The following is a 57671-nucleotide window of genomic DNA, read 5'->3' as shown; positions in this document are numbered from 1 at the left end:
CCAGCGTTTCCGGATTAGGCGGGTAAAGCCCGATGACTTTGCTGCCGGCGCGAACTTTTTCCAGTACATAATCTTCGTAGAGTTCCATTGCTATCGCCTGCTCGGCAACTTCCTCTGCAATCTCTAAAGGTATGACAATGATCCCGTCGCCATCGCCTACTAATACATCCCCCGGATTAACGGCCACACCGCCACAACCAATCGGCACTTGAATGTCAACCGCATGATGCTTGGTCAAGTTAGTCGGCGCGCTGGGTTTAGCGCAAAAGATTGGCATGCTCATATCGGAGGCATCGTCACAATCTCTTATGCCTGCATCAGAGACAAAGCCTGCACATTGGCGGTATTCCAATCGAGACAGAAGAATGCTCCCGGCAGAGGCTGCGGATGCATCCTGGCGACAATCCGATACCAACACCATTCCTGCAGGAACGGTTTCAACAGCGAGGCGCTGAGGATGCACCGGGCTTTTAAAGGCCTCAACGGTATCAACATCTTCGCGGGCCGGGATGTAGCGCAGAGTGAATGCTTGCCCGACCATCTTCACTTTTTTGTTGTTGATGCGGTTTACGCCCTGAATGTAAGTGTTGCGAAAGCCTCTTTTGAAAAGTGCTGTGTGCAACGTAGCTGTTGAGACACGACGAAGGTCATCAAGCACCTTCTCATCTAACAGCATGTATTGATCGCTTGTTGTCATACATTTTTACCTCGGTCAGAAGAAACAGTAGCCAAACTGTACGCCATTAAAAATTACAAATCAAACAACTTTTTACAACTTTTTACTTTTTTGTAATAATTTGTTTTATCTTTCTCATTATCTATCCCGTCGGCCATGGCGCTTAAGCGCAAATATTGACTTGTTAAAAATCTCTTCTTGGTGTTAGAATCGAGTTAGTTTATGGCCATTTAGTCTGATTTAACTGGTAAAAAGCCAACATTTAATGAAGATACTGTTAATCGTTTTATAAATGAACTTTTCAGGATGAATGGTTAACTATAGTTGATAAAAGTTGTCTTTTTTCAGCGTTTAACACTACCTTTCGGTTGTTATAACTATGCGAATGCAAGCACCAGAAATGAGTCAATCGCTCTCGTCGGTGGTTTATCAGAAGATTCTGATTTCCATCATCAGTGGTGAATACCCTGCAAATGAAAAGCTTCCGAGTGAAGCTAAACTTTGTGAACAGTACAGCGTTTCTCGACCCGTGTTGAGAGAAGCCTTAACACGACTTAAAGAGGATAACTTAATTGTATCCCGGCGTGGATCAGGTAGTTTTGTCATTAAGCGTCCGGATGATGCCGTCCTTTCCTTCTCTAAAATATCCAGCATTTCTGATATTCAGCGGTGTTTTGAGTTTCGTACCAGTCTTGAAGGTAATGCTGCAGGACTCGCCGCTACCCGGCGAACAGCCGAACAGCTGGGTCGCATCGTTGCCGCAGCAGAAAAAATCAATGAAGCGAATAAGCTTCATGCCCTCGCCAGTGACGAGGATTTTGAATTCCATCTCGCTATTGCCGAGGCTGCTAACAATAAATATTACACGACGGTGATGAAATCGCTGCGAGAGAACATTAAAGAGGGGATGAATATTACCCGGACGTTATCCTTACGATCGTCGAATAATCGCATGGATCTGGTTCAGGATGAGCATGACACCATTTTGAAATATATCATCGATGGTGATGCCCAGAAAGCGGAAGCCGCGATGAAAGCGCACCTCAACAATGCCAGAATCAGGATGTTTGAGGGAACCGATAGCTAAACATTTACCTCATATTTACATGCCCTCCTGAACGTGTCAGAACGTCGCTACTGAGGGCTTTCAGGACGACTATTAATGACATCAGATCTTGCTACTGCATTGCCAAATGTGTTGGTTATCTGGCCTAACCGGCCATCCCAAATGGCTCATCTTGAAGCGACATATAAGCTGCACCGGCTTGACCTATGCAGCAATCCCGAAGAGATGATCGAAACTATTGGTGACAGTATCACGGCGGTTGTCACTACAGGGATAAAGGGACTCTCCAGTGACCTGATAAAGCGGCTTCCCAATCTTAAAATCGTTGCATCATCAGGTGTTGGTTACGATAGTATCGATGTCGCACTGTGCTCCGAGTTAGGCATTCGTGTGACCAATACGCCTGATATACTAACCGATGATGTAGCAGATATAGCCATCGCGTTAATGCTGGCACAGCGTCGCGGTATAGTGTTGGGTGATCGTTGGATCAGAGAGGGGTGCTGGGCACAACAAGGCCCGATGCCACTCACCAGCTCAATACGTGGTAAGCGGCTGGGGGTTGTCGGTTTGGGACGAATTGGTAAGGCCATAGCGGCTCGGGTTGAGCCGATGGGGGTGGAGATCGCTTACTTTGGCCGTCGCCCTCAAGCGGATACTGTATATGATTTCAAACCCGAGTTGATCGATCTTGCGCACTGGGCGGATATCTTGGTTTTGGCATGCCCTGGTGGTGAGGCCACCCATCATTTAATTAATGCGGAAGTATTGGCGGCATTAGGGACTAACGGCACCTTGATTAATGTAGCGCGTGGGTCGGTCGTCGACCAACAGGCTCTGATTGATGCGCTAACCACTAATAGCATTGCCGGAGCAGGGCTGGATGTTTTTACCACTGAACCTCATGATGGCCAAGCCTTTGCTGGATTGGAAAACGTGGTCTTATACCCTCACCACTCCAGCGGCACTATTGAAACTCGTGATGCGATGGCGCAGTTGGTAGTCGACAATCTTGAAGCACATTTTGCCGGACGCGCGCTGTTAACCGCGATTAATTAAAGTGCTGCTGAGGGTTGACTACAACCTCTTCACTCATGGACGAGATTAAATAGGATCTTCAAACGTACTGCAGTACGGTAACGAAGCTAGCGTATATCAGTAACGAAAGTAGAAATTTTATAACCGTGAAAGCGCAAACCCTCCCGTTTCGGTAATCAAAAAATCAATTATTGCGAAAACAATCCGAAAGTTCGGTCAAATAGACTCGGTCTGACGTTAGAACCTAACGGAAATAAATAGATCTAGCTCTCAACCCTATTTCGACCGCTATCTTTTGCTCTGTAAAGCATACGATCCGCTTTAGTAATTAATTCTTTCGCCTCATTTCCCTGATCCGGAATTATTTCTGCCAAACCAATGCTGGCCGTTAAGCAATTCTTTATAGGTGAGTTTTGGTTTTGAATATTAAGATCAATAATGTTCTTTAACAATCGGTTGCACAGCTGTTTAGCCTGCGCAAGTGAAGTATCCCCCCAGACTAAAACAAACTCTTCTCCGCCATACCTGGCGCACATATCACCAGGTCTATTAGCGAATTCTTTGAGCAATCTTCCCATTTTAACCAGGCACTCGTCACCAGATTGGTGACCATAATCATCATTTAATAACTTGAAGTGGTCCAGATCCACCATAGCCAGGCTAATTGGCTTTTTAAGCCTGCAGCACCGGCTCCACTCCTTATGAAAAAACTCGTCAAAAGCTCGCCGATTTGAGATATCAGTGAGACCATCTATTTTCGCCAGATTGCTCACATCCTCCTCCGCTAGTTTCCTCTTTGTAATATTTTGGTGGGAAATAACAAAATATTTCTGATCAGCGACCTGAAAAGGGGTAACACGCATCATAAACCAGCGTTTTTCACTGGGGCTATGACAGGGGTATTCGAAATCAAAAAAGGACTCCCGATTTTCTATAACAGTCCTGATTCCGGTTCCGGCCTTAGTCCCAAATTCATCCCCCATTGCCGAAGCTTTGTCACACTCTGATAAATAGTTCTCATGCTCCCAGTTATCACCAATAACACAAGCGTTGTTGTTTCCGAATGCAGACCAACTTTGATTTACAAATTGAATGTCACCTGTTTCGTCAATGACAACAATATGCTCGGTGATTGAATCAAGAACCAGAACTAGAAACTCATGCGAACTTTGCAAAGACTACTCCTTGATTATTCAAATATACGTCACTCCAGCGGCCCTTTTCATTGCCAGAAAATAGCAATACTTAAAGTAAGGGCAGTCAGCTGGAAACGCCTTCTGTTTCAAAACACATTAGTCGTTCAGCAAAAGCATTAATGACTATACTATAGGCGACATTAGCCACACTGCATGAGATTCCTAATACTGTTTGTCCTCGGAAAAACACAGAACGTCATTGAAGGAAGTGATCGGCCTTGCTTGTTTTTTTTGCGTCGGCCGCCAAGAGCTATTCAGCATTGGCGAGTTGAAACATACCTCTATCAGCAAATGGCTGCCTCTCACCGTTCAACCATATGTGTTACATTTATTATCTAAAATCCGTTATAGCATCGAATTTGTCCTTAAGACATTGTCGTCAAATATAACAAGGAACCTGTGCGTTATGCCGTGTCTTTTCGTTATGCCGTGTAAATCGTTAACATATCTCTTCTTGCTACTCTGTTCTTGCGGCTTCTCGACAACGCTTTTTGCCCATGGTGTTGATGACAGTACTAAGCAGTTTTTACTGGCGAATCAAGGCGTTTCAATCATCCCTTATATGTATATTGGCGCCAAGCACATGGTGACCGGTTACGATCATTTACTCTTTCTGGTAGGGGTTATCTTTTTCCTTTATAGGTCTAAAGACGTCATAGTGTATGTGACACTCTTTACTATCGGTCATAGTTTAACCTTGATGTTCGGTGTCCTGTATGACATTGCCATGAATGCTTATTTAATTGATGCGATTATTGGATTTTCTATCATCTATAAAGGGTTCGATAATCTGGGAGGCTTTAAGCGGCTATTTGGCTTTCAACCAAATACCAAAGCAGCGGTGATGATTTTTGGCTTATTCCATGGTTTCGGTTTAGCGACCAAAATACAAGAGTTCGAAATTCCACAGGAAGGCTTATTTGAAAACCTAATCGCCTTTAATGTAGGCGTTGAGATCGGTCAGTTTTCAGCTTTGATTTTTGTTCTGATAGCGCTCAGTTTTTGGCGAAGACATCCTAGTTTTTTACGCTTTTCAACGGCAACCAATGCGCTTCTTATGAGTAGCGGAGTGATGCTGGTTGGCTTTCAGCTTACTGGTTTTTTCACAACGGTTTAAGGTGATAATATGACTCAATTAGAACAAACCGGAAGTACTCAGCATGAGCTGGAGCATTCGGTACAATCAACGCAAACACTCGTAAAAGCCAGTGCCTTTGCCGGGCTTTTTGGGGCCCTTATATTAACAGTGGCGATACTACCTGCCGAATATAATATTGACCCTACGGGTATAGGAGCCTATCTAGGGTTAACCAAGTTAGCAAATACAGCCCCACTTGAGCCTACAAAGCAGACGCGGAAGGGGCAAGCTGGCGAGTTCCAAAAGCACAATACTGAAATTACAATCCCTGCAGGTAAGGGCTTGGAATATAAGCTCAGTATGTTGAAAGGTGAAGCCATTCGTTATGCTTGGAATTCAACGGGTGGGGAGCTGTTTTTCGATTTCCACGGTGAGCCCAAAGGCGATACGACAGGTTATTTTGAAAGCTATACGATTAGTACATCCGATACCATCAAAGGTTCGCTAACAGCCCCCTTTGATGGGTCGCATGGCTGGTATTGGGAGAATAAAGCGAGTTCGCCTATTACCGTATCACTGAAAATCGAAGGGAACTATGAAATTATTGGCATCAAGTAGAGGCATCTCAATTAGTCGCATCACTTGATGAAACTAAGTGACAACTTTAATCTATTTACCTGAGAAGTCTTATATATTTCATATGTGCTTAGGCAGTTTTTGGAAAGGTAATTCGAAAGCTCGTGCCTTCAATCGTCGAAGTCACTGATATTTCACCATTATGAGCTACGACGATTGCTCTGGTAATTGCCAAACCTAAGCCAGATCCTTCCGAGTCACCTTTCACACGATTCTTATCAACCCTGTAAAAACGCTCAAACAGATGAGGAATGTCCCCTTCCGGTATAGGGACACCTGCATTATTAACTATCAGCAAAACGGACTCAGAAGCAGATTCAATCTGGACGTCAATGGTTCCATGGGCCGGTGTGTAACGTATGGCATTAGATAATAAGTTATTGATAACACGGCGGATCATTAAACGATCCCCTTTGATCCGGCCTTTCCCCGTTACGCGTAGGTAAATTTGTTGATCCTCGGCTAATGCATCATAAAACTCAAACAGATCAGTCACCTCTTCATCGAGTGCGATAATTTCATTTGAAGGCAGCGTTAATCCGTGATCCGCTTTAGCAAGGAAAAGCATGTCAGAAATCGTACGTGATAATCGCTCATACTCTTCTGCATTAGAAGCAAGAATAGCCTGATAAGTCTGCACATCTCGAGGAAGACTCAATGCCACATGTGTTTGCGTCATGAGGTTGCTGACAGGGGTTCTGAGCTCGTGAGCAATATCTGAAGAAAACTCAGATAGACGCCTGAACGCATCTTCTAACCGCGCTAACATTTGGTTAAGAGCATTCGCCAACTCTGAGATTTCGACCGGCACATTGTCAACAGGCATACGCTTATCTAACTGGTTCGCTGTCACAGCTAATGCACGATTTTTCATTTGATATAGGGGTAACAAACCTCGTTTCGCCGCTAACCAACCGAGAAGACCACTGATTAATGCAGCAATAACAACATACATCAACAGGGCTCCCTGAAAGCGCGACATAAAGAGATCATGATGATTAATATTTAGTGCTACCAATATAATAATGGATGAATCAGGCTGATTTTGTATATTTTTTGTAACAACAAGCCCTCGATAAGAGTGCCCCTCGGCATTCCAGGTAATCGTCTGGGGGGAAGAGGAACCTGATTGTTCTCTTATCAAATTAACGGGGAATTCTACGCCCGCAGAACTATACAGAGGTACACCTTGCTCGTGCATTACTAACACCAACAGATCTTTATGCCCAATCAACCCTGATGTTAACTTGTCTAAGAACGGATCTAGTGTATTAGCACTAACCCCTGTAGAAGCAATACTGCTGACCAGCTGTATTTTCCCTTGTAATGTCTCTTTATCCTCCTCCAAGAAATGCTGCTTTATAGAGAAAACAATCACGACACTAAGCTCTAGCAAAACAAAGCCCGACACCAGTGTATATAAGCCCGTCAGCCGCCAAATTAAAGATAACTTACGCGTCATAGCTCGTCCGAACCCTCTAATACATACCCCATTCCTCGGAGCGTATGTATTAATTTAGGGCTAAAAGGATCATCTACTTTGCTGCGAAGTCGTCGAATAGCGACTTCTATCACGTTAGTATCGCTATCAAAATTCATATCCCATACCTGTGATGCAATCAACGATCGTGACAAAACCTCACCTTGCCGTCTCATCAACAATTCCAACAACGAAAACTCTTTAGCCGTCAGGTCGATTCGTAGACCCGCTCTGCTAACCCGTCGGCGCAATAGATCAAGTTCTAAATCTGCAACACTCAATACTGTCACTTCTGACGTATTACGCGTGCGTTTTAATAAGGAGCGTATCCGTGCTAAAAGCTCTGAAAAAGCAAAAGGCTTTACTAAGTAATCATCAGCACCTAAGTCAAACCCCTTTACACGGTCTTCTACTAGATCGCGTGCTGTTAAAAACAATACAGGCATATCCCTGCCGCTCAGGCGTAATGTTTCTAACACTTTCCAACCATCGAGCCCAGGCAACATGACATCAAGAATAACCAAATCATAAGCGTCAACCTGTGTCAGCGCCAAATGAAGACCATCTATGCCGTTACAGGCAAGATCCGTGTTAAAACCCGATTCGTTAAGTCCCTGCTGAAGAAATTTTCCTGTTTTATCCTCATCTTCTACTACCAGTATTTTCATAACACATCCAGACGTTTTGAGTGAGTATAAACACATAAACAGTATTAAATGAAAATTACAAAAATGTAATCCTCATGTCAGCTCGATGAAAGGTGCAGTGTTTACTATAGATTCGAAAGGTTACAAACATTTTCTTACATCAGCCGGGAGTATAACAATGAAACTTAAAAGCATTATTATCAACGTAAGCAGTGTATTACTTATCAGCGCTGCCTTACCTGCCATCGCTCATGAGGAAACGGATACTGGCATTCATCATAAAGAAAAGGTAACAGCACCCACTGCTCATGAACACAAACTTTCTGCTACTGGTACACATTACATGATGCATAGTGGCGGTGGCCATCAAGGTCACTTAATGGAAGGTGCCACACATGGGGAAAACCAAGCAACAGAACACGATAAAGAGATAATAACGCATAGCCATCCTGTCTCTGAAAATGAATACATGATGCATGGGGGCGAAGGCCATCAGGGTCATTTAACGGGGGACAAAGAGCATACTAATCAATAACATTACTGCCACGCACGGTAAGACTTACCCCGTGAGTGGCGTACTGGATTCCAGTATTGCACTTGTCAGATGAATTAACAGTTCAGGTGTTACGTTCAGGTGTTACGTTCAGGTGTTACATAGTTAGGCGCGATGGTTCCATTTACGCGCTTTAACTATGATTAAGGAGAAAGTCATGGGCTATTCGGCTATCGATAGCACTCAGGAACACGCCTCGTTAGAGCAGCCACCTGATTCTATTGAGCTCATCATTGAGGGGGCTGGGTGTGCCAGTTGTGTCGGTAAAATTGAAGCCGCGCTTACTTCGGTAACAGGTGTTCAGCAAGCAGAAATGAATTTTGCAGCTCGCACAGTGACGGTATCAGGTCAGGCCGAATCATCCGCGTTGATTCAAGCGATCGAGCAAGCTGGATATAACGCCAGAGTTGTGCAAAGTAACTCAGAAGCAGAATTACTCGATGAAAAAGAACACGCTGACTTAGCTTATTACAAAACACTTATGTGGAAAATGTGGATTGGGCTTGCCTTAGGACTTCCACTGATGATTTACGGCCTTATTGGCGGTGATATGACCGTGACCACGACAAACGAACGGCTCGCTTGGTTATTGGTGGGTGCATTAACGTTTAGCGTGATGTTTTTTGCCGGAAAACATTTTTTTGTGGGCGCGTGGCAATCCTTTAAAAACCATTCAGCAAACATGGATACACTCATCGCTCTGGGTACAGGCACCGCCTGGGTCTATTCGATGGCAGTGATCGCTGTGCCTGATCTTATACCTGACATGGCAAGACACGTTTACTTCGAAGCCACTGCAATGATTATTGGTCTGATCAACCTGGGATTGGCCCTTGAAGTCAAAGCACGAGGCCGAACGTCTGAAGCGATCAAACGACTGATCGGCTTACAACCCAAAACAGCGAGTGTTCTCAGAGACGACATTGAATTAGACATCCCTATCGAACAAGTGCTGCTGCACGACATTGTTCGCGTCAGACCCGGTGAAAAAATTCCGGTGGATGGCGTCATACAAGAAGGCCAAACGGCCATTGATGAGTCTATGTTGACAGGTGAGCCGATGCCTGTCGTCAAAAATACAGGCGACGAAGTCACCACGGGCACCTTAAATAAAACAGGTTCCATCTTATTCAAGGCGACTCGCGTCGGCAAAGATACGGCGTTAGCACAAATCATCAAGATGGTTAAACGTGCCCAAAACTCTAAACCACCGATTGGCCGCTTAGCCGATGTTATCTCCGCCTATTTTGTTCCTGTTGTCATGATCACTGCAGTTATCAGTGCATTGGCCTGGTTGAACTTCGGCCCAGAACCCGCACTCGCCTTTGCCATTGTTTCAGCAACAACCGTACTGATTATTGCCTGCCCTTGCGCATTAGGTCTAGCAACGCCTATGTCAGTCATGGTCGGCGTGGGTAAAGCCGCAGAAGCCGGCGTGCTCATAAGAAACGGCGCCGCATTACAAACCGCCTCTAAAATTACCGCCATGGTGCTTGATAAAACCGGCACTATTACTGAAGGTGCGCCAAAAGTAACTGATATTGTTGTGGCTAATGGATTAACTGAGGAAAGCATTCTGCAGTTAGCTGCCAGTATGGAGTCAAGCTCTGAGCACCCATTAGCATTAGCGATTGTAGAATCTGCAGTAGAGAAAGGTTTGTCACTCAATCGAGCAGAAAATTTCAATGCTATTGCTGGCCACGGTGCTGAAGCGACTATCCAGAGCCAACGATTGTTATTGGGAAATGAAAAATTGATGCATGACCGTAATATTGATATCAGTGGTTATATCGAGACCGCTCAACAGTTGGCCCGAGAAGCCAAAACACCGGTCTATTTTGCCATTGATGAACAACTTGCGGCGGTTATTGCGGTAGCCGATCCGATCAAACACGACTCTATTGACGCCATTAAACGCCTTCAAGCTAATGGTATCCGGGTGGTTATGCTCACAGGAGACAACCGACTGACGGCTAAAGCAGTTGCCGAGAAAGTAGGTATAACTGAGTTCTTCGCTGAAGTATTACCAGAAGATAAAGCCAAAAAAGTGGCTGAATTACAACAACAAGGTGAAATAGTCGGCATGACGGGTGACGGGATTAATGACGCTCCCGCACTGGCACTGGCCAACGTCGGCTTTGCTATCGGAACCGGCACCGATGTGGCTATAGAAAGTGCCGATATTACCTTGATGCGTGGCTCATTACACGGCTTGGCTGATGCGGTAGCTGTCAGTAAAGCAACATTGCGTAACATCAAACAAAACCTGTTTGGTGCCTTTATCTATAACGTAGCGGGCGTCCCTTTCGCCGCAGGCGTGCTTTACCCCTTCTTTGGTTTGTTATTAAGTCCAGTCATTGCCGGAGCAGCCATGGCATTTTCATCTCTGACCGTCGTAATGAATGCAAACCGCCTACGCCTTTTTAAAGCCAAAGATCATTAAGGAGTCATACGATGTTGTTAATTAATATCAGTGGGGTTCTCCTGATTGCTCTAATCGTGTGGTGGTTCTGGCTTTATAAGCCGCAGGAAATAGAAGTCACCAACAATAAAATGGTTATCCGAATCGAAAACGGCGTTTACAGTCCCGCTCATATAAAAGTAAAAGCAGATAAAGCAGCTGTACTGACATTTATCAGAACTGACAGCTCCCCCTGCTCAGCAACGCTACTCATTCCCGGTTTAGAAATGAGCCAGGAGATTCCCCTCAATAAAGAGACTGTTATTACCTTGCCCCCTTTAGCGGCGGGGGAATATCCATTTCATTGTTCGATGCAAATGTATCGTGGTGTGATTAAGTCAGAATGAGGAGTGAATGTATGTTTAGTTTCTGGAAAACACCTTGGGGATTAGCAACTCTAGCCCTGAGTGGTGCGGCGACGTACTTTTTAGTGGTCGAACATCAGCAACATATTTTTGCCTTTTTACCCTTCTTGATTTTTTTAGCGTGCCCATTAATGCATCTATTTATGCATAAAAAACATAGACATGGTCACAATAAGCATGAAGAACATGAAGAGAGCAAGGACATTTTTCAAAAAGGCGTTGAAGAAGGTAAACGTCAATCACTTATTAGTAACAAGGAGAACAATCGTGAATGACTCACAACATAGACTCGGCGTTTGCGAAGTCAACTTAGTCGTCAGACATTTACGGTTAGACAAAATTACTGTGGCCAATAAGGATCTAATCCTTGCGGAGATTGATGCGATCTATGGTATTGATAATGTGTCATTTGATGATAAATCAGCGGTCTTGAACATTGCGTATGATGCATCACGTTGCCACTTAGACGGCATTGAAGAAATCATCAGGCAACATGGTGCAGATGTCGCTCATGATTGGTGGACGCACGTTAAAGAAGGCTACTACAAGTATGTTGATCAGAACGTTAAAGATAATGCAGCCCATGAACCCTGGAGTTGCCATAAGGTCCCACCAGGTAAAAAATAACGTTCAAATATAAAATATAGTCGCGTGACCCTCTTGCTATAAGTCAGTCTTACGCGTGTTCTTCTTAGTTGATGTAAAACGCCAAACCCCTGCCGCTATAACCAGCACGATAACAAGCCCCACATTTATCACCAACGACTGATCCTTAGCCGTATCACCAAAGTGAGCCATTAAAAAGCTTGCCGGGAGAATTCCAATAGCCGTAGCAATAAAAAAACGTCTGTAGCTCAGTGTAGTAATGCCAGCCGCATAACTGATCAAATCAAAAGAAACAAATGGCATGAGCCTCGACGCTAAAATAAGCCACATCAATCGTTTCGGATCCTGAAGCTTCCAACCTGGAAGTTGCTGTTCCAGCCAAAGATAAGCCGCTTTAAAGCCTAAGATGCGCGCTATACTAAATGCGATACTGGCACCTAACAACGATCCCGCAAAAACGTAAACAGTTCCTTCGTAATGTCCGTATACAGCGCCTGCCGCCAAAGCAATAGGGGCGCTAGGTAAGGGACTAAATACAATCGCTACTGCCATACTGCCAATGATTACCAAAGGCCCTATAAATCCTGAGTTTCTGGCATAATCGATAATTAGCTGAGGATTAGTCCAATCGATAGGTAACTGAACACTAAAATGATCAAGCCACCCCCACAGAAAAAATGCAGCAACCACTAAAGTAATGAGTAAATATCGAAATGCCGTAAGCACCGGTTTCATAAAAAATTTTCCTTCACAGGGCTGGCATTGTCAGTGACAGGTTAATTCAGCCTGACAAAGCCAGCACAGCAGAGTTAAAACTTATTCGCCGTAATACAATCCACCAAAATGCTTTTTACCATCCGCTGTTTTGAACAACACCATCAGTTGATGCTTACCGCTTTCCTTGAGGTCATAACCCGCCATCTGCCAGTCGCCCATGGTCATTAGGGGTTTGCTTTCATCTGTACCATCGGGATAGATAACTTTAGAGTTAATCTTCAGATCTTTTACCATTGCCCCCTGCTGCTCTACCTTAATCATCACATTATGTGATCCACCGTGCTCCATCCCTTCATCTGCTTTCATCACATGGAAGCTAACCGTATAGCCATCAATATCCTTCTTTTCCAAAAACATCTTGTTCTGATTCATATTGCTACCCATAGAGTCATGCGACATAGCCTCTTGTGGCATTCCTTCCTGGGACATCGCTTCTTGTGGCATAGCCTCTTTTGACATCGCCTCTTGTGACATGGACTGCGCAGGCATTGATTCATTACCATGGCTATGGCTACTTCCCGTATTGCCTGCACTAGCAGTACTCACGAAAGTGCTAAGCATTACTGCGCCCAAACCACCAGCAATCAAAATTTTATTGAATTTCATGTTCAATTCTCCACTATTATTTGAGTTAAACGTTTAACCATTAATTTTATACTTTGACATCATTCATAACTGACGAGGGCGCCCCTGCTCGAACTCCAACGGCAACTACCCTCAATTTCGTCGATTCCAATCAGTGACTGTCAGTTATTAAGAAACTGACCAGATCATCCATATCCTCTTCACTTATCTGCCATCGGGGCATCGCTGTATTCAATCCCTTTCCAGCAGGATCAAGCCCATGCCTGATAGCTACCTTCAGACTATTTTTGTCATAACGCTCATGATCCCCATGACCATCATCGTGCTCTTCGGTAAGTGCATGCCGGGTTAAAGCCGGGGCAACAAGCCAGAACTTCGGATAGAGTCGTTTCCCCTGTCGATCATCTCCATGGCAACTGGCACAAGAGGTGCTATGCATCTGAGCATGCATCGTACCTCCCTGATAAGTGATCGCAGTGCCCGCCTGACTTCTACCGGTATAGTAAATTTGCTCGCCATTACCTGAAAAAGTACGTGCCGCGTAATCCGTTGCATCATCCATCCCCATACCACAGCCGGCCAGTAACATTACGACCCCGCTACCGACCAGCTTAAGCACTGGCTTTAGCACTGGTTTTGCTTCTGCTTGAGCGCTGTACATTAACTTTCTCCTTACACAAATAGGGTAACGGTAGGGCTGATATCGTTATATCCCAGCCCTACCCTGCCATTACTCTTCAATTTCCAACTTAGCGATGCATCGCTTACGCCATAGAAAATACACGGCAGGCAGTACCAGTAGCGTAAGAATGACGGCACTGACCATGCCGCCCACCATCGGCGCTGCAATCCGGCTCATGACTTCAGATCCGGTCCCTGTGCCGTACAAGATAGGTAACAGACCAACGATAATGGCTGCGGCAGTCATCATTACCGGACGAACCCGTAACCCTGCGCCGTGCAACACAGCATGTCGCAACGTCTCTTCGCGGGGGATAAGATTCTGGTTCTGACAACGATCCAGCATCTGCTGATAGGCCTGATTCAGGTAGACCAGCATAATCACACCAATCTCTACCGCGACACCGGCCAAGGCGATAAAACCGACACCCACCGCTACCGAAAAATTATAACCCTGCAGATACATCAACCAGACACTGCCAACCATTGCCAGAGGTAACGTACCCATGATGATGCTCACCTCAACAAAGTTTCTAAAGTTAAGGAATAGCAGAATCACAATAATCCCGAGCGTCAGAGGCACCACATAAGTCAGCTTCTCCTTCGCCCGCTGCATATACTCATATTGTCCTGCCCAGCTCACAGAATAACCTGGCGGCAGCTGGAGTTGATCGGCTACAACCTGCTGCGCATTCTCTACATAACTACCAATATCCATGCCCTCTATATCAATAAAGGTCCAACCGTTAAGGCGCGCATTTTCGCTTTTGATACCCGGGGGGCCATCCTCGATATAGACGTTAGCCACATCACCCAAGGGTATCCGTTGCCCCATCGGGGTCACGATCGGCAGCAACGCTAATTGCTCTGGAGAATCCCGGTAGTCCTGTGGATAGCGCACATTGATCGGATAACGCTCCAATCCTTCGATCGTTTGCGACACGTTCATGCCGCCAATAGCCGTGGCAACCACCTGCTGGATATCGGCGATATTCAAGCCATATCGAGCAGCGCTCTGACGTTGAATATCTACTTTGATATAACGTCCACCCGCAACCCGCTCGGAATACACCGACGCGGTACCGGGCACATCGGTCAATATAGTTTCCAGCTGCTGACCGATCTGCTGAATTTGCTCAAGCTCAGGGCCTGCGATCTTAATCCCGACGGGGGTTTTGATACCGGTGGCCAGCATATCGATACGCGTCTTGATCGGCATCACCCAGGCATTAGTCACCCCGGGAACCTTAACCAGATTATCCAGCTCCTTTCTCAGATCATCGGTGGTCAATCCGGCACGCCACTGATCTTTGGGTTTGAGCTGTATAAAGGTCTCGATCATCGTCAACGGTGCTGGATCAGTCGCAGTGTCCGCCCGCCCCACTTTGCCGAATACCGTTTCAACTTCAGGTACTGTTTTAATCAACTTGTCGGTTTGCTGTAACAACTGCCGCGCCTGGCCGATAGAGATACCGGGATAGGTGGTTGGCATATACATTAGATCGCCTTCATCCAGCGGCGGCATAAACTCACTACCCAGCTTATCTAATGGCCACAAACCCACCAGTAAGATCAACAAGGCAAACAACAGCGTCACTTTTGGAAAAGCCAGCACTTTACGCAAGGTCGGCATATAAACAGCGGTCAGTAATCGGTTTATCGGGTTCTTGTGTTCGGGCAGCACCTTGCCTCGGATGAAGTAGCCCATCAGCACCGGCACTAACGTGATGGCCAGTGCCGCTGAGGCCGCCATCGCGTAGGTTTTAGTGAACGCCAGTGGCGCAAACATACGACCCTCCTGCGCCTCCAGCGTAAATACCGGAACAAAACTAACGGTGATGATCAATAAACTAAAAAACAGTGCTGGCCCCACTTCACAGGCTGAGTCTGCGACAATTTGCCATCGATTTTCTTTGGTCAACGGCGTACGTTCCATATGCTTATGCATATTCTCAATCATGACAATCGCGCCATCGATCATCGCTCCGATCGCTATCGCAATACCGCCCAACGACATGATATTGGCGTTGATTCCCTGCGCATTCATCACCATAAATGCCGTCAGAATACCCACCGGCAGGCTGAAAATGGCAACCAGAGACGAGCGCACATGAAATAGAAACACAATACAGACCAGCGCTACGACGATGAACTCCTCCAGAAGCTTGTACCAAAGGTTTTCTACCGCACTATCGATCAGGCCGGATCGATCATACACCGTCACGACTTCAACACCTTCCGGTAGCCCCTGCTTCAAGGTTTCAAGCTTCGCTTTTACGCCATCGATGGTTTTTTGAGCATTCTCTCCGAAGCGCATAACCACCACGCCCCCGACCACTTCGCCTTCACCATTGAGTTCTGCGATGCCACGACGCATTTGTGGCCCGGTACCGATATCCGCAACATCTTGCAACAGCAGCGGCGTACCATTCTTATTTATACCCAGGGGGATATTCTTCAGATCCTCCTCACCCTGAATATAGCCGGTAGCGCGAACCATATATTCCGCTTCGGCCATTTCCACGACAGAAGCGCCCACTTCCTGATTACCGCGTTGTATAGCCGTCTGGATATGCGATAACGGTATATTAAATGCCCGCAACTTTTCCGGATTCACCCGCACCTGATACTGCTTAACCATACCGCCGATGGGGGCGACTTCAGAGACACCGGGCACCGTCTGCAACTCATACTTAAGGAACCAATCCTGCAAACTACGCAGCTGGCTAATATCATGCTGACCGGTTTTATCCACCAACGCATAGAGATAGACCCAACCAACACCGGTGGCATCCGGCCCCAATTGTGGCCTTGCATTCTCTGGCAAAGAAGGCGCAACCTGACTCAGGTATTCCAGTACGCGGCTGCGTGCCCAGTACATATCAGTATCTTCATTGAAGATGACATACACATAGGAATCGCCAAAGAACGAATAACCGCGCACCGTTTCAGCACCGGGTACCGACAGCATCGCCGTGGTTAACGGATAAGTCACCTGATCTTCTACAACCTGAGGCGCCTGCCCCGGAAAACTCGTTTTAATAATCACCTGCACATCAGACAGGTCAGGAATTGCATCCACCGGGGTATTCTTCAGGGAGAACAGACCGCCACCCACCAGGATCGCAGTGGCCAGCAGGACAAAGAAGCGATTGCCCACCGACCATCGAATAATCGACTCAATCATAAGTCCACCTTCTCACCCTGCTTCATCTCACTATCGGCACCGTCCAGACTCATGCTATCCATATCCATGCTTTCCATGTCCAGGCTGTCCATATCCATACCATCCATATCCAGGCTTTCCATATCAAGAGCATCCATGCTCATATCGTCAGCATTCCCTTGCTGCTCAACATGCATGCGTTTGAAGTCGGAAGTTTTACTCGACTCTGAGTCCAGCAGGAACTGAGCTGAAGTAACCACCTCTTCGCCAGCATTCACGCCGTGCAGAATTTCAATCAAGTTCCCATCACTACGGCCCGTCTTAACCTCAATAGATTTAAACCGCCCATCACCTAGTGCCAACACCACCCGATTGGATCCAGCACCACGAATCACGGCATCTTTAGGCACAGTAAGCGAGGCTTCTGTGTCCTCTTTATAGATCACCACTTCAGCAAACATGTTCGGCTTCAACTGCCGGTCCTTGTTATCAAAGCGCATTCTTACCTTCAATGTACGAGTGACCGGGTCCAGCACGGGGTAAACATAATCGACGACCCCTTCACGATCCTCACCAGGCAGAAAATCTAATTGGATAGAGACCGGCAACCCGGCAGTAATCATGCTAGCCTGACGCTCAAACACTTCGGCTTCCACCCAGACTTCATCCAAGGCGCCGATCGACATCAACGTCATTCCCGGCTTAACAAACATCCCCTGACGAATATTGAAGTTATCCACCACGCCGCTGTGCGGCGCGTAGAAAATCACAGCTTGCTGCACTTTACGGGTCTTCCTAAGTTCTTCAAGCGTCCGCTGCGGTACTTGCAAGGCGCTCAAGCGGGTTTTAGCCCCCCTAATCAAGTCCCGATTCCCCCGAGACAACGCAAACAGATATTCCTCCTGAGCATTTACTAATGCTGGGGAATAGAGCTCATAAAGAGGCCCCCCTTTTTCAACCGGCTCCCCCTCAGCTTTGACATAGATTTTTTCAATCCAGCCTTCTACACGAGGATGCACCTGCGCTATTTCATCCTGGTTATAGTCAACATAACCGACGGTGCGGACCTCAAAGTTCATACTAGTCCTCAGCGCCATTGCCGTTCGAACCCCCAGATTATTAACCACTTCCGGCGATACTTTTATCGTACCAGGGCCCGAATCAGCAGCGGATCCCGCCTCTTCATAGACAGGGACAAGATCCATCCCCATCGGAGACTTACCCGGCTTATCCCTTTGGTAGTTCGGGTCCATCGGAGCAACCCAGTAAAGCGGCTCATTACTGGCTTTGGGGGCCTGCGCAGGTTTTAAGTCCGCCCCAGAATCAATTCCTACAATGGTAGATAAACGGGTTCCGTTCATGACGGCTCCAAAACCAGCCGCTCCGATCACAGCACCCAGCACAATTAACCCGATGTTTTTGCCGGTAGTACTCATTAATTTTCTCCTGAAACGCTAAGCGAGTTATTGGCTGAGACTGAATCTATTGACGTGAGAAAATAGTTAAGTTGAGCAACCTGTTTTTGTTTCGCAACATTAATTTCCAGATACTCTATCTGAGCATTCAACTCATCAATGCGCGGGCGTAGCACTTCAATAAAACTAGCGTTATCTGATTCGTACGCATTCATAGCGGCTTGTGCCTGTTGCTGTATCTGAGGAATTAATGTGCGATCAAATAGCTTGCGGCGTTGTTCTAAGCGTTCCAACTGGGTGCGGGCAGAATGAAAAGCGGCGATCATCTGCCTGATCATCAGGCTACGATCAGTGCGGATCTTCTCTTGGCCAGCAGTAGCCGCGTCAACTTCCCGGTCCTGCTTAATGGAGGAAAATAACGGCATACTAACAGTTACTCCTACGCTAAACAGGTCTGCACGGTCCCTGCCACTGGCATCTTCTCCACGAAACCCATAACTAGCGTTCAGTCCCCACTCCGGCTTATAGTTTTGCTCCGCCAGACGCACCGCTGTTCCCGCTACTGCAATACTCTGATCGATTTTTTGTACCGAAGGATGGCCTACAAGGTTGCGTGCCAGTTCATGGTTACCGGGGGGCATATCCGGCCAACGCTCCGCATAGAGTGAGCGGATTTTTGGCAGTTCAGCAGAGTAGCCGGACGACAGACTAGCACCGAATGGAGTAGCGCCATTAGCCGAGGGCAACAACCATTCAAGCAACCTCTGCTCGAGCATCTCCTGCGTCTGCAGCAGTCGAGTCAGTCGGTCCTCCAGACGAGTTTGCTCAAGCTGCGCCTTGATCAAATCCTGCTGCCGAGTACGCCCAAACGCAGAGGAATAATCAGCCAGGGAGATATCAACCAGCTGATCGAATAGGGCTCGATCCTGCTCAATCAGTTGTATACTTTTTCGAGCCTGATAAGCATCTAACCACAACTGGGTAATGGTCAGCGTTAGCTGTGCCTGACGTTCAGAGCGCAATAAAGGCTCCCGGTCACTTTGCTGTTGCAACTGCTGACGCTTCAGCCGACGACTATCACCCCGAGGGTACATCTGCGATATCCCCGCGACTAACTGCGTCATCGCTTCCTGATTAAAATCCAGCGTATCGGTGGGTAAATTCGCAATCTTCAGTGAAAGTGTCGGATCGGGTAATTGATAGGCCGATTCAGCCATTGCTGCCGTTGCTTTTTGCGTATAACTGCTGCCAGACAACCACATATCATTTTTAATCGCAAAGCTAACGGCTTGATCCAGTGTTAACAGCTCATGTTTTTCTGAATCAGCAGATGCCGACTGGACTGTTGTGCCACTTAACAGAAATAAAGCTAATAATGGGAAGACATAGTTCCCGACCCGTTTGTACCCATTAAAAGAAATTATTGGTGACATAAATGCACCCACTCAAGTCAAGATCATTGAAAATGATTTCGGACAAATTTATGAGAGTTAGGAGATTTATTTGATCTCCCGCTGAGAAGCTACCGAATAACGGCTGAGTTCATCAACGGTATATGGGAGGGCGGTATAACGAGCTACCATGCTGATCAATCAGCAAGTAGTTAATAGCAATGTGGGATGTACTAAATGCCTTCATATAGAAAAAATAGATTGAGAGGCTAGCGGTTGCCGGATTAACACAATGCGCCTGAGCACAATTAGCCATTTCATCACAATGATTCACGCTACTATTTTCCGGAGTGATGCCGTTTTGCATAGTGGCGCCGTTTGTCATAGTAGTACAGTGATTGTTTTTCTCTGTTGCTATTAGCTCACAACAGCTTTCTTCAACTGTTTGCACGTTTTCATTAGTGTGCATCACATGAGACGCATGGGGTTGGGAGGCATGGGCTTGAGACGTATGGGTTTGGGAGGCATAGGCTTGAGACGCATTTGTTTTGGACGTTGATGAAGAACCAGTATCCATAGGCATAGGCATAGCAAAGGCACTGCTGTAAAGCTGTGCGGTTGTCACCACCAGCATACACAATACTATCAAAACCTTTTTTGCCACTCTTCTCATCTAACACCTAGTCTCATTTAACACCTAGTTTGATCTAACAACTAGTCTAATCTAACACCTAAGCCCATCTAATACCTAGTTTTTATGGGGATTAAAAGCCAATAGTAACAATCAAATATACCCCCAACGCTTTTCTTCAACACGCTTATCTGGCAGCAACATCACCCTTAGCAATTAAATCCAGAAGCGTACTAACGTCCCCAAAACATAATGGAATCATAATACTAGTTATTATTCTCCAAAATGCTTATTTGTGCTTTTTCTGTATTAAATTTGTTCTGTGTCAAATTACCTGAATTTACTCGAGCCCCCCTCTCTCTAGCCAAGCACTGTATATCTCTGCAGGCCATTTACTCTGAAAGAAGCTTATCACCGCATCCTGATCTTCTTCTGAAAGCTTATCAGCAAACGCCGGCATACTGCCGCCCAGAGCGATTCCGCCGTTCTGAATAGTTAGCTTGAGTCCCTTCAAAGGATGGTGCCAGGCATGAGCCGTGCTATTTAGCGGAGGCGGCGGGTATTTACCATCGGCCAACGGCGTCTTCCAATCCGCCGTTCCCTGAGCAGAAGCGCCATGACAACTAGCACATTGCGCAAGAAATAATTGTTTACCGTTATCAACCTGAGATTGAGTATACCAACGCCCATCGACTTTTGGCTCCCCATCGCTACAGCCACTTATGAATACCACTATAGAAAGCGCAAACGCAGAAAAAAATCTCTTCAACATACCTGAACTCACCATCGTTATTATTTGATTATTTTCATCGATCTCACATGCTGTAAAATCATCCAGCTACGCTACATGCATAATGAACCAATACTAATGGGGGCTTCTCCCACACGCAACGTGTCCACATAATTTACTCTGAGACAAGATACTGATTCGCACTATAGCGGATGTAACCTACTGGTGGGCCGAACAATTTTACAATTAAGCCTTACGTCAACTCAATTCCGTTTAACGGGATAGCCGCGACTAGATAGCTAAGAAGCTTTCAGTTTGAAAGCACGTATAGAAAAAATACCATCATCAAGACAGAAGCAGTATTCTGAAATTACACATCATTTCATCATTCTCTGGATTACTACTGGTGATCTTCAATTCGATCTCATGTACCCAGCACTATAATGAGATTGTTAATTTTTTTATAAATCGCTTGAAAAAGTATTTGGCGACCCTACATAAGATTTAAGGCAAGTCTGTCCTAAATGGAAGCTTCCCCGACATGATTGTTGATTATTTTAATTCGCTTCTTATGGAGGTCTTATTATGAACACAATTGATTTAACCCCTCTATACCGCAGTAGTGTTGGTTTCGATCGCTTAGCGTCATTGATAAACCAAACATTAGCAAGCGAAACAAATACTAACGGCTACCCCCCATACAATATCGAAATGCTCGATGAAAACCGCTATGCAATCACACTTGCTGTGGCTGGTTTTTCACAAGAAAAGATCGATATACAAGTTGATAAAGGCATGCTGACAATTCGTGGCAACAAGCCAGAGAAAAATGAAGCTAAGTTTTTGCATCGAGGTATAGCAAATCGGACATTTGAGCGTAAGTTTAATTTGGCCGACCATATCGAGGTGACCGGTGCAGATTTGGTTAATGGCTTGCTGACTATCAGCTTGGTCAAAGAAACACCTGAAGCCATAAAGCCTAAGACCATTGCTATTAACACTAATGGCCAATTATCAGAAGTGCATAAGCCTGAAGAGAAAATAGAGGCTAAGGGCGCTAATGCGGCTTAATAAATTAATTTATTGTGAGGGTTATAGTAATGAATCTTGAAAAACTAAAACCTTGGAACTGGTTTAAACACGAAGAAGACTCGGGCAGCCAAATACCCGTATCAAAAAATAAAGCCAGTGCCGATTATGCGCCAGAAATGAGCCAACCACCGCAGGTGGCGGACTCAGCGGCAGGGTCTTTCTTGCAATTACATCAAGAGATGGATCGCTTGTTTGATGATGTGTGGCGTTCATTTGGGTTTACTTCATCGCCCGCCTTAAAACGTAGCGCTCCACTTTCAGACAGTTCGCTGTTTGATAACGCCGCGTTAGGCGCTTACCGAGCTAAATTAAATGTTTCAGGAGGTGAAAAAGAGTACGAGATATCTATCGAGCTTCCCGGCTTGTCGGAAGATGACATACATATCGATCTCCAAGGTAATGTGCTGACTATTCAGGGCCAAAAAGAGGAGGTAAATGAAGATAAAGACAAACACTATTATCGGGTTGAGCGAAGTTCGGGGTCGTTTCAAAGAACATTGTCGTTGCCGGATGATGCCGATACAGAAGGTATGACGGCGACTATGAGGAACGGCCTTCTGACACTCTCTATACCGCGTAAGGCAACGCCAAACGAAGCGGTGAGACGCATTCCGATTTCATCGTAATGGTAAGGTTGGAGGCAGGCAAACCTGTCTCCAACCATTTTATTGATTCCGGGGACAGTTTACTTAATTCCTCAGTTCTGCTGATTGCGTAATTCTGAGCGTAATTCTAGAGTGGCCAGACCAGTAAAATCAGCGGCACACCGAGCAACACAATCATTATTTCAAGCGGCAACCCCATGCGCCAGTAATCCCCGAAGGCGTATCCCCCCGGCCCCATCACCAGAGTGTTGGACTGATGCCCGATCGGGGTCAGAAAGGCACAGGATGCACCGACTGCCACCGCCATGAAAAACGGATCCGGACTGACACCCAGGCCCAAGGCGATACCGTAGGCCAGGGGTGCCATGATCACGGCCGTGGCCGCATTATTGATGATGTCCGACAGGAACATAGTGACGACCAGTACCAGACCGATAACCAGATACACCGGAATACCCTCGGTCAGCGCCAATAACTGCGTGGCGAGCAACTGCGTAAGCCCCGTGCTCTGCAGTGCCGAGCCCACCGGAATCATAGCCGAAAGAAGGATGATCACCGGCCAGTCGATGGCATCATAAAGGTTGCGCACCGGCAGAATATCCAGCAGCAAATAGATCACAACGGCCAGACAAAATACGATCGCAAGCGGCAACACCTTGGCAACGCCCAGCGCAATGGCGATGGCAAAGATGGCCAGCGCGATGGCAATTTTTTTCGGCTGTCCCAGGTTGAGGTTGCGCTCGGCGAGTGGCAGCATGCCCAGCTCGCTGAGCTGTTCATCGACACCATCTGCAGCGCCCTGCAACAACAGGATATCACCGGCCTTAAACTGCTCGCGCCTTAGCCGGCGGCGAACCTGCTGCCCTTCCCTAGCCAGCCCGACCAACGCCACAGAACTGCCGCTGAGCCTGCGCAATAAGGACACATCGCGTCCCTCCAGCACCGAACCTTTCTTGATTACCCCCTCTACCAGAGTGAGATCACCCTGAGTCAGCTCGGTAAATTTCTTGTCGGCACTGGTGACCAGTTCCAGATCATTCTTGTCGATCAAAGGCTGCACTTGAGACGGGTCGGCCTGCAGAATCAGAATATCGCCGGCATTGAGCAGTTGCCCCGGGCGCATCGACAGCGTTTTGCCATGGCGGTGGGCCACACCGACCACCTCGATACTGCTTTCATCCAGACCGTCGATATCCTCGACCGGCCGCCCCTCCAAGGCAGAACCTTTGGTCACTATCACTTCTGTCAGATATTCACCAATGGCAAATAGCTGCTCCGGCGAGCTACTCTTGAGGCGGGCTGCCGGTATCAGGCGCCAGCCCAGCAGCGTGATAAAGAGCACGCCCATAATGGCGATGGACACCCCTACCGGCGAAAAATCAAACATGTTGAATGACTCCCCGCTCACCTCGGCTCGCATCATGGCAATGATAATATTGGGCGGCGTGCCGATGGCAGTCGTCATACCTCCCAGAATACTGCCAAAGGCCAGCGGCATAAGAATCAGCGCCGGCGAGCGCTGGTGCTTGCTGCAGGTCGCCAGCGCCACAGGCAGCATCAGCGCCAGCGCCCCCACGTTATTCATAAAGGCAGATGCCACCGTCACGACCGTGGTCATGATCAGAATATGGCTTAGCGGGTTTTCGGTGTAGGGCAGTATTTTCTGTACGATCATGTCCACCACACCGGAACGGCGCAGCGCATCGGAGATCACCAGCACCGCGGCTACCGTGACGACGGCCGGATGGCTAAAGCCAGCAAAAGCATCCTCAGCCGCCACCAGGCCTGCAAGCACACACAGCCCCAGTGCCATAACGGCCACGACGTCATGGCGATACTTTCCCCAGACAAAGAGCAGCAGCGTCAGCATCAGCACGGCGGTAATCAGCCATTGATCAGTGTTCAAATACAAGCTCCCTCTAACCGTCTTTAGGTGACGACGCCCAACATAACGAGCGCTTACACTCACAATACCGATACAACCGCGAAAAAACCATAGCCTGGATTACGCTGAGAATTACGGTGACGAATTACGGTGACAGTTTACTTAATTACTCAGCTCCGGTGCGACTGAAACCCGGATCCATAGCGCTCGAGGGTTGGCGGATACCTCCTTTAGAAATATTCGAAGATATTATCATTACATCTTTGCCCAAAAAGCCAGAGTAAAACCCTTCAGGCTGAGCCTCGAAAGAAAAAGTAAAGCTCGGAAACTCAATACAAACACCAGACATTAACGAACGCGTCGGATTTCAACTTATTTCTTGCTTTAGTCGCTAATCAGAATAAGATAGTAATTAATTACTATCTTTTAGGAGCGATCATGGCTACCCATTCAAAGAACCTGCCAGCAGAAGAGCGTCGTGCCGTTACTGTCGAGTCTGTCGTAGCCCTTGCCGCTTCAAAAAACCCAAGCGAAATCACCACGGCGGCCATCGCTAAACACATGAACTTGACCCAGGGTGCGCTGTTTCGGCACTTCCCGAACAAGGAAGCGATTTGGCAAGCGGTCATGGAGTGGGTAGCAGAGCGATTATTGGCCCGAATTGACCGGTCCGCACAAGGGGTTGAGTCACCTCTGGCCGCCATGGAGGCGATGTTCATGAGTCATATCGACTTCGTAGCCGAGCACCCTGGCGTGCCCAGAATGATGTTTGGTGAACTCCAGCGTGCCGAACCGACTCCGGCCAAACGCATGGTGCAGACTCTGCTTCAACACTATGGCGAACGCTTGCATCGTCATATCGAAAAAGGCAAAACCAACGGTGAGTTGCTTCCCTCGCTTGACAACGAGGCAGCGGCGCTACTGTTCATTGGCACGATCCAGGGCTTGGTCATGCAATCTATGTTGGCAGGTGATGTGGAACGTATGCAGCGGGATGCGCCGCGCGTCTTTGCCATTTATCGGCGTGGCATAAGGAGTACGTAATGAAAAAATTAGGTTTGCAAAGCCGCACCCTGGCGATGCTTGTCGTTATTATTCCATTGTTAGCACTCTTCATCTATGTCGGCCTGCGATCAGGCCCGCTCGCTCCCGTCGCGGTGACAGTTGTAAGCGTAGAATCACAGCCAGTCACACCGGCGCTCTTCGGCATAGGTACGGTGGAGGCTCGCTATACTTACAAGATCGGCCCAACAATAGCCGGGCGCGTTAAACATCTGGAAGTACAGGTGGGCGAACTGGTCAAAGCCGGACAGGTACTTGGCGAGATGGATCCGGTCGATCTTGATGATCGGGTGCGCTCACAGGAATCGGCATTCAGACGTGCACAAGCAGCTTTGCGCGAGTCTATAGCGCGGCAAGCCTACGCTAAAAGTCAGGCACACCGCTATGAGAAATTATTCGCGGTGCGCTCGACCAGCGAGGAAACTGTCACAACGAAACGGCAGGAATTGCAGATTGCAGAGGCCGCATTATCCGCCGCACGAGAAGATGTTGCCCGTGCGCAGTCTGATCGCGAAGGGCTCGTTGTGCAAAGAAACAACCTGCGCCTGATCGCGCCGGCCGACGGTGTAGTTGCGGTACGCGATGCCGACCCCGGAACGACGGTCGTCGCGGGTCAAGCCGTGGTGGAACTGATCGACCCCAAGAGTTTGTGGATCAATGTGCGCTTCGACCAGATCAATGCATCGGGACTGGCGGAAGGTCTGTCGGCTCATATCACCCTGCGTTCGCGTAGCGATCAAGTGTTGCAAGGTAAAGTGTTTCGGGTGGAACCCATCGCCGACGCAGTGACCGAAGAGTTGCTCGCCAAAGTAGTCTTTGATGCGGTCCCCCAGCACTTACCGCCGGTGGGTGAACTCGCCGAAGTCACAGTTGACTTGTCCCCGCTGCCCGCCGCTCCGGTAATCCCCAACGCAGCCATCCAGCGTGAAGGAGGCAACGTCGGTGTCTGGCAAATCCTCGATGGCGATCTGCGTTTCTCCCCGGTCAAGCTCGGCGCTTCTGACCTGGATGGGCACGTGCAGATACGCGAAGGGCTCAAGGATGGGGACAAGGTCGTAAGCTATAGCGAAAAGGCGCTAACGTTACACAGCCGCATCCATGTAGTTGACATCATTCCCGGAGTTTCACCATGATCAGTCTGGCTGGACGTGACATCATGCACGCGTGGGGTAAATTCGTCTTTACTGGCGTTGGTCTTGGCTTGTTGATCGGAGTGACGCTGTCTATGGCCGGTATTTACCGAGGCATGGTTGACGATGCCAAAGTATTGCTGGATAACAGCCGTGCGGATCTCTGGGTGGTACAAAAAGACACGCTTGGTCCCTATGCGGAGCCGTCCAGTCTCTACGAAGATACCTGGCGTAGTATCCGCGGCATGCAGGGGGTGGCAACGGTCGCTAATGTCACCTACCTCACTATGCAGGTGCGCAAAGAGGCGAGAGATGTGCGAGCCATGATAGTAGGTATCGCACCCGGTAAGGCAACCACACCTGGGTGGCCGCCTTACCTTGTAGCGGGACGACAGATTACGCGCAGTCACTACGAGGCAGTGGCTGACATCGCCACTGGCTTCAATCTGGGTGATCACCTCACCATCCGCCGAAACCACTATAAAGTAGTTGGGCTGACCCGACGCATGGTTTCTTCTGGCGGGGATCCTATGGTGTTCATCCCGCTAAAAGACGCCCAGGAGGCTCAGTTCCTTAAAGACAATGATGCCATTTGGCAAAGCCGACGACGCACCGAAGCTAACCCGGCCTTCAATCGTCCTGGCTCCCCGGGCTTACTCGATGCAGTCATCACTTCACAAAGCAGCAACCCATATGTCAACGCTGCCCTGGTGCGGATAGAAACGGGATATAGCGCGGAGGATGTAGCTGAGTCAATCCGCCGCTGGAAGCGACTGACAGTCTATACCCGAAGCCAGATGGAGCAAATACTGGTGGGCAAGCTAATTGCTACCTCGGCAAAACAGATCGGTATGTTTCTGGTCATTCTCTCAATTGTCAGCGCGGCCATTGTTGCCTTCATTATTTACACGTTAACACTGGGTAAGATCCGTGAGATTGCGGTACTCAAATTGATAGGCACCCGCAACCGGACCATTGCCGCGATGATCGTGCAACAGGCGATTGCACTTGGCGTAATCGGGTTCGTCGTCGGCAAGATAACCGCTACCCTATTTATGGCACCCATTTTCCCGAAATATGTGCTGCTTGAGCCTCTCGACTCTGTCCGCGGCTTCGCCATTGTCATTCTGATCTGTGTGTTATCTAGCGCCATAGCGATTCGTGCTGCACTTAAAGTCGATCCGGCAGAAGCCATTGGAGGTTGAAATGAACAGCAAAGGCATTCGCATTGAGAATCTGAAAAAAAGGTATGGCTCAGGTGATACTGCCGTCTATGCTTTGAAAGATGTCAACATGCATGTGGCGCCTGGCGAAGTGGTCGGACTCATCGGCCCTTCCGGTTCGGGCAAGAGCACCTTGCTGAAATGTTTAGGCGCAGTAATCGACCCCACAGCGGGCCGCATGATTCTGGGTAATGAAATAATCTACGATCAGGGCTGGAAAGTTCGTGACCTGAGGGCACTCAGACGAGACAAGATCGGTTTCGTATTCCAGGCTCCGTACCTAATCCCATTTCTCGATGTCACCGACAATGTGGCGCTACTGCCCATGTTGGCTGGCGTACCCAACGGCGAGGCACGTGCAAAAGCGCTTGAACTACTCACCGCGCTGGATGTGCAACACCGGGCCGGCGCCATGCCCTCTCAACTTTCCGGTGGCGAACAGCAGCGAGTCGCGATTGCACGCGGTCTGGTCAATCGTCCGCCTGTGATCCTGGCGGATGAACCCACCGCACCGCTGGATTCCGAGCGCGCTATGGCGGTGATCCGCATCCTTAACGACATGGCCAGAAAATTCGAGACCGCCATCATCGTCGTCACCCATGACGAAAAGATCATTCCCACCTTTAAGCGCATCTACCACATCCGCGACGGCGTGACCCATGAGGAAGCTGGCGAAGGGCGCAAGTTCGAATAAGAAAACGATCGAATTCCAGGCGTTTTGCTTAACAAAGCCCTTCAGCGGGATTTCTGACCGCTTTGGATGTGCCCCAAAGCCAGATGAAAACGTCGTATTACAAAGCATCTGATAGCTTGGTATATTATATCGTACACTTGGCGCAGCTACTGGCCGGCCCGCTCTTTCACTCGATATCGGAGATCAGCGCATGGACAATAAAGACCTTGATAAGGTAACCCAAGATTTTCTGACTGCTATGACCACAGAAACCCAAAAATTAATGGAGATGTTCGGCGGCAAAGCCAGCTCCGGTGAGAACGACTGGGTGAAACTCAACGAGGCCTGGGGCCAGATGTTAAAGACCCCGCACAAGCCCGATGACGTGATGAAAGCTATCAGTGACTACCAGAAAAACCAGTTGGGACTCTGGGCGGGACTACTCGGCACTTCTTCTGAGAAAGCCACCAAGCCTGCCGCGGGAGACCGCCGTTTTAATTCCCAGGAATGGAGTGAAAATCCGGTTTTTAACTACATCAAAGAGTCCTATTTAATGGCCTCGCACATGATGCAGCAAACGGCCAGCAACGCCAATCTGGATCCGAAGAAACAAAAGCAGCTGGAATTTTACACCCAGCAGTATATTGATGCCCTTGCCCCCAGCAACTTCATCGCCACTAACCCCGAAGCCATCCAGACAGCCATTGATACCAAGGGCCAGAGCCTGATGGACGGCATGCAGAACCTAATAAAAGATATGGATAAAGGCCGCATCAGCATGACCGATGAAACGGCCTTTACCCTCGGCGAAAACATAGCTACCACGCCAGGCTCTGTCATTTTCGAAAACGAACTCATGCAACTGATCCAGTACAGCCCGGCTACGGACACCGTCGCCGAACGGCCTCTGCTGATCATTCCGCCGTGTATCAACAAGTTTTATATTCTGGATCTGCAGCCTCATAACTCCTTTGTCAAATACGCCGTAGATCAGGGCAATACTGTATTCCTGGTATCCTGGGTTAACGCCACCCCGGAGCAGCGCCATCTGTCCTGGGACAACTACATAGAAAGCGGCGTATTGAAGGCCCTGGAAGTTGCCAAAGCGGTTAGCGGTAGCAAGCGAGTCAACTGTGTTGCCTGGTGTGTGGGCGGCACTATCACGGCGAGCGCCATGGCAGTCCTGGCCGCACGCAAAGACAACACAATCAGCTCCGCTACTTTCCTTACTACGCTCACAGACTTTGAAGATCCAGGTGAAATTGGGGTATTCCTAGACGACCCGGATACAATCCTGGGGGACGTCAACGCTGCCGGCGTGCTGGACGGTAAAAACCTGTCCAACGTGTTCAACTTGCTACGCTCCAATGACCTGATCTGGTCCAACGTGGTCAACAGCTACCTTAAGGGCAAATCCCCTGCCCCCTTCGACATTCTTTACTGGAACAGCGATCCCACCAGCCTTCCAGCGGACATGTACAACTACTACCTAACCAACATGTACCAGCAGAACAATCTGATCAAGCCCGACTGCCTCACCATCTGTGGTGAAAAAATCAACCTCGGAAAAATCAGTGCCCCCTGCTACTTCCTGTCCTGCATTGACGACCACATCGCACCGTGGAAAAGTACCTTCGCCGCCACCGATATCATCCCCAACGTCGAGTTCGTCCTGGGTGGTAGCGGCCACGTGGCCGGCGTCATTAACCCCGCCTCCAAGAATCGCCGCAACCACTGGATTAATGGTGAAATCGGTAAAGGCCACGATCACTGGCTGGAAACCGCCAAAGACGTCCAGGGTACTTGGTGGAACCACTGGGCTCCCTGGGTGAAAAAGCGCGCTGGCAAGCAAGTTGAGGCACCCAAAGCCGTCGGCAATAAAGACTACCCGATACTGGAGCCGGCACCCGGCAGCTTTGTGAAGACGCGAATTAACTAACAGCGAACCTGAGGGCGCCAAGTATAAGAAGCACTGGCGCCCTTTTCTTAGGAGGTTTCCCCTAACCCCTAAGTAGCAATACAACTATCACATATCCATCCTGATCTACTGTGCGCCACAGGTGCTGTTTGTCGTTGATATTGACGAAAAGTTGACAATGAATCAACTTGCAGCCAGCAGGTCTTCATCATCTGGATAACTGAGGTTAAAGCGATAATATTAACCAGACTGCATGCTGGTTGATTTCTGGCGGAAATGATGGCGTTTATACTTGCGCTGGGATGAGTTCATTTCTAAATTATTCCGTGACTTGTCAGCACCAATAACAGGGCATAAAAAAAGATCCTAGATTGGTATTGAAAGATAGAGCTTTTATTCTTCCTATACTTTGCAAGATTTCTAATCCGCTTACTCATTTTTTTTGTCGAAAATAAAAGGATCTTTATTGGCCTTAATTCGAATCCAGTTTAGGGAAGATCTGACTTCCTTGCGTGAAAGTAAAAATAGTTCGAGCCGTCGTTTACCGGGAAATGGTATCAAGCTAAGCCCCACCAATATAGTGATAAGCCCCTGCCCCGGTAAAACCAGCATCGCTATGCCCGCTGATAATAACAACACACCCAGCAATATTTTTGCACATTCAATCAGCCACACCAGCTGTTTATGAGGAGATGTTAAGATTTTTTTATTCGTCTGATCCGCTTGTGCAATATATTGACGCAGGAAATACGTCTTATCCATGCGTGTTATGATCCAACCCAGAACAATGAAATAAACGATTGAAATTGTCGTCGTTATGGCAATGCTTAAGAATATAAAGTTAGCATCTAAGCTACCAATAAGATAATTTGCAGTTTTATTATAAAAATCTATTAACACGACTATTTTTCATTATAAAGTACCCTAGATATTTATTAAGTCAGGCTTGAGGTCACCATTAATAATGCCCGAGGAACTGGTCGATTACATCGTTTTTCATTGGGTTAGCATCATAGGACTCTTGCATGTTAGCGTATCTTTTCCGACCGCGATACATGTGCTGCTGTACAAAGAAAATGAACGCACATCACTCGCTTGGATTGGGCTTGTAGTCCTATCGCCTATGCTGGGAAGTCTATTTTATTGGCTATTCGGGATAAACCGAATAAAGCGTTCAGCGCAAAAGCTTCTGCCACACGCGCACAAAGCAGACCAAAGCCACACGGATAATAGTTTTGATCAACAGCTCCTCCCAAAAAATTGGCATTCAGCGATTGTAGCGGGGCTTTCGATTCACCCATTTAGTTATTTAGCGGGTAACACGGTGACGTCTCTCGTCAATGGTGAAGAAGCTTACCCGGCGATGATTAACGCTATCCATTGCGCCAAACGCCATATTATTTTATCTAGTTATATTTTCGACTGCGACTCCCTTGGGCAACAATTCATTGACGCTTTAGCTCAGGCGCATCGGCGCGGAGTAACAGTTCAAGTTTTATTCGACGGCGTTGGTGTCGGCTATAGTTGGCGAAAATCGGATAGAGTCTTAAAAAAATTGGGGGTAAAAACGGCACGCTTTCTACCGACGATTTCGTTTTCGAGTATTCGTTTTATCAATTTAAGGAACCACAGAAAAATACTCTGCGTCGATGGCGAAGTCGCTTATATGGGTGGCATAAATATCAGCCAAAATAATTTAGTCGAATCATCCTTGCACCCCATTGATGATATTCACTTTGCGGTGACCGGCCCGGTAATCGATCAAATCAGTCAGGTATTTATAGAAGACTGGTTTTATGCCACTCGGGAAAATATTGATTTCCCTCGCTATGTACCTGAAACAAAAAATGTGACAGTACCCGCCGCTGTTATTGCCAGGGTAATCCAGGACGGACCCGATCAACACTACGATAAAATCCGCTGGACGTTGATCAATGCGTTAGCCTGCGCACAAAAAACCGTAAGAATTATGACACCCTATTTCATTCCGGATAGGACCTTAATGACCGCGCTCCAAGGTGCGGCTTTACGGGGTGTCTCAATAGAGATCATCATACCCAAACGTAGTAATATTCCGTTCTTTGACTGGGCAATAGATGCGAACATTCCGAGAATAATGGCACATGGCATACGCGTTTATCGAAATCAAAGACCTTTTGATCACAGTAAAATTGCGCTTATTGATGATATTTGGTCGTTTATCGGGTCCACAAACTGGGATGCCAGAAGTTTAGAACTCAATTTTGAAATAAATCTTGAATGTTATAATTCGACACTCAACACTGAATTAACCAAATTCTTTACGTCAAAAAAGAAAAACGCCGTCCTTGTTGTTAAAAGTGACATTGAGGGATTACCTACTTACAAAAAAATAAGAAACAATTTCTCACGATTATTTACACCGTACCTCTAACCGCTTTACTACATTTTATGATCCCTTTTGGGTCAGGCTAACGTTTTATTAGGATACTTGCTTAATGATAAAAAGCCGTTTTAACCCAATTGAAAAATTAAAAATCATGGGCAGTGCATCTGAGCCTGCGATGGGGCCAGAAATAGATGTACTTATATGGAATGTTTATAAGTGCAAAAAAAAGGGGTGGCAGGAGGATTTTATAAGGCTGTGTCATGATAAGGATCTGATTCTTTTACAAGAGACCATTGTAAATTCACCGTTCGACGCTCATTTTGAAAAATCATCAAAGTATCAGTGGATTATGGCTCGCAGTTTTCGGGATCTTCGCACCAACTTCGAAACAGGCATTAAAACCGGATCAACAGTGGCTGCCAAAACTAAAGTTGTTATGGCTTCGTTGCATAGTGAGCCGCTCTCAAAAACAAAGAAAATGCTACTTACTACTATTTATCCCTTAAACAGACGGAATGATTCTTTACTCGTAATAAATGCCCACATGATCAACTTCGTTTCTTTCATTAAATTTAAAGCGCACTTAGATACAGTTTCCGAAGTGCTTGAACACCATGTAGGACCAGTGATTTTGGCTGGCGATTTCAATACATGGAACTGGAAAAGGCTGAGATACTTTCATGAGTTTGCGTTGTCATTTTCGTTAATTGAAGTCGACTTGGTTCGCAAACCTAAAATGGCTCATTTATTTCAACACCTTGACCATATTTACTGTAAAGGGTTTGACATATTAAATGCCAAAGTACTAACAAACATCCGCTCATCGGATCACTACCCTTTGCAATTAACACTACGTTTTACTAAATAGACAGGCGATGGTTAAAACCATCTGAAATGTATTGAGCACATAAATTGATGCCGTTCTAACCTAAAAAAAACAGATGTTGATTCATATGTCAGCTGCTACTCCGCAGGGAATTCTTGTGTCATTCAGGTCAAATCTTTGGGCAGGAGGGTGCCAGATTTATCGATAGGAGTCATAGACAGTTACCCTCAAGATAGACAGCTGAACCCTTTTCAGACATCTAGACAGCTTTTTTGCAGTCACTGATTTACGAGGATACCGGGGACAGTCTATTCAATTTCCTTAAAGTAGGCTGGATTAAGTAAACTGTCCCCGGAATTCGTATAACGTGATTTGTTGGTAGCTGAATCTCCTATCAGAATGACTTGAGGTACAAACGGGCCAAATTCTGATAGGAGGCTTTAGGTAGGTTTAGCGCTGCTGCTCTATTACTTGTTTTTGCTGTTCAGGTGTCAGAATTTCAAAAATATTTCGGTTTTTATCGGTCGTGATTCGCATTTGCTGCGCCGCCTGGTTCTGGGCCATAACAACTAACGCTTCAACTTGCTTATCATAGTCTGCTGCTTGTACATCTAAATCTCGCAGGTCTTCGAGCATATCTTGCTTAGCATCGTTTAGTGAGATTATATTGTTGCGCTCTTGGCGCATTATTTGTTTCAGTTGATCCTGCTGTGCTTCAGACAGTTTCAAATCGTTAAGTGTAATAGGCATATTCTTACCACGTGCATCAGGCTGACCTTTCATATCAGAACGGTCACCGTGTTTGTGGTCTTGCATCATTTCTGATCGATTATAATGGTCGTTATCCCGATCGCTGCAATCGCCAGCAAAAGCCGTTGCTGAAACTAGTGTGCCGGCGCTGATTACGGCGACTGTGATTCCAACGAGTACTTGTTTACGCATGTTCATTTCCTGTTAGTGTTTTATCAATCATTATATTTTGCAAAAAAGGCATCAAATCCTGCATCAGCAAACGTTTCGGTAATGGAAATCGCGTCAGCTTCTGTCAGTTAGTCGACATTAAATTCAGCCAGAGTATCCTCAATTAACTGGCGCTGATCGGTAGACAATGAAGAAGAATTACTGCTGGATTGAGTCTGAAAGAGCGCCAGTGAGGCAGCGGATATTCCACTAATCATCTTTGTATCCCCTGACACTGATTTGAGATCAGAATAACTCATAAGATCGCTGGGAATGTGAAGACAATGTGGAATCGTATATTGAGGTACGGCCGGTAAAAGCGTTGGGATTCCGGGGACAGTTTACTTAATTCCGCCTACGTTTAGCGTTGGGATTCCGGGGACAGTTTACTTAATTCCGCCTACGTTTAGGCCCAGATTTTTCTTTACGTAAGATACGCTTTGTCGCAACGCCTGCCATGATCTTTCGTCCGTTTAGTAATTGAGCGCCTTCTGGCTTGAGCAGCCCAACACTAAAAGTCTTTCATCTCACGGCAAATTAGCCTTTTTGAATCACGGTGCGTCGGTGTTCGGATGCATCCAGCGCAGCGACCTGATAAAAACACGCACATAAAAGAAAACCGGTTACACAGAATAATGACCTGAACCGGTGAGATAAGATCCTGTTTTTCAAAAGCGGTGCTAGAATTAACGAAGGTGACGCTATCCAGCCGACGGAGTCACTGATTCAGGCTGTAAACTAATAATGAACTGGACGTTAGTAATATGAATAATGTGGAAATACGAAATAATGTAAAAGTAATAGGAAAAAATAATGCGCCTACGTTAATGCTCGCGCATGGATTCGGCTGCGACCAGAATATGTGGAGATTTATGTTGCCTGAATTAGAAGCTCACTATCAAATTGTATTGTTTGATTATGTTGGCTCTGGAAATTCTTTGTTAAATGATTATTCAAAAAAGCAATACTCGACATTAGAAGGTTACGCTAAAGACATCACAGATATTATTGAAGAGTTACAATTAAGGGATGTCATCATTATTGCGCATTCTGTCAGTTCTATTATCGCCTCAATTGCTTCTATACAGATGCCCGACATAATTAAGAAGATTGTGATGGTTTGCCCATCACCGTGTTTTATTAACATTCCACCCGATTATGAAGGCGGTTTTGAAAGAAGTGACTTGGAAGAGTTAATTGAACTAATGGATAAAAATTATATTGGCTGGGCAAATTATTTAGCTCCACTCGTGATGGGAACTTCACAACCACAAGAACTTATTGGTGAATTATCCGGAAGTTTCTGTAGTACAGACCCGATAGTGGCAAAGGCCTTTGCTAAAGCCACTTTTTTCTCTGATCATAGACATATTTTACCGCATATAACCTGCCCGGTGCAGATATTACAAAGTTCATCCGATGCCTTGGCTAGCCCGCGTATTGGCCATTATATGGCGGACAATATCCCTAATAGTGAACTGCGAATGGTAGAAGCAGAAGGCCATTGCTTACATATGTCAAATCATCAAGAAATTATTCCGTTAGTATTTAAATTTGTCGAGTCATAATCTAATGGCGGCAAGCAGCTTTCAAGATATAGATCACTTTCATTCGGGCCATTTGATAGTAAATAATGATAGAAAAATTATCTGTTGCAATGCCTATATCTGCAACTTAAGTGACCAGCCTGAAAAGCAGATGATTGATAGCAATATCTCTCAATATATGAGTAAAGCCTCCAATATTTTTATGGATAGCTATATTTACCCACTCTTGATAAATGAATCAATTGCACAAGAAATTCAGATAACCTGGGTTGGTAAAAATGGACAAAGAATAGCAGTTGTAGCCAATATAAAACTAGGCCTGCAAGGTATCTCTTATTGGTCACTATACGAATGTGCCAGCCGAGATAAACTTCATAGCGAGCTGTTACAAGCGAATGAAAAACTTGAACAACAGTCGCAAGAGTTATTTAATCTCGCAACGACGGATCCACTGACAGGTTTAATAAATAGGCGCGAACTACAAGCACAAGTTAAAAAAGTCATTTATCAAGTGTCCAGAAACTTATCAACATTTGCATTGTTATCTATTGATGTTGATTTTTTTAAGCGCGTTAATGATACATACGGTCATCAGACTGGCGATAAGGTACTGATAAAACTGGCAAATATATTCACTTCGAGCTTAAGAGCCCATGACTTGATAGCAAGGACGGGCGGTGAAGAGTTTGTATTGTTATTGCAGGATATTGATGAAAAAGACGCCTTTCTATTAGCTGAAAAGTTAAGAAGAAATATTGAAGAAAGTGCAATAGACGATATAAAAATCACAGTAAGTATAGGCTTAGTCGTTACGCGAAAAAATGCTTTATTAGACCTTGATATGTTACTTAAATTATCTGATAACGCCCTTTATGATGCAAAAAAATCGGGACGCAACAGAACATTAATTGCACAGTTTAAAGGTGACGATGAGAAGGAAAAACACGCTTAAGGAATGGAGGCACTCCCCCATCAACGCCATGTCATGCACCCGGTTAATGAGGCCTAAGTGCTATCTGAATTGATCAAACCTAACTCAGTTCGGTAAAAAATGGTCTTTACTATTCTTTCTCAAATAGACTGTCTATCGCCGCACAGTCGGGAAGGTCTCCCCCAGCGCATTGGGATGCCATCAACTCCAAGCTGCTTTGTAGTCGGGCCAGTTCATCAATTTTGGTCTTTACTACGTTGAGGTGCTCAAGCACCAGATGTTTGACCTCATCGCATGAATAGTCTCCATTGATTAGCTCCAATAGATTACGAACCTCTTCCAGAGTAAAACCAAGACCTCTAGCCTTACAAATGAATATAAGCCTTTTTTGTAAGCTATTAGAGTATAAGCGGTGACCGCCTTGCGTTCTTAAGGGCGCTGGCAACAAAGCAATTTTCTCGTAATAGCGAATGGTTTCTATGTTACAGCCAGTCAGCTTAGACAACCCGCCAATACTCAACGTCTTATCTTCTTTCATCATGAAATAAATCTCTGTCGCGCTTGATTCTGTAGTTACTACAGGTTTTATACTCAATATTATCACTGTAAGAGGATAGTTTTAAATGAGATCTGAGCAGGAAAGCAATAATAAGCAGTGCTGGTTAACAGCTTCAACCGCTAATGCTGGTTACCCTTCAACTCCGATAGAGTGAATTCCGTATGAGTAATTGTTGTTCAACAACTAATGTCGAAACACAGAAAGAAAAGCGGCAAATAGCAGAATGTCCTCGATGTCGCAATCGCATGAAACCCGTTGAAAGAGTCACTCTTATGCATCACGTAGCTGCGCCAATAAACCAAACAATTCCTGCTGATCCGTTTTTCTTTTGCTCAGATGTTGCCTGCCCTGTTGTGTACTTTTCCAACGAAGGCTTTGTTATCCAAGCAGCTGAAGTGCGTGAAAAGATTGGCCAGAAATCAACGGAAGAAAATCGGCTTATTTGTTATTGCTTTGGCATAACCAACAAGCGAGTGATGGAGGAGATAGAACAGACAGGACAAAGCGCCAGCAAAGCTTTTGTTATCGAGCAAACCACATTAAAAAGCTGTGCCTGCAATATTAGAAACCCATCAGGTAAGTGTTGCCTCAAAGAGTTTCCCAAATGAGTAATAACCTCATTTATGAGTCTGTCATTATCTGCCCTGAATGCGGTGCACAGACTAATAAGATAATGCCTACAGACAACTGTCAGTCTTTCAAAATACTGTGCGGAGGCACCATAGCCATGAAAAAATCTACGACCCTACTAAAGACAGGCATCATTGGAAGTGTGATCGCGGCGCTATGTTGCTTCACCCCCATTCTGGTCATTCTTCTTGGCGTTATCGGCATGTCATCTGCAGTAGGTTATCTTGATTTCGTATTGCTGCCAGCGCTTGGGGTTTTCATATGTATTACTTTGTACGCGTTAGTATTGAAATACAAAGGATAATTATTCAATAGTAATTAACCGCCTAAAAAGCTTTGAGTCGGCCCAGATCAAGCACCTAGGCAGGCTCATGTTCTGCATTGACTCTATCTCCATGACTCTTTGGCTGTGATATCACCAAGAAACGTAAATTCACTGCGCCATTATTCATTAATTGATGAGGCACTTGAGCTGGAACGTGAATACCACTACCAGAATTAACCTCGACCACATTCCCTGCAACTTCTATGTGAGCAACACCCGAAAGCACATAGAAGAATTGCTGCGACTCGTTATGATAATGTCGTTGTTCTTTTTCATTTGGAGGCACATCCTCTTCGATTACACTCAAGCTATCAGATTTAAGTAAATGCCAGCCAACTGAGTTGACACCCCAATTATAGCGCTCCGAATTTTCTGTATTTACGATCTTCATTAATTATCCTGCATAACAGCTTTTTAATCGCCTCTAACCCCTAAGCAACATGACTGAACATTTAGCCCGTTCCGCCACTCTGGCAGATACTGAACCCAGAAAAAACTCATCAATTATAGAACGGTGATGCGCCGGCATAATCACCAGATTAATCTCTTTCGAAGCAATGTAATTGACAATCGTCTCTGCAGGAGAACCTTCGTATACACGCAGTGTTGGATGAACGCCCTCCGGCATCACTTTATGTGAGTAATCCTGTAAGTTACTGGCAATCTTTTTTACCGCTTTAATGTGGTCTTTTTCACTAAAATAGGCCGCCACAAATGAGTTAGTAAAACCGGGAACAACGGTGAGCAAGTGTAACTCAGCTCCGTTATCTTTTACTTCTCGCAGTGCCAGTTTTAACGCTTCTTCTGCGAAAGCCGATTCATTCAGATCAATGGGAACGAGTACTTTTTTAAACATCGCTCATACCTCTTATAAACCTGATAACTCACTACGATAGCAAGTTACCAGGTGATTTATAGAACAGCTTAGCCAGAAGCTAGCTAGCATTTGCCGGATTACTTATCGCTGCTGAAGGCTTTTTACGGCGTCGCTGCAGTAAGACAATCAAGGCAAATATGGCCATTGCGGGTATGTACATCCACTCCTTAGCAGGCTGTGCTTGTGGCACATCCACCGCCGTAATAACCTGATCAAAATCCAGTCCGGCTTTTTCTGCAGCGCTGTCAAACCCAATGGAATCAACGATAGTCTTACCATTCTTGGTGAGTAAACCTAAGCCTGCTGATTCCAATCGTGATGCCCCATCTTCCCCCTCACCTAATAGCATACTGGCCATAAATGAGCGGTCGTCACCCACCGCATCTTCACCCTTAATCCAGAGGCGCAACTCAGTGCCTGCCACCATCGAGTCTGCCGCTTGAGTAAGCTCTGTAGCTGCAATTTGCTTATGAGGCGGTACGATTTGATCCATCCAGAAACCCGGACGGAAAAGCGAAAACGCGATTAATATCAACACCAGTGACTCATACCAACGGTTGCGCACGATAAAGAAGCCTTGCGTGGCCGCGGTAAATATCAGTATGGCGACCGTGGCAACAATAAAGACCATTATCCCTTGAAGCCACGTCACATTAATCAGCAAAAGATCGGTGTTGAAGATAAACAAGAACGGCAGAACGGCCGTACGCATACTGTAGTTGAAGGCAACAAACCCGGTACGAATCGGATCGCCACCGGACACCGCCGCCGCCGCAAACGACGCCAAACCGACCGGCGGCGTTACATCAGCCATAATACCGAAGTAAAATACGAACAAATGAACGGCAATCAATGGGACGATCAAGCCCGACTCTTGCCCGAGGGTGACTACGACCGGCGCTAATAACGATGAAACCACAATGTAGTTAGCGGTGGTGGGTAATCCCATCCCCAGAATCAGACTCAATATGGCTGTCAGAATCAGCATGAGTAACAAGTTACCCATTGAGAGAATCTCAACCAAATCCGCCAGTACAGAGCCCACACCGGTTTGCGATACTGCTCCCACAATAATACCGGCGGTTGCCGTGGCGATACCGATACCAATCATGTTACGGGCACCGACGATCAGCCCGTCAATCAGTTCATTAGCCCCTCTTCTCAGCTGTGTGCCGATCCCCCCTTGTCGGCGGAAAAATGCCATTAAAGGTCGTTGTGTCACCAGTATAAAGATCATCAACACGGTGGCCCAAAAAGCAGAAAGCCCCGGAGACAAACGTTCAATCATCAAGCACCATACCAGTACAACCACCGGCAATAGAAAGTGCAGACCGGACTTAACCGTTGGGCCCACTTCAGGAAGCTGAATCATCGGAGAATCAGGACTCTCTTTTTTCAGATCAGGCACGGCCGCTGCGTAACGCACTAAGTAGAGGTAAGTCACCGTTAATAATGCAGCAATCACCCATCCGGCATATTCACCAAAGGTAGGCTTAATCCAACCAATGCCATAGTAAACGACAGCGGCGATAACAGCCGTCACCATAAACCCGGTCAACAAGCCGATCACACGCAGGTGCCAGGGCTTGATCGCGCCACGACGTGGCAAACCCTGCATATCTAGTTTGAGCGCTTCCAAATGCACGATATATACCAGTGCAATATAAGAGATCAGTGCTGGCAAAAAGGCATGGGTAATAACATCGACATAAGAGATACCCACATATTCAACCATCAAAAATGCAGCGGCTCCCATGACCGGCGGCATAATCTGTCCGTTAACAGAAGACGCCACTTCAACCGCGCCTGCTTTTTCAGCCGAGAAACCCACACGTTTCATCATCGGAATGGTGAACGTACCGGTGGTGACCACATTGGCAATGGATGAGCCTGAGATAAGCCCGGTCAGACCTGAAGCAACGACTGCCGCTTTAGCCGGACCGCCACGCATGTGACCTAATAAGGAGAATGCGACCTGTATGAAGTAGTTACCTGCCCCTGCTTTATCTAACAGTGCGCCAAACAAAACAAACAGGAATACAAAACCGGAAGACACGCCAAGCGCAATACCAAAAACGCCTTCAGTGGTTAGCCATTGGTGATTGACAAGCTCTTTAAGTGTAACGCCTTTGTGGGCAATGATATCCGGCATATAAGGGCCGGCCAGTGAGTAGGTCAAAAATACAATCGCCACGATCATCAATGGCGGACCCAGTGTTCTGCGTGTCGCTTCGAGCAATAAGATAATCCCGGCAACAGAGACCACTAAATCTTGTGTATTGGGAAGGCCTGGGCGGCTCACGAGTTGATCATAAAACAGGAAGATATAGGAAGCACAAAAAGCAGCCACAACGCTGAGAATCATGTCATTAAGTGGGACACGATGGTGTGGTGAATGAGCAAGGGCCGGATAGGCCGTAAATGCCAGGAACGTAGCAAAACCCAAATGAATAGCACGGACTTCGGTGTCGTTGAAAATACCAAAGCTGCCGATGAGAGGCCAGTCATAAAAAGGTAGGGGTGATGCTATCCATAGTTGAAAAAGTGACCAGACGAGCGCGGTGCCTAATAGCAGTTTACCCTGCCAACCGTGCGGGATACGTGCGCCAGTATCACTGGCTGCGACCATATCTTGCAGTTCTTTTTCATCGAGTGCTGTTTGCGTGTTTTTGTTCTGTTGGTCTAAATCCGTCATATTCATCTCCCAACACTGGAATCAGGAATAAGAAAGAAGGGGTGTAACACCCCTTCTTTGGCTAGTCTTAAATTACATCCAGCCTTGTTCTTTGTAGTAACGAATAGCGCCTTCATGCAAAGGTGCAGACAAACCGTTAGCAATCATTTCTTTAGGATCCAAGTTGGCAAACGCAGGGTGCAGACGTTTAAAGTTATCGAAATTATCGAAGACCGCTTTGACTATTTGGTAAACAATATCGGCATCAACCTGCGCTGAAGAAACCATTGTAGCTGCGTTACCAAAGGTATCTATGTCGTTGTCATTACCTCTGTAAAGACCACCCTTAATTACTGCTGGAGCGTAGAAAGCATTTTCAGCGATGAGTTTATCGATAACAGGGCCTGTCACTGGAATCAGTTTTGTATCACAAGACGTCGTTGCTTCTTTAATGATGCCCGATGGATGGCCTACATTTGACAATATGACATCAAGTTTGTTATCACACAGCGCCTGAGACTGCTCAGATGATTTAAGTTCAGCTGCCAACTTGAAAGAATCGCGGGTCCAGCCTTTTTCAGCCATGATAACTTCCATCGTGCCGCGGGTTCCCGAACCTGGATTATTCAGATTAACTCGCTTGCCGACCAGATCATCAAACGTTTCAACGCCTGAATCGGCACGGGCAACCACAGTGAATGGCTCACTATGAATGGAGAACAAGGCACGTAGGTCTTCAAATTTACCTTGTTCGATAAAAGAATCATGTTTAGTGCCGTTAAGGGCATAAAACTGCCAATCTGATTGGGCTACTCCCAGATCCAACTGGCTTTGACGGATAGCATTGATATTGGCAACCGACCCTCCCGTTGATGGTGCTGTACACTTAATACCATGCTCATCTGTGCCACGGTTAACCAAACGACACATTGACTGACCAACAACATAGTAAACACCGGTCTGACCACCCGTACCGATAGTCACATAGCTTTGCTCTGCGTTGGCTGTCGTAACGCTGAGAGAGGCGGCCAAACTAATAGCCGTTGAAATGATTAGTTTTGAAAGCTTATTTTTTGTTGTCATGCGATTTCATCCTTATTTTTTATCAAAAAGTGAATGTTTCTTTTATTTTTTTAAAATTTCTAGAAGCTGTTCCAGAAAAAACTCAACCTCCTCTTTGGTGTTGTAGTGAGCCATGGAAAACCGGGCTACAGATTCAAGACCAAGCGGGCGTAGAATATTGCCGGAGTAGAGGTCATTTGACCGCGCGTGAATACGTATCCCACGCCCATCCAGTGCAGATACAAGATTGGCGGCGTCCCAGCCCTCGACACCAAATGAAACAACACCTTCGCGTTGATTAATGTCAGTGGTACCAACGACTGTCACGCCTTCCATATTTAAAAGGCCCTTGTACTTATTATTACCGTTCAGAAGCGTCGAAATCAGTGCATGCTCATGCTGAAGCATCGCCTTACCCGCTGCACGAAGTTGATCTCTGGTACTTGGTTCTTGGGTAAACTGTTGACCCAACCAAGCAAGATATTTGACTACTTCTGTAATAGCCGCCAATGCAGACGGGTCACGACTACCAAGCTCCCATACGTTATCTGGTTTACCTATCAGCCGATCATGAGGTATGCGGCTCATTCGCTCGGAGAGCCATGCATATCCGTTATTAAATTTGGAGTACACCTTGTATAGCGATAAGACGTAAGCATCTGCACCATAATCTTCCACATCCAGATAGCCATGGGGAGCATGCTGTATACCATCTACAATAATAAAGCACTCAGGAGCAGTAGCTCGAATCGCGTCAATGATTGCCTTTACATCCATTACCACTCCGGTCACGGGGTTTGTGTGGATAACCGTAGCAACACGCGTGTCGGGGCGAACACAAGACGCGTAATCCTGAGCACTGACAACACCACTTTTAGTATCGAAAGGTACCTCAACCCATTCCCTTGAAGTATTCTCGGCCCAGAGTTGAGTAGCACTATAAGTTGAAGGATGCTCGACAGCACTGGATAAAATAGAGCCTCCTGCGGGCGCTGCAACCGCAGCACTTCTTACCAATCGGAATAGGCACTCTGAACCCGTTTCTCCACCGAAGACGACCCCACTTTTTGCACCGAAAAGCATTCGCAGGTTATCCAGCCCTTCCTCAACAACAACACTCATTGCTATAGAAGCTGCATTATTTCGGTGCTCATTGTCCGGCACTGCACCTAATTCAGCAGTACGTTCAATGACAGACTTCAACGTCAAAGACCCACCCGCACTTTCAAAATAGATCCGCTTACCGGCATACGGGCATTGATCGACATAATGGAATTGTGAACGGATCTGCTCCAGCAGATCTGCGTTCAGTGGCGAAGTGTAAAGCTCTTCATTAGTTATCGAGTGGACGTTCTTCATGGATAAACCCTGCTGATTATTATGGTGGATATAAAGCAAGTGCTCGACCGAGATTTTTCCAGATGCTGTATAACCTTGGAAACAGTCTAAAAAAACAAAAACATAAAAAAAAGCGAATAGTTAGAATGCTTTTGCATTCCTTTTTTTCAACAGTTGTCGTTTATTGACATCACCTTTACCGACTCTCGTCATCAAATCCTTTGCCATTTAGATGCAGTCTCAATTCAATTCAAGCAAAGGAGTAGTTAAGATCCATTTATGAACTTCTTATAATTAGCCTTAGACTAACCATCGAAAAAAGTGATATATATTTAACTTAACACATCTCTTTTAAGAAAATAATTATTGCTAATAACCAGACGGCACAATGTTTAGACATATCTCAGAATATTCAGTGTCTTGACTCAAGTTACGCAATGCGGTTTTTAAAGAATAAAAAGGCGATCAGGTAATGATTACATTCAAACAAATTGAAGCTCTGTACTGGATATCGGAATTGGGTAATTTTGCAGCAGCAGCCGAAAAACTACATACGACGCAGTCTGCAATTTCAAAGCGGATCAACGAGTTAGAAGCAGCTTTCGGCATGTCAGTTTTTGATCGTACTCGGCGCACTGCCAGACTTACGGAAAAAGGCAGCGAGCTATTACTTATGGCGAAAGATCTGATTGAGATGCGAGACGAAATGCTTGAGCGTATGGCTAACCCGAAAGTTCTGCATAAGCGCTTTCGGATTGGTGTGACGGAACTGACGGCACTAACCTGGTTACCGAAATTGGTAAAGATGATAGAAGAGAACTATCCACGCCTAATTCTCGAGCCGCAGGTTGAACTCAGTTCAGTGTTGTTCGATAAGATGAGTGATGATTTACTAGACTTTATTATCGTCCCTGATATTCATGAAGACGCACGTTTTAAAGTGCAACCACTCGGATCGGTGGAAAATGCTTGGATGTGTACTCCCGGTTACACAGATATTCAGGGTCCAATGGCGTTGCAAGATATTGCTCAGTTTAATGTGCTGATGCAGGGTTCGCGGTCGGGTACAGGGCTTATCTACGATCGGTGGTTTTCTCAAAATAAAGTGCAAACCAGCCAGGCACTGATCAGCAGCAATCTGATTGCACAGCTAGGCCTGACATTATCCGGTTTTGGCATCACCTACCTACCACTGAAGGCAATGAGTTCATTAATTGAACAAGGACAGCTTCGAACCCTAGACATTAACCCCAAACTTCCTCAGGTTCGATATGCTGCTATTTACCGTGCAGATCGAGACTCACAACTCTACAAGGACGTAGCCGATTACGCTAAGCAAGCCTGTGATTTTAATCGATTCCTGTTAAGTGGTTATTAGCTACTTATGTTTCTTCCCTATTAGGGTGCTGGATACCTATACCTTAAGAGTTATCACTGCTCCTTTGCGCCCAAGAAAATAGAATGGTCGTCTCTTTCTCAGATGGCATCTAAGTGCCAAATATAGTCATTCAAGCTTAAATATCTATACTTAGATTGTTTAGGTTATGTGCTCGGTCCTCGTTAATTTTAGCCAGCTATTTTATTGCCGCTTAGTCATGCGTTAAACGTAAAACATCCGTAAAATTCCCTCGACACCTTTTGATTTACCATTTCCGCAATGAATATAACCTGCTTTGTTTCCTGCAATAGGCGGGTTGTTTATACCCCATATCCGCTCAATAGTTACTCTCATTAATAAATCTCTGATTATCCTTAAAAAAATTATATTTTTTTGTGATTGTTTGCTGAGGATTATGGGGGAATTTTGACCCGCTTAGGTAAATAAACGATGAGCTTCTATTAGATATTCCTATATATTTCAACTCATTAGGCAATGAGGACTATTGGCACGTAACTTGTATTGGCAGTTATAAGCAGTGACGAGAATCATTTGAGCCAGTGAGGCTTAGTACTGATGTATCCGATACTTTTCGTGTTTACCACAATTGACTGGAGTTGGCGGCCTAAGGCCGCAACTGATCTAGGCGTTAGGGGATAGTTGAATGGCAACCTGTAACGTATGTTCAGGTCAATGTTTTTTACCATCTGGCCGTTACCACGATTGTTATTCATGTGGCGGCAGAGGCTATGGTTCAAGCACAGATCAAGCTTGCTCTGCATGCGCTGGAAGCGGCAAATCATCTAGTGAAATAACAGAGCCTTGTTGGCAATGTAATGCAACTGGAGTTGTTGTTGACCCTCCTTCCTATGCTACACCGGCAAGGAGTGGCAACAAAACCGATAAGACTGGCTCCGGGTCTACTACTTCCGGCGTAACTTCGTCCAAATCGAAAAAAACAAATAAGAAAGAGGATATTTCAGACACAGTTTGTGGCTTGTCTTTCCTTATCGCAGCTATTGTCGGCTTCGTCGTGTATAGCGAAAAAAATGACATTGTTGAATCGTTAATCTCAAGTGTAATCACTTTTTTTGCCGCCGCGGCTCTACTCTACGTCGGCTACTACATTCTGAAGGCGGTTATAGCGGTCTTAAAAGTACTACTTGTTATCGCTTTTTGGTTTGCTGTAGCAGTTTTCGTTGGTAATTTCCTAGAATTTGAATGGGCAGTAGAAATTGTATCGAATATCCCAAAATGACCCCTAATTACAATGTCAGCCTTTATATCTACATATGTATACTGATCGCCTGCTTTTGGTCGTGGATTTTAATTCATTTTTTTCCGAGTAGACGCTTACGCTTTTTCACAAACAAAAAAGATGCACGCTGCGAACCCCTGGTCTCAACAACAATTCTGGTATGGAGTTTCTGCGGTTGTGGACGGCATTTTTCCACAGCCTCGATAAGCATAAAAGTGCTGACAACCGTTTTAACGATCACGAAAAATAGAACAGCCAGGCAAAGGAGTTTTTATGAATAACATGCTATTTCCGTGTTACCTTTTGGTTTTGTTACTTACTTGTAGTAATGCAGTTTTTGCAGCCACACTCTCTTATCGCGACAAGGCAGACCGATGCTCTGAGCATGGATACGAGCTCTGTTGGCGCTTTTGTCTTGTGGCAGCTAAGCAACAAGCCGCAGGTCAAACAGTTAAATTAGGAAAGCAGTGTGATGCTGAACACAATAAACAATTTACGCATACACCTTATCAATCGAAAACCGATCAAGATTACCTTCCTTCGGATTCGGCATGGCTTGGTAATTATGTCGTAGGCATATATCGTCGTGATGCTGGTCGGCATAGACATGTCATTGATGCACCATCCAATTCGGAATGGAAAGAAAAATGTGCAGGTATAGCGCGTATTGAGCCATCAATAATCAAGTCACTAATGGAAAATGGAAAAAAGTTGCAGAAAGGAGTTAAAGTTCGTGTGAGCAAAATACAAATATCTGCAACGTCCGGAAATTCATTTTCATGCAAAGCTGGAAAGATTGATGTACTAGATTAACCTTAAAAAAGATTAGTTCAGATAAAAACGCCTGATCAGGTAACCGAGGAACCCTCAGCCCCCACAACACCCTTCAGGCGGGGATTCCGGGACAGTTTACTTAACTCCTCAGCGCTGGTGCATAAACTATATTCAACAAAGATGTATCAAGTACAAAGTGCAAAACAATGGCCAGAATGGTTCGAGCGGTTATTTCAAAATTCCCTGACCATATTACTCAACTTGCAACCGCCGCCAGTATAAATGGGACAGAGTAGAATGGCGCTAAGTTAAGCCTGTTTGGACCGATACCTGCACTTATGTTTTATCGCTATCATTTCATGTAGCGGTTGATTTAATAATTGGAATGTTTTGGCCTTCGTTTGACCGGTTAGGGTCGCTTTGCGGCTTAAAGGGCTCTGTGCCAAGCAAGATAAACCGTTTGTGCAGGTTCGTGCTCCGTAGGGGGGCGCTGATTGCCATTTCTGGCTTACGAATACGTACACGATTTTAAATCTTTGACCCGCTCTGGGTCACAGGCACAAAAAAGGCTCCCATCATTTTTGATGGGAGCCTTTTTTAAAACTAGCTTAAATTAAACAGCTTTTTTAGCAGGCGCTTTAGCGGCTGAAGTGCTTTCAGACAGGATAGCCTGAACTTCAGCAAAGTAAGCCTGGCTGCTTGCTACAGATGCTTGAGCTTCGGTCTGTAGCGCTTCAAGGTTTGCCTTAGCTTCTTCAGATTTCGTGTTAACAAAAGAAGTTAGTGCTTCAACGTCTTTAATTGACGAAAGGGCTTTAAAATCAGCTTGTGCTTGAGCAATTTGTTTCTCAGCGGTCGCTTTCTGAAGCTCGAATGCCTTAGTGAAAGTTGCTGTGTTTAGTTCTACCAGTTTCTGTACAGGAGCGCTAAAAGCAGAGAAGTCAGCAGTAGGAAGATTATTGAACATGATGTATACCCATATAGAAAAGTAGTTGATGGATGAATAGTATAGCGCTCTATGCTGCAATGCAACATATTTATATTTATTAGTTACTATTTTCTGCTAACTCTTTAAAAATAAAGGACATATATAAATATGTTTTTTTTGTGCAGATGCAATCCTGCGTAGCGTAGGTTGCAGGCTAACGTTTACAGTTTTGTTTTGCTCCTCTCGGTGGCGCAGTAACAAAAGATCAGACCATCGCCAGTTTAGGGTCGACACCTACCACGCTCTTCCGCTCACTCAACGTTCGCTTTCAGGAGTTTAGAGGCTGTGCAAGGGCTGTTAGTCTTGGGATTCAACGGTCATAACGCGATCCATTTTAAGACTGGCAAACGTAAAAAGATTTTTTACGCGGTAATGTTTGAGGTTACGTCGATACATAGCACTGCCACCATCTTCATAATTTCACTACAAAAATAATGCTTATGGGGAAAATTATGCAAACTTGTATAGGTTTTAGGCAGACTTATGCTGGAAACGACACTTGAGCTAAGCTGAGGGTTCTGGCCATGTGCTCCACCTTGTGTACCACTAAGGCGTACAACAGCAGTTTTACACTAGAAACTTAAGTAAATCAGACATTTTGTCGTTTGCACCGAAAGTCTGCATAAACGATAACTGTAAAACAACAAGTTACGGGGGAATATGCAGCATAAGTTTGCATAAAAATGTAGTGAAAGATTGCATAAAGTTACCCACGAAAAAACCTAGAACCCATTTTGTAATTATACTACATGTGAAAAATATAACCTGAGGCGATATTCAGCCTTAGTGTAACGTCAGTAATGGATGCTGAGGTTTAGGGGCAAAATTATAGACCAAGCTAAATTATTTTCCGTCCATTGGCCAAACTTCACCTCTGCCAAAGTCTTTTATACTTGGTGTATCAAGAGATAGGGCTTGTTCGTACTTTATGGCTCCTAAAAAACCCTCTTTGAATCGTCGAACAATGTAACCATCTAAAATATGACCATTTAGGCGACTAGAATCAGACCTTCTCCAGATATTAGGAACAGCAATTATTGTAACTTGGGCATAATGATTAATAAATTTAGTACTCATACATTGAGCTTTAAGAGCTAAAGAACTCGAATAGGATATTTCTAAATCAAGTATAGTATCACGATATTTTATTTTGAAATTACCAAGTAAAAAAATGAGACAGAAAACTAATTCTCTATAACTTTTATTATTCTTATTAATGTCTAGTTTTTTAATACCGAATGACTCAAATATCAAACTTAAATCTCGAATAATTTCATCATCACCTCCTATTCCTTCAAACCGAGGCACGCTCTCAGGGAGCCCCTGAGGTAACCTATAGTCATCTTCTAAATACTCCTCAAACTCCAACATAAGTTTATTAATGCTATTTATTACAATCCCTCTATCTTTTTGTTGGGGATGAGCAAGAAAATCGCCAAGCTCTCGAATGACACTCCCCTTTTTAGAGTAATCTCTTGCTAAAACAATAAATAGTGCCACATCATTTTGATCAAAACGCCTACTTATAAAGAGTTCATAAAATCGTCTTATGCTATACGTACAATATTTATTCATATTTTATTTATTGCTCGAAATTCTAATATTTTAATACTACACATGCGTGTTTTTTTGATATGATTTGCATTGTAGATTAACTTATTATCTACTCAACCATCTGATAAATAAAATTTTTTTACAGATGAACTAGAACAAATCTCTGCAAAATTAGAAGAAAATACTTGGGGACTGATTATAATTGTATGATTGTTATACATTGGTAACCTCCATATTTCTTCCTAACTCTACAGCTAAAGTGCGCAACTCGGAAATATCGCCATTCATTTCGCTAAAGAACAACCTTCCAGCTTCTCCGTTATATTTGAGGGCCATATGACTGTAGGTTTTTTCAAAGTCCCGATTCGTTGGATAACGAAGAACTTCATAGTATCCTTTGGCTGACGATTTATTTGAAACAAAGAATTCTTTTAAAAGCCCCTCATTTGGTGTTATGTACTTTTTAAAAAGGCTAGCCAAGCGGGCATGATCACTATAGCTTTTATTGAAATCTCTGAGCAGTTGCTCAATGTCGTGATTCAATTTCGGCTTCTTATTTGGGTGGTCATACAATACAAACCCTTTTAATAGAAGTTCTAGCGCATGATAAAAATTGTAGAAAATTGGCACAGCAATATTGAAATCACTCCAACGAGTAATTTCGTTATATCTTTCTATCGAGAGTTCCTCATCACTTACAACAGTCCACATATTTTCACTACTAACCGTTTCTGTTAATGATGCCTGAACGAGGTTCATGTAATACATAGAGTGGCGCCAAAATGAGAGGCTTCTGTTGTATTTTTCTTCAGTGTTCATTCGTTATCCATCGCTATAGACGCAATAACTCCCGCAATGCGTGGTTTTACTACCTTTACTTCTTATCAAAAACCGCGAAACTGTATAAAGTCCAGTAAGGCAATTTGTTAAGTAGCTTGACCACCTTGTCAGATAATTTCACGTAATTAAGAATCGGGAAGTTCAGAAGCTTCTGCTTGCGGAATGGCTTCCCATGTAACGGCTTTCCCAGAACGAAGTTGAGTCGGCTCTCCGCTTTCGATCGCTCTCAGAAAAAGGACGATATCTTCTTCCTTCACGTTTCGGTTTTCGATTGTTAAAGGATCACTTGGCCGAAACCAAATTCCCCCGACGCAACTCCAGATTCGGTTGTCTATATGAAGGGTATAAAAAGCGCCAATCGGATATGCACCATCGTTACGTATACCGTATCTTCGCGCTACTGCGGCGGTGAGCGGATAAATGACACCCTTTACGTTTCTTCGGTGTTCAGCAGTTGGTCTAAACGGCATAACTCCCCCTTGAGAAAGCACTCTTTCCTTGTTCGGTAGGCTTTTATGGCTATTCAGCCCATGATTTTAATACTGCGCATACGCGTTTAGCCGCATACTGCTTAGCGTGCATTAATTCAATAAAGGATTAATAAGAAAGATTTCCTGACTGCAGCTGTCATTTTCCTCCGTTGAAAATATACATGTGCGTTTTAACGATATGAACTGACGCGATAACTTACCTGCACTTTATTACCTAAGCGATAATGCACAACTTCTTATCAAGTTACCAGAATAAACCAAATATCATGAGGTGCTATTAACAAGGAAATTCCCATGTAGGAATGAGCGTTTACTATTTCAAAATACTTGTTTACTAAATATGGGGCACTCTTGTATGAGGCCACCATCAGCTATGTAGCTCTATTTTTAGGGCCTTCAAAAAAGATGCTAATGAATCGCCACTAGTTTACTAGACAACTACTATGGTTCATTTAAGGTAAATTAGCCCTATAGCCTTGAAGCATAAGTCGCTTGAACCTGCGGGGTATGTGAAAGTTGATATTTCAATAGAACAACAGGCTACAATCAGAATTCCACATATAGTTTGATCCATTAGAAAAAGAGGGAGTGCTCTCCATACCACATGATGTTATTTGATTGATTTACCTGTATTTTATCGATAGGTAAAAACTAAGGAGCTGGTATGAATAAGGAAGTTACCGAAAACAAGAATATTATTAATTTGCCCGATTACACCACGTTGAAGAAACTCTCAGCGGCACTTTGGCAACAAGACAATGCATACCACGGCGCAGCCGTTATGGTGGGTGCAGGCTTCAGCAGAAGTGCGGCTTCTACTGGCGATATTAATAGCACACTGCCACTTTGGTACGATCTTTCTAAAATATTAGCAGAAGAGCTAGGTGCCAACAGTAATTCTGACCCCCTACGTCTAGCTGAAGAGTATAGCGCTTACTTTGGTAAGCAGGCACTTCTTGACCTGGTCAAGAAAGAGGTGAACGATGAAGCATGGATACCAGGCGAGCTCCATAAGCTTCTTCTTGAGTTCCCCTGGTCCGAGGTTTTAACTACCAACTGGGACACTTTACTTGAGTGCGCCTCAAAAAAGGTCCATCAACCCGTTTACAGTGTGGTTTCTAGGCAGGAAGACCTTTCTAGGTTTCGCTCCCCTCGTATTGTCAAATTACATGGAACTATCAACGTAACGGAAGATTTGATATTCACTCAAGAGGACTACCGAAAATACCCACAGAGCCATGCGGCTTTCGTCAATTTCACGAGACAAGTTTTCATTGAGAACGAACTCTGCCTGCTAGGATTTTCCGGCGATGACCCCAATTTTTTACAATGGACAGGCTGGGTAAGAGATCAGTTGGCAACAAACTCCCGCCGTATTTACCTTGTCGGAGCTCTAAACTTAACTGTTGCGAAAAGGAAATATCTTGAATCCATCAATATAGCGCCTATTGATTTAACTAAACTTGTCACACATTACGATAACCACGACACAAAACATTTAGAAGCAACTAAAATATTTTTTCAAACCTTGCAGCACCTCAAACCGAAACCTGTTTGGGAGTGGCATCCAACGCAATTACAGGGATCCACTATAACGACCGAAGAGCAGCAAAAAACCTTCAATAATCCAGAATATGCTGCAGCATTATTAGAAAAGCAGCTCCCGCTACTTGAAACAGATCGAAAGTCATATCCTGGCTGGTTAGTTTGCCCAAGTATGCTACGGCAACAATTACAGAGCCAAATTAACACCCCATTTCCTAGTGAAAAAAACCTATCTAAAATGGCCCCAGATAGCCGAGCAAAACTACTTTATGAAATCGCTTGGAGGGCTTCCGTCACTTATGACCTGGTTCGCTCATGGAATGTTAAAGAAATGCTTGAGATATGTGATCCAGCCAAACCTTGCGCGTTAACCAAAAAGCAACAGATGGAAATTGCTTTATTGTTGCTCAAGAGCACACGCTGGGCTACTGAGGGTGAATCCAAGAATATCAGAGAAACGACTATTGCAATCTTGGAGAGAGATACGAAGCATTGGCCAGAATCAGCAGATGAGCTTGCGTACTTTCAAGCCATAGTAGCGCGAGACAAGTTTGACTTTCCTTCTATCGAAAAGAACACACAGAAAATCACAAATCGAGATCCTATATGGAAGTTAAAAAAGGCATCTCTTTTAGCAGAAATGGGACGATTCGATGAAGGAAAGAAATTAATAGCAGGCGCATATCATGAGCTGCTCGGACAATATCGTAATGACCGCAACTCGATTTACATATTGTCGCGCCTTGCATGGGCAGAATGGTTATTACGTGGTGTAGAAATTTGGTCTCCAGAAACAAAGTACAGAGAACTCCCTTCACTTTACCAGAATATAAAATGCGCTCCACTAGATCATATCGAGTTTATTAAAGAGAAAATTGCCAAGGCATTAGAAAACCAACTTAAACGGGAAGAAATCGAACCATCCTTCGAACCAGGTAGATATAAAGATCATTCCAAAACAGTAACGTTCAATACCTCAGCACACCCTCTCTTGTTAATAGATGGCATTTTAGGTTCTGCTGGCATGCCTTTAAGATGGAATAACGTTAGCTTCATAACAGAAGCAGCATCCAGACTGGTTCAACTACACGATATAGATTTTATTCATCGCTTTTCTCTCGCCATCCGCGCAATGAACAGCGACCAATCACATGTGCTAACCGTAGTTTTTTCTCGTACTAATATAGCAAATTTAACGCAAAATGCTGCGGATTACCTCCTGGATCGCTGTATTCAAGCCATTAAATACTGGAGTTCAGAAGGGCTTACAATCGAAAAAAATAACACCCGTTATGCAATTGATCGCTTGCGTGTTTTTATCGAAGTTCTTGCCCGTGCTTCGGTGCGCGCAACACCAGAGCAAGCCAAGGTTGTTTTTCGATTAGCTACCGAGCTAGGAAATAATGAAAAGCTCAATCATTTTTGGCTGTTCGATGCGCTCAGTCATATGATCACTTACGCGCTCAAAAGTATTCCAAAGTCTCAGCACCACGAGTTGCTCTTTGAGGCGTTGTCGTTTCCGCTGCAAACAGAAACTAGTATAAGTAATCACGAAAACTGGCCTAATCCAGTGATTGAGTTCCCAGGGAATAGAAGTCAGAATAACGTTCTGGATCGTCGTATAGATGAAATTATTGATAGTATAGCCCCATGCGGTGCTAGAAGTTCTCCTGCTCTCATTCGCCTTCTTCCATTAATAATGGAGAATTTTTTAACGGCTATTGAACGGGATAGAATTGCCGAAAAAATATGGGGAAAATCTCCCGATTTCCAAAATATTCCTGAAACAGGGCTCCTGAAATACGTTCTGCTTAAACTCCCAAGTCAAAACCATAGTGCTGTAAGAAATCTTGTCAGGAAATTTCTTTTTGAAGCCTCTGACAGCAACCTCTTTTATCGAGGTTTATTGCTAGATATTATAAACGCAGCCACAGCAGAGGGAGAAAAAGAGTACCCAAATGAAGAGCAAGCGAGTATTAATTTTGAGCGACTTGTTGTTTGGCGAAAAATCCAAAAAGATGCAGATCCATTCGGATTCAACGATCAAGAAGAAATAGGCAGCCTGATTGGCGAGGCTCTTTCCAAATCAATAGTTCCTTCATTATCAACTACATTACTGACCGAAGAGAATTTCAAAAAGTTGTACTCCTTTTACGTTGAAGTGGGATCAGCAGAGACTATCATTGAAGCATTCCTCTACTTTGCGAAAGCAAATAATCACTTTGTGGAAAGAGTTGAGTCAATCATCAGGCAAGGTCTTCAAACTCAAAACGCGAATAAAATTGCTTATTCATCGTATGCACTATTGAAATGGAGAGATATAGGCAATTCTGAAACGACTACTAGGCTGACGTTAAGGTTAATTTATCTAATAGGGTCGCGTATAACCGGTTTGGCAGCCCTGCTTGGGACGGCCAACGAAATGTATAACAAGGACTACCTTTCTGGAAATGAGACAGAATCCTTAATTGAAGCGCTACCTATAATATTTGATAACACCGATTATCGAAATATATCACCTTCTAGCAAGGAAGCAGTGAGTGCATCATTGATTCGAGCAGCGATTGTTAGACTTACAAGGGACATACTGAAAACTACCCAATCTAAAAATAGTGAATTACTTCGAATACTACAAGAAGCCAAGAAAGATGCACTACCTGAAGTTCGATTTGCAGAGTTTGAAATGTAACATTAATTCACTTCCAGTAAAGGAAGCAGGGAGCTATCAACAATCATGACGCTCTCCATTTCCAAACTAAGTAAGTTTCAATTTTTTTTGCTCAAATTGTTTAAACGGATTAATGTTATAACCTTTAAATGAAGCTGAAAAAGTATTATGCAAAATAGATAAACCACAAAAATTTCTAGCTTGATCTATTATGTTTATGATTTTAATAGTGATTTATTCAAGGAATATTGGAAATGGAGTCCAGTAGATGAGTCAACGACACAAAGTATTTGTAAGTTACCACCACGCCAACGATCAAGCTTACCGGGATCAATTTGAAAGAATGTTTGTATATCATCACGATATTATGGTCTCTCACTCTGTCAGGATCGGAGACATCAATGAACACATGCAAGTTGATCGAATTCGCCAGATAATCCGTGATAAATATCTTCGAGACTCAACAGTTACAGTTGTCCTTATTGGATCCGAAACATGGAAACGTAAGCATGTAGACTGGGAGATTGGCGCTTCGCTTCGGCATACTCAGTACAGTCCTCGCTCTGGTCTTATCGGTATCCTTTTACCAAGCTACCAGCCTCCTAAACAGGGGTTGATGCAAAGTACCGGTTTCTTTAATACGACCAATAACCCTGACCGGAAATACTATGAAAAAACAATACCTCCTCGCTTAGTGAACAATGCCCTTGGGGATTTCGCAAAAATTTATGATTGGTCAAGTAACCCCAATGAAGTTCAGAAATGGATTCATGAGGCATTTCTGACCCGTACAAAAGTAATTCCCGATAATTCATTCCCAAATTTTGTAAATAACAGATCCAGGGTTGAGTGGCAACGCTAAGAAAATGAAAGGATACTCACATGAAATGGAGTGAATGGCTCGATAGCTGGGGAATGACTTCTCTTAAAATAAAAACGCCTTTTCTTGATGCTGAATGGAAACCGCAGGAACAAGATAAAGTTGCTGCATGGCAACTATATGGTAAGCGTCCGGTAAACCCATCTTGAGCCTGGTGCGGCAGGCGTCATGATAGTGTCCACTTATTCGTTAGTGGACACTATAAATGAACAACGTAAGCGTAACTCGCCCATACCGAAAACGCCGTCAATACACGCCTGAATTCAAAGCCCGGCTGGTTGCTGAAAGCCAGCACTCTGGCAAGTCTGTTTCACGCATCGCTTTGGATAATGACCTTAACACAAACCTGCTTCGACGCTGGATCAATGAATCGAAGGAAATGGATCAAGGCTCGTCGCCAGCCTTTGTACCAATTCGTTTGCCGGCAACGGT

The 57671-nt window shown here is 45.3% G+C and carries 55 protein-coding genes (1 of these 55 running past the window's edge); 29 read left to right on the top strand and 26 right to left on the bottom strand.

Annotated elements, in window-relative coordinates; genetic code table 11:
• On the bottom strand, positions 1-697 hold the 5' portion of the coding sequence (locus tag BM099_RS12425; protein ID WP_198064153.1) for a ribonuclease activity regulator RraA. 26 nt of this gene lie to the left of the window's left edge; only the first 697 of its 723 coding nucleotides appear in the window; it begins with the start codon at positions 695-697; its stop codon lies beyond the left edge, outside the window.
• 379 nt (positions 698-1076) lie between these two features.
• On the opposite strand from BM099_RS12425, the gene BM099_RS12420 reads away from it, so the two are divergent.
• Together BM099_RS12420 and BM099_RS12415 are read left to right on the top strand one after the other, a co-directional pair.
• The gene (locus BM099_RS12420; RefSeq protein WP_090728448.1) at positions 1077-1763 is read left to right on the top strand and encodes a FadR/GntR family transcriptional regulator; all 687 of its coding nucleotides are present in this window, start codon (positions 1077-1079) and stop codon (positions 1761-1763) included.
• A gap of 75 nt (positions 1764-1838) precedes the next feature.
• Positions 1839-2801 (top strand): 2-hydroxyacid dehydrogenase, encoded by a 963-nt coding sequence (locus BM099_RS12415; protein WP_090728447.1) that lies wholly within the window; start codon positions 1839-1841, stop codon positions 2799-2801.
• Positions 2802-3043: 242 nt separating this feature from the next.
• Here the strand turns inward: BM099_RS12415 and BM099_RS12410 are convergent, their stop codons facing one another.
• Positions 3044-3955 carry a sensor domain-containing diguanylate cyclase gene (locus BM099_RS12410; RefSeq protein WP_090728446.1) on the bottom strand — a complete coding sequence of 304 codons (912 nt, stop codon included), beginning with the start codon at positions 3953-3955 and terminating at the stop codon, positions 3044-3046.
• Positions 3956-4382: 427 nt separating this feature from the next.
• Here BM099_RS12410 and BM099_RS12405 point away from each other — a divergent pair, with 427 nt between their 5' ends.
• Positions 4383-5093, top strand: coding sequence for a HupE/UreJ family protein (locus BM099_RS12405; protein WP_425319909.1), 711 nt, complete (start codon positions 4383-4385; stop codon positions 5091-5093).
• 9 nt (positions 5094-5102) lie between these two features.
• Positions 5103-5672: a hypothetical protein gene (locus BM099_RS12400; protein WP_232349015.1), complete on the top strand. Its 570-nt coding sequence runs from the start codon at positions 5103-5105 to the stop codon at positions 5670-5672.
• Between the two features lie 88 nt (positions 5673-5760).
• On the opposite strand, the gene BM099_RS12395 is transcribed toward BM099_RS12400, so the two are convergent.
• Positions 5761-7152, bottom strand: a complete 1392-nt coding sequence (locus BM099_RS12395; protein WP_090728444.1) for a heavy metal sensor histidine kinase — start codon at positions 7150-7152, stop codon at positions 5761-5763.
• A complete protein-coding gene (locus tag BM099_RS12390) occupies positions 7149-7838 on the bottom strand; it encodes a heavy metal response regulator transcription factor (RefSeq protein WP_090728443.1) in 690 nt (229 codons plus the stop codon). The genes BM099_RS12395 and BM099_RS12390 overlap by 4 nt, the downstream gene beginning before the upstream one ends.
• 157 nt (positions 7839-7995) lie before the next feature.
• On the opposite strand from BM099_RS12390, the gene BM099_RS12385 reads away from it, so the two are divergent.
• The 5 genes from BM099_RS12385 (at position 7996) to BM099_RS12365 (ending at position 11823) form a co-directional block, all read left to right on the top strand.
• Positions 7996-8352: a hypothetical protein gene (locus tag BM099_RS12385; protein WP_090728442.1), complete on the top strand. Its 357-nt coding sequence runs from the start codon at positions 7996-7998 to the stop codon at positions 8350-8352.
• Positions 8353-8527: 175 nt separating this feature from the next.
• Positions 8528-10813, top strand: coding sequence for a heavy metal translocating P-type ATPase (locus BM099_RS12380; RefSeq protein WP_090728441.1), 2286 nt, complete (start codon positions 8528-8530; stop codon positions 10811-10813).
• Between the two features lie 11 nt (positions 10814-10824).
• A complete protein-coding gene (locus BM099_RS12375; protein WP_090728440.1) occupies positions 10825-11178 on the top strand; it encodes a cupredoxin domain-containing protein in 354 nt (117 codons plus the stop codon).
• Between the two features lie 11 nt (positions 11179-11189).
• Positions 11190-11471, top strand: coding sequence for a DUF2933 domain-containing protein (locus BM099_RS12370; RefSeq protein WP_232349014.1), 282 nt, complete (start codon positions 11190-11192; stop codon positions 11469-11471).
• Complete coding sequence (locus BM099_RS12365; protein WP_177201170.1) at positions 11464-11823, top strand: cation transporter; 360 nt, start codon at positions 11464-11466, stop codon at positions 11821-11823. Before BM099_RS12370 ends, BM099_RS12365 begins: the two co-directional genes overlap by 8 nt.
• Positions 11824-11859: 36 nt before the next feature.
• On the opposite strand, the gene BM099_RS12360 is transcribed toward BM099_RS12365, so the two are convergent.
• From BM099_RS12360 to BM099_RS12325, 8 genes are all read right to left on the bottom strand, one after another.
• Positions 11860-12537 (bottom strand): TVP38/TMEM64 family protein, encoded by a 678-nt coding sequence (locus BM099_RS12360; RefSeq protein ID WP_090728438.1) that lies wholly within the window; start codon positions 12535-12537, stop codon positions 11860-11862.
• Positions 12538-12618: 81 nt separating this feature from the next.
• Positions 12619-13185, bottom strand: a complete 567-nt coding sequence (locus BM099_RS12355; RefSeq protein WP_090728437.1) for a hypothetical protein — start codon at positions 13183-13185, stop codon at positions 12619-12621.
• 130 nt (positions 13186-13315) lie between these two features.
• Positions 13316-13825 (bottom strand): c-type cytochrome, encoded by a 510-nt coding sequence (locus tag BM099_RS12350; RefSeq protein WP_198064152.1) that lies wholly within the window; start codon positions 13823-13825, stop codon positions 13316-13318.
• 69 nt (positions 13826-13894) lie between these two features.
• Positions 13895-17032 carry an efflux RND transporter permease subunit gene (locus BM099_RS12345; protein ID WP_090728436.1) on the bottom strand — a complete coding sequence of 1046 codons (3138 nt, stop codon included), beginning with the start codon at positions 17030-17032 and terminating at the stop codon, positions 13895-13897.
• Entirely contained in the window at positions 17029-18447 is a 1419-nt protein-coding gene (locus BM099_RS12340; protein WP_090728435.1) for an efflux RND transporter periplasmic adaptor subunit, read from the bottom strand. Before BM099_RS12340 ends, BM099_RS12345 begins: the two co-directional genes overlap by 4 nt.
• Entirely contained in the window at positions 18447-19859 is a 1413-nt protein-coding gene (locus tag BM099_RS12335; RefSeq protein ID WP_090728434.1) for a TolC family protein, read from the bottom strand. The genes BM099_RS12340 and BM099_RS12335 overlap by 1 nt, the downstream gene beginning before the upstream one ends.
• 112 nt (positions 19860-19971) lie before the next feature.
• The gene (locus BM099_RS12330) at positions 19972-20481 is read right to left on the bottom strand and encodes a hypothetical protein (RefSeq protein ID WP_143083770.1); all 510 of its coding nucleotides are present in this window, start codon (positions 20479-20481) and stop codon (positions 19972-19974) included.
• Positions 20482-20788: 307 nt separating this feature from the next.
• Positions 20789-21220 carry a c-type cytochrome gene (locus BM099_RS12325; RefSeq protein ID WP_090728432.1) on the bottom strand — a complete coding sequence of 144 codons (432 nt, stop codon included), beginning with the start codon at positions 21218-21220 and terminating at the stop codon, positions 20789-20791.
• A gap of 543 nt (positions 21221-21763) precedes the next feature.
• Here BM099_RS12325 and BM099_RS12320 point away from each other — a divergent pair.
• Positions 21764-22249 (top strand): Hsp20 family protein, encoded by a 486-nt coding sequence (locus BM099_RS12320; RefSeq protein ID WP_090728431.1) that lies wholly within the window; start codon positions 21764-21766, stop codon positions 22247-22249.
• Between the two features lie 29 nt (positions 22250-22278).
• Positions 22279-22896: an Hsp20/alpha crystallin family protein gene (locus tag BM099_RS12315; RefSeq protein WP_090728430.1), complete on the top strand. Its 618-nt coding sequence runs from the start codon at positions 22279-22281 to the stop codon at positions 22894-22896.
• Positions 22897-23002: 106 nt separating this feature from the next.
• Here BM099_RS12315 and BM099_RS12310 read toward each other — a convergent pair whose 3' ends face one another.
• Positions 23003-24781, bottom strand: coding sequence for an SLC13 family permease (locus BM099_RS12310; protein WP_090728429.1), 1779 nt, complete (start codon positions 24779-24781; stop codon positions 23003-23005).
• 417 nt (positions 24782-25198) lie between these two features.
• Here BM099_RS12310 and BM099_RS12300 point away from each other — a divergent pair, with 417 nt between their 5' ends.
• From BM099_RS12300 to BM099_RS12280, 5 genes are all read left to right on the top strand, one after another.
• Positions 25199-25804: a TetR/AcrR family transcriptional regulator gene (locus tag BM099_RS12300; protein WP_090728427.1), complete on the top strand. Its 606-nt coding sequence runs from the start codon at positions 25199-25201 to the stop codon at positions 25802-25804.
• On the top strand, positions 25804-26955 hold the full coding sequence (locus tag BM099_RS12295; protein WP_090728426.1) for an efflux RND transporter periplasmic adaptor subunit: 1152 nt from the start codon (positions 25804-25806) through the stop codon (positions 26953-26955). Before BM099_RS12300 ends, BM099_RS12295 begins: the two co-directional genes overlap by 1 nt.
• The gene (locus BM099_RS12290; RefSeq protein ID WP_090728425.1) at positions 26952-28157 is read left to right on the top strand and encodes an ABC transporter permease; all 1206 of its coding nucleotides are present in this window, start codon (positions 26952-26954) and stop codon (positions 28155-28157) included. The genes BM099_RS12295 and BM099_RS12290 overlap by 4 nt, the downstream gene beginning before the upstream one ends.
• Position 28158: 1 nt before the next feature.
• The gene (locus BM099_RS12285; RefSeq protein WP_090728424.1) at positions 28159-28869 is read left to right on the top strand and encodes an ABC transporter ATP-binding protein; all 711 of its coding nucleotides are present in this window, start codon (positions 28159-28161) and stop codon (positions 28867-28869) included.
• 190 nt (positions 28870-29059) lie between these two features.
• Complete coding sequence (locus BM099_RS12280; RefSeq protein WP_090728423.1) at positions 29060-30787, top strand: PHA/PHB synthase family protein; 1728 nt, start codon at positions 29060-29062, stop codon at positions 30785-30787.
• A 408-nt stretch (positions 30788-31195) separates the two neighbouring features.
• Here the strand turns inward: BM099_RS12280 and BM099_RS20570 are convergent, their stop codons facing one another.
• A complete protein-coding gene (locus BM099_RS20570; RefSeq protein ID WP_090728422.1) occupies positions 31196-31666 on the bottom strand; it encodes a hypothetical protein in 471 nt (156 codons plus the stop codon).
• A 64-nt stretch (positions 31667-31730) separates the two neighbouring features.
• Between BM099_RS20570 and BM099_RS12270 the strand changes: the two genes are divergently transcribed.
• Together BM099_RS12270 and BM099_RS12265 are read left to right on the top strand one after the other, a co-directional pair.
• Complete coding sequence (locus tag BM099_RS12270; protein WP_090728421.1) at positions 31731-33179, top strand: phospholipase D-like domain-containing protein; 1449 nt, start codon at positions 31731-31733, stop codon at positions 33177-33179.
• Between the two features lie 64 nt (positions 33180-33243).
• Positions 33244-34002, top strand: a complete 759-nt coding sequence (locus tag BM099_RS12265; RefSeq protein WP_090728420.1) for an endonuclease/exonuclease/phosphatase family protein — start codon at positions 33244-33246, stop codon at positions 34000-34002.
• A gap of 408 nt (positions 34003-34410) precedes the next feature.
• Here the strand turns inward: BM099_RS12265 and BM099_RS12260 are convergent, their stop codons facing one another.
• Both BM099_RS12260 and BM099_RS20820 read right to left on the bottom strand, forming a co-directional pair.
• Positions 34411-34902, bottom strand: coding sequence for a Spy/CpxP family protein refolding chaperone (locus tag BM099_RS12260; RefSeq protein WP_177201169.1), 492 nt, complete (start codon positions 34900-34902; stop codon positions 34411-34413).
• Positions 34903-35009: 107 nt separating this feature from the next.
• Entirely contained in the window at positions 35010-35138 is a 129-nt protein-coding gene (locus tag BM099_RS20820) for a hypothetical protein (RefSeq protein WP_269750482.1), read from the bottom strand.
• A gap of 546 nt (positions 35139-35684) precedes the next feature.
• On the opposite strand from BM099_RS20820, the gene BM099_RS12255 reads away from it, so the two are divergent.
• Both BM099_RS12255 and BM099_RS12250 read left to right on the top strand, forming a co-directional pair.
• On the top strand, positions 35685-36488 hold the full coding sequence (locus tag BM099_RS12255) for an alpha/beta fold hydrolase (RefSeq protein WP_090728418.1): 804 nt from the start codon (positions 35685-35687) through the stop codon (positions 36486-36488).
• 4 nt (positions 36489-36492) lie between these two features.
• Positions 36493-37419, top strand: a complete 927-nt coding sequence (locus tag BM099_RS12250) for a GGDEF domain-containing protein (RefSeq protein WP_090728417.1) — start codon at positions 36493-36495, stop codon at positions 37417-37419.
• 109 nt (positions 37420-37528) lie between these two features.
• On the opposite strand, the gene BM099_RS12245 is transcribed toward BM099_RS12250, so the two are convergent.
• Positions 37529-37939 (bottom strand): MerR family transcriptional regulator, encoded by a 411-nt coding sequence (locus BM099_RS12245; protein WP_198064151.1) that lies wholly within the window; start codon positions 37937-37939, stop codon positions 37529-37531.
• Positions 37940-38118: 179 nt separating this feature from the next.
• Here BM099_RS12245 and BM099_RS12240 point away from each other — a divergent pair, with 179 nt between their 5' ends.
• Complete coding sequence (locus tag BM099_RS12240) at positions 38119-38565, top strand: putative iron-sulfur cluster-binding metallochaperone (RefSeq protein ID WP_269750481.1); 447 nt, start codon at positions 38119-38121, stop codon at positions 38563-38565.
• The gene (merF, locus tag BM099_RS20685) at positions 38562-38891 is read left to right on the top strand and encodes a mercury resistance system transport protein MerF (protein ID WP_232349013.1); all 330 of its coding nucleotides are present in this window, start codon (positions 38562-38564) and stop codon (positions 38889-38891) included. Before BM099_RS12240 ends, merF begins: the two co-directional genes overlap by 4 nt.
• A 55-nt stretch (positions 38892-38946) precedes the next feature.
• On the opposite strand, the gene BM099_RS12230 is transcribed toward merF, so the two are convergent.
• The 5 genes from BM099_RS12230 to BM099_RS12210 all read right to left on the bottom strand — a co-directional run bounded on the left by BM099_RS12230 (position 38947) and on the right by BM099_RS12210 (position 44884).
• On the bottom strand, positions 38947-39303 hold the full coding sequence (locus tag BM099_RS12230) for a cupin domain-containing protein (protein ID WP_090728415.1): 357 nt from the start codon (positions 39301-39303) through the stop codon (positions 38947-38949).
• Between the two features lie 33 nt (positions 39304-39336).
• On the bottom strand, positions 39337-39768 hold the full coding sequence (locus BM099_RS12225) for a universal stress protein (RefSeq protein ID WP_090728414.1): 432 nt from the start codon (positions 39766-39768) through the stop codon (positions 39337-39339).
• Between the two features lie 79 nt (positions 39769-39847).
• Entirely contained in the window at positions 39848-42484 is a 2637-nt protein-coding gene (locus BM099_RS12220) for a TRAP transporter permease (protein ID WP_090728413.1), read from the bottom strand.
• Between the two features lie 72 nt (positions 42485-42556).
• Positions 42557-43546, bottom strand: coding sequence for a TAXI family TRAP transporter solute-binding subunit (locus BM099_RS12215; protein WP_090728412.1), 990 nt, complete (start codon positions 43544-43546; stop codon positions 42557-42559).
• 42 nt (positions 43547-43588) lie between these two features.
• Positions 43589-44884, bottom strand: a complete 1296-nt coding sequence (locus BM099_RS12210; protein ID WP_090728411.1) for an aminotransferase class V-fold PLP-dependent enzyme — start codon at positions 44882-44884, stop codon at positions 43589-43591.
• A gap of 451 nt (positions 44885-45335) precedes the next feature.
• Here BM099_RS12210 and BM099_RS12205 point away from each other — a divergent pair, with 451 nt between their 5' ends.
• The 3 genes from BM099_RS12205 (at position 45336) to BM099_RS12195 (ending at position 48312) form a co-directional block, all read left to right on the top strand.
• Complete coding sequence (locus BM099_RS12205) at positions 45336-46241, top strand: LysR family transcriptional regulator (RefSeq protein WP_090728410.1); 906 nt, start codon at positions 45336-45338, stop codon at positions 46239-46241.
• 664 nt (positions 46242-46905) lie between these two features.
• On the top strand, positions 46906-47499 hold the full coding sequence (locus tag BM099_RS20325) for a hypothetical protein (protein ID WP_143083769.1): 594 nt from the start codon (positions 46906-46908) through the stop codon (positions 47497-47499).
• 273 nt (positions 47500-47772) lie between these two features.
• Complete coding sequence (locus BM099_RS12195; protein WP_090728408.1) at positions 47773-48312, top strand: hypothetical protein; 540 nt, start codon at positions 47773-47775, stop codon at positions 48310-48312.
• 574 nt (positions 48313-48886) lie between these two features.
• On the opposite strand, the gene BM099_RS12190 is transcribed toward BM099_RS12195, so the two are convergent.
• From BM099_RS12190 to BM099_RS12175, 4 genes are all read right to left on the bottom strand, one after another.
• Complete coding sequence (locus tag BM099_RS12190; RefSeq protein ID WP_090728407.1) at positions 48887-49240, bottom strand: hypothetical protein; 354 nt, start codon at positions 49238-49240, stop codon at positions 48887-48889.
• Positions 49241-50104: 864 nt separating this feature from the next.
• Positions 50105-50836, bottom strand: a complete 732-nt coding sequence (locus tag BM099_RS12185; RefSeq protein ID WP_090728406.1) for a hypothetical protein — start codon at positions 50834-50836, stop codon at positions 50105-50107.
• Positions 50837-51028: 192 nt separating this feature from the next.
• Positions 51029-51634: a hypothetical protein gene (locus BM099_RS12180; protein WP_090728405.1), complete on the bottom strand. Its 606-nt coding sequence runs from the start codon at positions 51632-51634 to the stop codon at positions 51029-51031.
• 146 nt (positions 51635-51780) lie between these two features.
• On the bottom strand, positions 51781-52125 hold the full coding sequence (locus tag BM099_RS12175; protein WP_090728404.1) for a hypothetical protein: 345 nt from the start codon (positions 52123-52125) through the stop codon (positions 51781-51783).
• 685 nt (positions 52126-52810) lie between these two features.
• Between BM099_RS12175 and BM099_RS12170 the strand changes: the two genes are divergently transcribed.
• The 4 genes from BM099_RS12170 to BM099_RS12160 form a co-directional block, all read left to right on the top strand.
• Positions 52811-56380 (top strand): SIR2 family NAD-dependent protein deacylase, encoded by a 3570-nt coding sequence (locus BM099_RS12170; protein ID WP_090728403.1) that lies wholly within the window; start codon positions 52811-52813, stop codon positions 56378-56380.
• 247 nt (positions 56381-56627) lie between these two features.
• Positions 56628-57221, top strand: coding sequence for a TIR domain-containing protein (locus BM099_RS12165; RefSeq protein WP_090728402.1), 594 nt, complete (start codon positions 56628-56630; stop codon positions 57219-57221).
• Between the two features lie 20 nt (positions 57222-57241).
• Positions 57242-57388 carry a hypothetical protein gene (locus tag BM099_RS20440; RefSeq protein ID WP_177201167.1) on the top strand — a complete coding sequence of 49 codons (147 nt, stop codon included), beginning with the start codon at positions 57242-57244 and terminating at the stop codon, positions 57386-57388.
• A gap of 56 nt (positions 57389-57444) precedes the next feature.
• Positions 57445-57671, top strand: a 227-nt coding sequence (locus BM099_RS12160; RefSeq protein WP_143083768.1) for a transposase, incomplete at its 3' end; no start/stop codon positions are given.

This window comes from Neptunomonas qingdaonensis (genome assembly GCF_900113275.1).
In the GTDB taxonomy this organism is placed as follows: Bacteria; Pseudomonadota; Gammaproteobacteria; order Pseudomonadales; family Balneatricaceae; genus Neptunomonas; species Neptunomonas qingdaonensis.
This window is presented reverse-complemented; position numbering and strand designations above follow the sequence as displayed.

Bases quoted from the DNA above. Each gene is read 5' to 3' on its own strand.
- BM099_RS12380 (WP_090728441.1), top strand. From the start codon at position 8,528: ATGGGCTATTCGGCTATCGATAGCACTCAGGAACACGCCTCGTTAGAG.
- BM099_RS12230 (WP_090728415.1), bottom strand. From the start codon at position 39,303: ATGAAGATCGTAAATACAGAAAATTCGGAGCGCTATAATTGGGGTGTC.
- BM099_RS12295 (WP_090728426.1), top strand. From the start codon at position 25,804: ATGAAAAAATTAGGTTTGCAAAGCCGCACCCTGGCGATGCTTGTCGTT.
- BM099_RS12225 (WP_090728414.1), bottom strand. From the start codon at position 39,768: ATGTTTAAAAAAGTACTCGTTCCCATTGATCTGAATGAATCGGCTTTC.
- BM099_RS12175 (WP_090728404.1), bottom strand. From the start codon at position 52,125: ATGCCGTTTAGACCAACTGCTGAACACCGAAGAAACGTAAAGGGTGTC.
- BM099_RS12170 (WP_090728403.1), top strand. From the start codon at position 52,811: ATGAATAAGGAAGTTACCGAAAACAAGAATATTATTAATTTGCCCGAT.
- BM099_RS12180 (WP_090728405.1), bottom strand. From the start codon at position 51,634: ATGAACACTGAAGAAAAATACAACAGAAGCCTCTCATTTTGGCGCCAC.
- BM099_RS12260 (WP_177201169.1), bottom strand. From the start codon at position 34,902: ATGCGTAAACAAGTACTCGTTGGAATCACAGTCGCCGTAATCAGCGCC.
- BM099_RS12195 (WP_090728408.1), top strand. From the start codon at position 47,773: ATGAATAACATGCTATTTCCGTGTTACCTTTTGGTTTTGTTACTTACT.
- BM099_RS12340 (WP_090728435.1), bottom strand. From the start codon at position 18,447: ATGAGTACTACCGGCAAAAACATCGGGTTAATTGTGCTGGGTGCTGTG.
- BM099_RS12325 (WP_090728432.1), bottom strand. From the start codon at position 21,220: ATGTTGAAGAGATTTTTTTCTGCGTTTGCGCTTTCTATAGTGGTATTC.
- BM099_RS20440 (WP_177201167.1), top strand. From the start codon at position 57,242: ATGAAATGGAGTGAATGGCTCGATAGCTGGGGAATGACTTCTCTTAAA.
- BM099_RS12350 (WP_198064152.1), bottom strand. From the start codon at position 13,825: ATGTACAGCGCTCAAGCAGAAGCAAAACCAGTGCTAAAGCCAGTGCTT.
- BM099_RS12205 (WP_090728410.1), top strand. From the start codon at position 45,336: ATGATTACATTCAAACAAATTGAAGCTCTGTACTGGATATCGGAATTG.
- BM099_RS12355 (WP_090728437.1), bottom strand. From the start codon at position 13,185: ATGAAATTCAATAAAATTTTGATTGCTGGTGGTTTGGGCGCAGTAATG.
- BM099_RS12390 (WP_090728443.1), bottom strand. From the start codon at position 7,838: ATGAAAATACTGGTAGTAGAAGATGAGGATAAAACAGGAAAATTTCTT.
- BM099_RS12360 (WP_090728438.1), bottom strand. From the start codon at position 12,537: ATGAAACCGGTGCTTACGGCATTTCGATATTTACTCATTACTTTAGTG.
- BM099_RS12290 (WP_090728425.1), top strand. From the start codon at position 26,952: ATGATCAGTCTGGCTGGACGTGACATCATGCACGCGTGGGGTAAATTC.
- BM099_RS12345 (WP_090728436.1), bottom strand. From the start codon at position 17,032: ATGATTGAGTCGATTATTCGATGGTCGGTGGGCAATCGCTTCTTTGTC.
- BM099_RS12315 (WP_090728430.1), top strand. From the start codon at position 22,279: ATGAATCTTGAAAAACTAAAACCTTGGAACTGGTTTAAACACGAAGAA.
- BM099_RS12220 (WP_090728413.1), bottom strand. From the start codon at position 42,484: ATGACGGATTTAGACCAACAGAACAAAAACACGCAAACAGCACTCGAT.
- BM099_RS12280 (WP_090728423.1), top strand. From the start codon at position 29,060: ATGGACAATAAAGACCTTGATAAGGTAACCCAAGATTTTCTGACTGCT.
- BM099_RS12210 (WP_090728411.1), bottom strand. From the start codon at position 44,884: ATGAAGAACGTCCACTCGATAACTAATGAAGAGCTTTACACTTCGCCA.
- BM099_RS12335 (WP_090728434.1), bottom strand. From the start codon at position 19,859: ATGTCACCAATAATTTCTTTTAATGGGTACAAACGGGTCGGGAACTAT.
- BM099_RS20325 (WP_143083769.1), top strand. From the start codon at position 46,906: ATGGCAACCTGTAACGTATGTTCAGGTCAATGTTTTTTACCATCTGGC.
- BM099_RS12245 (WP_198064151.1), bottom strand. From the start codon at position 37,939: ATGATGAAAGAAGATAAGACGTTGAGTATTGGCGGGTTGTCTAAGCTG.
- BM099_RS12240 (WP_269750481.1), top strand. From the start codon at position 38,119: ATGAGTAATTGTTGTTCAACAACTAATGTCGAAACACAGAAAGAAAAG.
- BM099_RS12185 (WP_090728406.1), bottom strand. From the start codon at position 50,836: ATGAATAAATATTGTACGTATAGCATAAGACGATTTTATGAACTCTTT.
- merF (WP_232349013.1), top strand. From the start codon at position 38,562: ATGAGTAATAACCTCATTTATGAGTCTGTCATTATCTGCCCTGAATGC.
- BM099_RS12420 (WP_090728448.1), top strand. From the start codon at position 1,077: ATGAGTCAATCGCTCTCGTCGGTGGTTTATCAGAAGATTCTGATTTCC.
- BM099_RS12265 (WP_090728420.1), top strand. From the start codon at position 33,244: ATGATAAAAAGCCGTTTTAACCCAATTGAAAAATTAAAAATCATGGGC.
- BM099_RS12300 (WP_090728427.1), top strand. From the start codon at position 25,199: ATGGCTACCCATTCAAAGAACCTGCCAGCAGAAGAGCGTCGTGCCGTT.
- BM099_RS12400 (WP_232349015.1), top strand. From the start codon at position 5,103: ATGACTCAATTAGAACAAACCGGAAGTACTCAGCATGAGCTGGAGCAT.
- BM099_RS12190 (WP_090728407.1), bottom strand. From the start codon at position 49,240: ATGTTCAATAATCTTCCTACTGCTGACTTCTCTGCTTTTAGCGCTCCT.
- BM099_RS20820 (WP_269750482.1), bottom strand. From the start codon at position 35,138: ATGATTAGTGGAATATCCGCTGCCTCACTGGCGCTCTTTCAGACTCAA.
- BM099_RS12370 (WP_232349014.1), top strand. From the start codon at position 11,190: ATGTTTAGTTTCTGGAAAACACCTTGGGGATTAGCAACTCTAGCCCTG.
- BM099_RS12285 (WP_090728424.1), top strand. From the start codon at position 28,159: ATGAACAGCAAAGGCATTCGCATTGAGAATCTGAAAAAAAGGTATGGC.
- BM099_RS12395 (WP_090728444.1), bottom strand. From the start codon at position 7,152: ATGACGCGTAAGTTATCTTTAATTTGGCGGCTGACGGGCTTATATACA.
- BM099_RS12320 (WP_090728431.1), top strand. From the start codon at position 21,764: ATGAACACAATTGATTTAACCCCTCTATACCGCAGTAGTGTTGGTTTC.
- BM099_RS12270 (WP_090728421.1), top strand. From the start codon at position 31,731: ATGCCCGAGGAACTGGTCGATTACATCGTTTTTCATTGGGTTAGCATC.
- BM099_RS12375 (WP_090728440.1), top strand. From the start codon at position 10,825: ATGTTGTTAATTAATATCAGTGGGGTTCTCCTGATTGCTCTAATCGTG.
- BM099_RS12255 (WP_090728418.1), top strand. From the start codon at position 35,685: ATGAATAATGTGGAAATACGAAATAATGTAAAAGTAATAGGAAAAAAT.
- BM099_RS12405 (WP_425319909.1), top strand. From the start codon at position 4,383: ATGCCGTGTCTTTTCGTTATGCCGTGTAAATCGTTAACATATCTCTTC.
- BM099_RS12415 (WP_090728447.1), top strand. From the start codon at position 1,839: ATGACATCAGATCTTGCTACTGCATTGCCAAATGTGTTGGTTATCTGG.
- BM099_RS12165 (WP_090728402.1), top strand. From the start codon at position 56,628: ATGAGTCAACGACACAAAGTATTTGTAAGTTACCACCACGCCAACGAT.
- BM099_RS12250 (WP_090728417.1), top strand. From the start codon at position 36,493: ATGGCGGCAAGCAGCTTTCAAGATATAGATCACTTTCATTCGGGCCAT.
- BM099_RS12385 (WP_090728442.1), top strand. From the start codon at position 7,996: ATGAAACTTAAAAGCATTATTATCAACGTAAGCAGTGTATTACTTATC.
- BM099_RS12215 (WP_090728412.1), bottom strand. From the start codon at position 43,546: ATGACAACAAAAAATAAGCTTTCAAAACTAATCATTTCAACGGCTATT.